The 57671-nt window shown below is 40.0% G+C and carries 41 protein-coding genes (1 of these 41 running past the window's edge); 10 read left to right on the forward strand and 31 right to left on the reverse strand.

Going from position 1 to position 57671, the window contains the following annotated elements:
- Window positions 1–123: 123 nt before the first annotated feature.
- The 5 genes from E7303_RS07960 to E7303_RS07980 form a co-directional block, all read right to left on the reverse strand.
- Window positions 124–1521, reverse strand: a complete 1398-nt coding sequence (locus E7303_RS07960; RefSeq protein WP_292144658.1) for an ATP-binding protein — start codon at window positions 1519–1521, stop codon at window positions 124–126.
- 305 nt (window positions 1522–1826) lie between these two features.
- Window positions 1827–3431: a right-handed parallel beta-helix repeat-containing protein gene (locus E7303_RS07965; RefSeq protein ID WP_292144659.1), complete on the reverse strand. Its 1605-nt coding sequence runs from the start codon at window positions 3429–3431 to the stop codon at window positions 1827–1829.
- Between the two features lie 160 nt (window positions 3432–3591).
- Entirely contained in the window at window positions 3592–4035 is a 444-nt protein-coding gene (locus E7303_RS07970) for an aconitase X swivel domain-containing protein (RefSeq protein WP_103868835.1), read from the reverse strand.
- 2 nt (window positions 4036–4037) lie between these two features.
- Window positions 4038–5318 (reverse strand): aconitase X, encoded by a 1281-nt coding sequence (locus E7303_RS07975; protein ID WP_330601645.1) that lies wholly within the window; start codon window positions 5316–5318, stop codon window positions 4038–4040.
- Window positions 5319–5379: 61 nt separating this feature from the next.
- On the reverse strand, window positions 5380–8487 hold the full coding sequence (locus E7303_RS07980) for a glycosyl hydrolase (RefSeq protein WP_292144660.1): 3108 nt from the start codon (window positions 8485–8487) through the stop codon (window positions 5380–5382).
- A 132-nt stretch (window positions 8488–8619) separates the two neighbouring features.
- Between E7303_RS07980 and E7303_RS07985 the strand changes: the two genes are divergently transcribed.
- A complete protein-coding gene (locus E7303_RS07985; RefSeq protein ID WP_292144662.1) occupies window positions 8620–9438 on the forward strand; it encodes an AraC family transcriptional regulator in 819 nt (272 codons plus the stop codon).
- Between the two features lie 8 nt (window positions 9439–9446).
- Here E7303_RS07985 and E7303_RS07990 read toward each other — a convergent pair whose 3' ends face one another.
- The 15 genes from E7303_RS07990 to E7303_RS08060 form a co-directional block, all read right to left on the reverse strand.
- The gene (locus tag E7303_RS07990; RefSeq protein ID WP_292144663.1) at window positions 9447–10073 is read right to left on the reverse strand and encodes a flavodoxin family protein; all 627 of its coding nucleotides are present in this window, start codon (window positions 10071–10073) and stop codon (window positions 9447–9449) included.
- Between the two features lie 30 nt (window positions 10074–10103).
- On the reverse strand, window positions 10104–10664 hold the full coding sequence (locus E7303_RS07995) for an NAD(P)H-dependent oxidoreductase (RefSeq protein ID WP_292144664.1): 561 nt from the start codon (window positions 10662–10664) through the stop codon (window positions 10104–10106).
- The gene (locus E7303_RS08000) at window positions 10664–11101 is read right to left on the reverse strand and encodes a DUF3021 family protein (RefSeq protein WP_292144665.1); all 438 of its coding nucleotides are present in this window, start codon (window positions 11099–11101) and stop codon (window positions 10664–10666) included. Before E7303_RS08000 ends, E7303_RS07995 begins: the two co-directional genes overlap by 1 nt.
- Window positions 11098–11532: a LytTR family DNA-binding domain-containing protein gene (locus E7303_RS08005; RefSeq protein WP_292144666.1), complete on the reverse strand. Its 435-nt coding sequence runs from the start codon at window positions 11530–11532 to the stop codon at window positions 11098–11100. Before E7303_RS08005 ends, E7303_RS08000 begins: the two co-directional genes overlap by 4 nt.
- Window positions 11533–11603: 71 nt before the next feature.
- Window positions 11604–12521, reverse strand: a complete 918-nt coding sequence (locus tag E7303_RS08010) for an ABC transporter permease (protein ID WP_292144667.1) — start codon at window positions 12519–12521, stop codon at window positions 11604–11606.
- Complete coding sequence (locus E7303_RS08015) at window positions 12514–13434, reverse strand: ABC transporter ATP-binding protein (protein ID WP_292144669.1); 921 nt, start codon at window positions 13432–13434, stop codon at window positions 12514–12516. Before E7303_RS08015 ends, E7303_RS08010 begins: the two co-directional genes overlap by 8 nt.
- Before the next feature lie 197 nt (window positions 13435–13631).
- Window positions 13632–14021, reverse strand: coding sequence for a DUF3795 domain-containing protein (locus E7303_RS08020; RefSeq protein ID WP_292144671.1), 390 nt, complete (start codon window positions 14019–14021; stop codon window positions 13632–13634).
- A gap of 549 nt (window positions 14022–14570) precedes the next feature.
- A complete protein-coding gene (locus E7303_RS08025) occupies window positions 14571–15767 on the reverse strand; it encodes an ATP-binding protein (protein WP_292139210.1) in 1197 nt (398 codons plus the stop codon).
- Window positions 15768–15901: 134 nt separating this feature from the next.
- The gene (locus E7303_RS08030; protein WP_292144673.1) at window positions 15902–16042 is read right to left on the reverse strand and encodes a hypothetical protein; all 141 of its coding nucleotides are present in this window, start codon (window positions 16040–16042) and stop codon (window positions 15902–15904) included.
- Between the two features lie 4 nt (window positions 16043–16046).
- On the reverse strand, window positions 16047–16559 hold the full coding sequence (locus E7303_RS08035) for a flavodoxin family protein (protein WP_292144674.1): 513 nt from the start codon (window positions 16557–16559) through the stop codon (window positions 16047–16049).
- Window positions 16560–16876: 317 nt separating this feature from the next.
- Window positions 16877–17233 (reverse strand): dihydropteridine reductase, encoded by a 357-nt coding sequence (locus tag E7303_RS08040; protein WP_292144675.1) that lies wholly within the window; start codon window positions 17231–17233, stop codon window positions 16877–16879.
- Window positions 17234–17269: 36 nt separating this feature from the next.
- Window positions 17270–18289: an NAD-dependent epimerase/dehydratase family protein gene (locus E7303_RS08045; protein ID WP_292144676.1), complete on the reverse strand. Its 1020-nt coding sequence runs from the start codon at window positions 18287–18289 to the stop codon at window positions 17270–17272.
- A 188-nt stretch (window positions 18290–18477) separates the two neighbouring features.
- Complete coding sequence (locus E7303_RS08050; protein ID WP_292144677.1) at window positions 18478–19056, reverse strand: TetR/AcrR family transcriptional regulator; 579 nt, start codon at window positions 19054–19056, stop codon at window positions 18478–18480.
- Between the two features lie 190 nt (window positions 19057–19246).
- The gene (locus tag E7303_RS08055) at window positions 19247–19990 is read right to left on the reverse strand and encodes a response regulator transcription factor (RefSeq protein ID WP_292144678.1); all 744 of its coding nucleotides are present in this window, start codon (window positions 19988–19990) and stop codon (window positions 19247–19249) included.
- A 31-nt stretch (window positions 19991–20021) separates the two neighbouring features.
- Entirely contained in the window at window positions 20022–21821 is a 1800-nt protein-coding gene (locus tag E7303_RS08060) for a sensor histidine kinase (protein ID WP_292144679.1), read from the reverse strand.
- Window positions 21822–21993: 172 nt separating this feature from the next.
- Between E7303_RS08060 and E7303_RS08065 the strand changes: the two genes are divergently transcribed.
- The 4 genes from E7303_RS08065 to yicI are packed head-to-tail and all read left to right on the forward strand — an operon-like array spanning window position 21994 to window position 27486.
- The gene (locus E7303_RS08065) at window positions 21994–22884 is read left to right on the forward strand and encodes a carbohydrate ABC transporter permease (RefSeq protein WP_292144680.1); all 891 of its coding nucleotides are present in this window, start codon (window positions 21994–21996) and stop codon (window positions 22882–22884) included.
- A complete protein-coding gene (locus E7303_RS08070) occupies window positions 22884–23723 on the forward strand; it encodes a carbohydrate ABC transporter permease (RefSeq protein WP_292144681.1) in 840 nt (279 codons plus the stop codon). Before E7303_RS08065 ends, E7303_RS08070 begins: the two co-directional genes overlap by 1 nt.
- A 38-nt stretch (window positions 23724–23761) precedes the next feature.
- Window positions 23762–25132, forward strand: a complete 1371-nt coding sequence (locus tag E7303_RS08075) for an ABC transporter substrate-binding protein (RefSeq protein WP_292144682.1) — start codon at window positions 23762–23764, stop codon at window positions 25130–25132.
- A gap of 17 nt (window positions 25133–25149) precedes the next feature.
- Window positions 25150–27486, forward strand: coding sequence for an alpha-xylosidase (gene yicI / locus E7303_RS08080; RefSeq protein ID WP_292144683.1), 2337 nt, complete (start codon window positions 25150–25152; stop codon window positions 27484–27486).
- A 20-nt stretch (window positions 27487–27506) separates the two neighbouring features.
- Here the strand turns inward: yicI and E7303_RS08085 are convergent, their stop codons facing one another.
- Together E7303_RS08085 and E7303_RS08090 are read right to left on the reverse strand one after the other, a co-directional pair.
- Window positions 27507–28196 carry a YczE/YyaS/YitT family protein gene (locus E7303_RS08085; RefSeq protein WP_292144684.1) on the reverse strand — a complete coding sequence of 230 codons (690 nt, stop codon included), beginning with the start codon at window positions 28194–28196 and terminating at the stop codon, window positions 27507–27509.
- A 78-nt stretch (window positions 28197–28274) separates the two neighbouring features.
- Window positions 28275–28835, reverse strand: coding sequence for an alpha/beta hydrolase (locus E7303_RS08090; RefSeq protein ID WP_292144686.1), 561 nt, complete (start codon window positions 28833–28835; stop codon window positions 28275–28277).
- Window positions 28836–29264: 429 nt separating this feature from the next.
- Between E7303_RS08090 and E7303_RS08095 the strand changes: the two genes are divergently transcribed.
- Window positions 29265–29441 carry a hypothetical protein gene (locus E7303_RS08095; protein WP_292144687.1) on the forward strand — a complete coding sequence of 59 codons (177 nt, stop codon included), beginning with the start codon at window positions 29265–29267 and terminating at the stop codon, window positions 29439–29441.
- Window positions 29442–29612: 171 nt separating this feature from the next.
- Here E7303_RS08095 and E7303_RS08100 read toward each other — a convergent pair whose 3' ends face one another.
- The 7 genes from E7303_RS08100 to E7303_RS08130 all read right to left on the reverse strand — a co-directional run bounded on the left by E7303_RS08100 (window position 29613) and on the right by E7303_RS08130 (window position 50238).
- On the reverse strand, window positions 29613–30752 hold the full coding sequence (locus E7303_RS08100; protein ID WP_292144688.1) for an aldo/keto reductase: 1140 nt from the start codon (window positions 30750–30752) through the stop codon (window positions 29613–29615).
- 14 nt (window positions 30753–30766) lie between these two features.
- Window positions 30767–42097, reverse strand: a complete 11331-nt coding sequence (locus tag E7303_RS08105) for a non-ribosomal peptide synthetase (RefSeq protein WP_292144690.1) — start codon at window positions 42095–42097, stop codon at window positions 30767–30769.
- Between the two features lie 22 nt (window positions 42098–42119).
- The gene (locus E7303_RS08110) at window positions 42120–43841 is read right to left on the reverse strand and encodes an MATE family efflux transporter (RefSeq protein WP_292144691.1); all 1722 of its coding nucleotides are present in this window, start codon (window positions 43839–43841) and stop codon (window positions 42120–42122) included.
- 20 nt (window positions 43842–43861) lie between these two features.
- Entirely contained in the window at window positions 43862–44767 is a 906-nt protein-coding gene (gene rocF, locus E7303_RS08115) for an arginase (protein WP_292144692.1), read from the reverse strand.
- Window positions 44768–45092: 325 nt separating this feature from the next.
- The gene (locus tag E7303_RS08120) at window positions 45093–46838 is read right to left on the reverse strand and encodes a methyl-accepting chemotaxis protein (RefSeq protein WP_292144693.1); all 1746 of its coding nucleotides are present in this window, start codon (window positions 46836–46838) and stop codon (window positions 45093–45095) included.
- Window positions 46839–46970: 132 nt separating this feature from the next.
- Complete coding sequence (locus tag E7303_RS08125) at window positions 46971–49877, reverse strand: ATP-binding response regulator (RefSeq protein WP_292144694.1); 2907 nt, start codon at window positions 49875–49877, stop codon at window positions 46971–46973.
- Between the two features lie 31 nt (window positions 49878–49908).
- The gene (locus tag E7303_RS08130) at window positions 49909–50238 is read right to left on the reverse strand and encodes an Hpt domain-containing protein (protein ID WP_074891351.1); all 330 of its coding nucleotides are present in this window, start codon (window positions 50236–50238) and stop codon (window positions 49909–49911) included.
- Window positions 50239–50401: 163 nt separating this feature from the next.
- Between E7303_RS08130 and E7303_RS08135 the strand changes: the two genes are divergently transcribed.
- The gene (locus tag E7303_RS08135; RefSeq protein WP_292144695.1) at window positions 50402–51715 is read left to right on the forward strand and encodes a GGDEF domain-containing response regulator; all 1314 of its coding nucleotides are present in this window, start codon (window positions 50402–50404) and stop codon (window positions 51713–51715) included.
- Window positions 51716–51727: 12 nt separating this feature from the next.
- On the opposite strand, the gene E7303_RS08140 is transcribed toward E7303_RS08135, so the two are convergent.
- Both E7303_RS08140 and E7303_RS08145 read right to left on the reverse strand, forming a co-directional pair.
- Window positions 51728–52099 carry a response regulator gene (locus E7303_RS08140; protein ID WP_292144696.1) on the reverse strand — a complete coding sequence of 124 codons (372 nt, stop codon included), beginning with the start codon at window positions 52097–52099 and terminating at the stop codon, window positions 51728–51730.
- A 92-nt stretch (window positions 52100–52191) separates the two neighbouring features.
- The gene (locus E7303_RS08145) at window positions 52192–53967 is read right to left on the reverse strand and encodes a sensor domain-containing phosphodiesterase (protein WP_292144697.1); all 1776 of its coding nucleotides are present in this window, start codon (window positions 53965–53967) and stop codon (window positions 52192–52194) included.
- A gap of 185 nt (window positions 53968–54152) precedes the next feature.
- On the opposite strand from E7303_RS08145, the gene E7303_RS08150 reads away from it, so the two are divergent.
- The 3 genes from E7303_RS08150 to E7303_RS08160 all read left to right on the forward strand — a co-directional run.
- Window positions 54153–54944: a serine aminopeptidase domain-containing protein gene (locus E7303_RS08150; protein WP_292144698.1), complete on the forward strand. Its 792-nt coding sequence runs from the start codon at window positions 54153–54155 to the stop codon at window positions 54942–54944.
- A gap of 70 nt (window positions 54945–55014) precedes the next feature.
- A complete protein-coding gene (locus E7303_RS08155) occupies window positions 55015–56997 on the forward strand; it encodes an alpha-glucosidase (RefSeq protein WP_292144699.1) in 1983 nt (660 codons plus the stop codon).
- A 20-nt stretch (window positions 56998–57017) separates the two neighbouring features.
- Window positions 57018–57671 carry the 5' end (the start) of an MFS transporter gene (locus E7303_RS08160; protein WP_292144701.1) on the forward strand. 849 nt of this gene lie beyond the right edge of the window, so only the first 654 of its 1503 coding nucleotides appear in the window; its start codon is at window positions 57018–57020; its stop codon lies off the right edge, out of view.

Here is a 57671-nt window from a genome sequence, read left to right on the forward strand (position 1 = left end):
TTGATTTCTGATTATTTATACGAGCGAAAAAAATTTGTGGCAAAAATTATCTGATTTTTTTCTCAAGAGCACCTTCACTTACAACCACCATAAAGGCTCTAGCATATATTGCCATTTTCGCATTTAGCTATACAAATCATCTAATGTTAACAATGACACCTTCTCAGCATCAGCATTCTCAGCAACCCACTGAGAAAAGCCTGACAAAGAAAAAAACATATACTGAACTTCCTCATATTTTCTGGCAATAAGACCTTTTCTGTTCATCAGGTCTTCATAGATAGGCTTATCTATCTGTTCGTTTTTGAACTTACACTCTCCAAGAATTGCCTTCTTTCCAATTTCATCAATTCCAACAACATCAATATCTGTTGGAATATGATCATGTCCCATCCCCCACCATTTTCCTACATTTGTAGTCATGCATTTCAGCTTTCCATCTAGTCCATGTGAAAGAACGTAATATCTACACATATCTTCAAAAATCTCACCCATGAAATCATGCAAATTGTTCTTTACGTACATATTATAGTAAACTTCTCCGCGGTTCATCTCGATGGCCGCACGCCCCTTTGGTATGAATTTATACCAAAAACGATACATTCCATCAGCGATTTCATAGTTAACCTTCTTTTTGTTCTTTTCATCTGTTATCGCGGAAACTTTTGCCAGAACTCCAACTGTAGTAAGATTCTTTATCGTATATGAAACTGCAGCGGTCGACTCATGTACTTTGTCAGCGATTTCATTTACTTTATTTGCTCCACCTGAGCACGCCTCAATCACTGTATTGTATGTGTTAACAGTTCTGAACTCTTGCATAAGCAAATTATATGGTTCTTCATAAAGGTAGCCGGATGGTTTAAAAAAATTATTTATTAAGTTATCATCTAACGAAATAGAATCATCAAAAAGTGTTAAGTATTTTGCAACTCCGCCAGTTACACCAAATACAACAGCTTTTTCCTCATTATTGTAGTTAGGCACAAATTTAGCAGAATCCAGGTAATCAAACGGTTTTAAAAAAATTTGATTATCACGTCTGCCAAACAGCGGACTCTTTTCACTCAAGATTTTTTTCTCCATAAAACTAATTGCGGAGCCACTAATAATAAGATATATATTTTTCTTACTAAGAATTGAATCAATCGCACCTTGAAATCTTGATAAAAAAGACTCGTCTACTTCGGCAATATATGGTATTTCATCCAAGGCGATTACTGTTTTTTCATCCTTACAACTATTACCTACAAACTTAAAGAAGCCTTCCAAATCTGAAAACTCTACACCTTCCATCTCTGGTACGATATCAGAAATGAATTGTGCACTCCACTTTTTAACATTATCTTCTAAGCTGGATTTTGCTGCTATATAATAGGACGCTCTCTTATCTTTAATAAATTCTGTAATAAGCGTAGATTTACCTATACGTCTGCGACCGTAAATAACAGTCATTTGGAAACCTGGCTGATTATATGTTTCCTCCAGTACACTCATTTCATGTTCTCTTCCTATAAACATACGTATTTCTCCTACTGATATTTCTCTTCACTAAAACTGTTTTTGTTAAAATATGTTTTATTAAAAATAATTTTAGCATAGCATCCTTAGATGTCAATGTAAAATTCTTGCAACGTCCACCGCTTTATTTCCTGTAATGAAACACTAAACCCGTCCCCTAGGACCTTAAAAAGCATAAAAAATCAGAGGGTATTTCACCTCTGATTTCAGGAAAATATTTAGTTTTAAATGTTAGGTGGGGATAGTGAACTCTTATCTAAATGACATTGCCCCGTCCCCTGGGACCATCATTTTGTAACTATCTCTCAGCCGAGGAGCGCAAGAAGGCGAAGGAATCCACAGTAGCCCTTGTTGTCAAGGAGCTTGTTGATGTCATAACCTGCAGGGATCACAACGCTGATCTTTTTGTTTCCGAGAGGGAAAAGAACTTCCATATCCACGTTACTTCTCTTGGCAAAAGTTTCAAGCATTGCTCTGTCAAAGCATGAGATCCTGTCGGTCTCCAGACGGAAGAGTCCGCCTGCCGGTGTAGCAGATAAGTTATTGATGACTGCATCCTTGTACTGTGCATCCGTCAGCTTAGCCATCTTAAGTGTTATTGCTCTTGCAGCCTCACGGCCTCCTGCTGCTACTGCTGTTGCTTCTCGACCTAATGTTGCTACTGCTGTAGCCTGACTTGTTGCCGGAAGAGCAATTGCGATAGCATCAGTCGGGATCTCAGCTGATGAGGATCCGGATAACTGGCTGCCACTTTCGCCTTCACTTGGAACTACTGTGATGGAATCATCTACTACAACTGTTACAGATCCGCCATTTGATGTGTTGCTTCCACCATTTTCATCATCAGGATTACTGCTTCCGCCACCCTGGATTGCTCTGGCGATAAGTCCGAGCTGTGCCAGTGTAAGGCTTGTAACTCCTGTAACAGAGCTGACTGTCAGGATATAACCATCACCACTCTGGTTTGGAGTAAGTACGTATGAACATGTTGCGGTCTGTTCATTAGAAACAGGGGTATCTGATATCCTGTTCTCTTCAGCAATAGAAATGTTTATTATACCGGATCCGATGGTATCTTCCAGATAATATTTACCGGTTGCGTTTCTGCTCACAAAATCACTGGCGTCATTATCTTGATATCTATCAAAGGTAACTGTGTTATTTCCCACATCCGTAATGGTAACTGACCAGTACTGCACTTCAGCAGGATTGCCGTTTTCCACTGTGGCATTGTCGTAATTGCCCTTAACAGTACCGTTATTATTTTTTACGATTCCAAAATTATTTGTTACGCTTCCGAAATTATTTGTCTCTACTATTCCAAAATTGTTACTTACTGTTCCATCATTGTCAGTAACTTTGCCCTTATTCGTTTTTACCTGACTTGTATTTCTTCCAACAACTCCGGTTCCTTCATTTAATGTCACTGTACCATCATTAAGAGTAACTGTCCCATTATTGGTGTCTATGTGTCCAGCGCTGTTTTCCTCTACGGTTCCATTATTGATAGTTACATGAGCACCAGTTTCATTTCTAGTAATATCACCATTATTTTCACTTACTGTTCCTCCATTTTGCTCAATAATTCCTTTATTGTCTATGACAATTCCGCCATCGACAGAATTATTCCTTATTTCTCCACCTTCATTGTTATTCGTAACAGTTCCTCTATTAATATCAATCTTGCCACCGGCATTGTTATTTGTAACCGTTCCCAAATTGTTCTCTATTGTTCCGTTATTATCAGTCAGAGTTTCACCTTCATAAACCGTATATATGCTAGATCCTGCCGGATTAGGATCATCATATGCCCTTACTGTTAACGGAGTTGCCATGATCATTGTTCCGGCCATCATCATTGCCGTGCTGACAGCTGCCAGCTTTTTAATTGTACCCTTTCTGTTCACCATTTTTCCCTCCATAAGATTACTAATACAATATGAAATATAGTTTCAATTTTCACAACAATTTTATCAATTATTAGTCAGTTTAAAAAGTATCTTTTGGTTACTTGTTGGCAATATTTATAAAAAGGGACACCTTTCTATCATAAAATCCTATCTTTAATTATCAGTCATCTACTTCAACAATGCCGCCATCCTTTACATTAACAGTCATGCCGGTCTTCACATATGATAGGAATTCTTCGCCAAGGCTATCGATGGTTGGCATTTTAGCCTCTGTCCAGATATCTGCCAAAAGAACTCCCGCAGCGCCAATAGAATCAATTGGGTTTGCAAAAAGCATGCAGGCGGGCTGCCTTCCGTAATCAGCAGCTGTAAATAAGATCATGCCACCAGTGGTTGAACCGATGGTCTGGGGAAGACAGAGTGCTACCCCCGCCATAGGTTTTTTGTATATGTCAGGATTGTTCTGATCTGAACAAGTTGCCTTTTTGTCTCCTGTAAGAAAACTTGTCTGATAACTTGCAAGTGTATTAAAACCGCCATGAGAAACAAGCGCTGTTGCACTGCATTGTCCCGGTATCACTACTCTACCCTTAAACTCTTTCATGATTACATCCTCCTCTTCCCAGTGATCATTTGTAAGATCTTTTTGTCTTCATAGAATCTGCATGAGGTGTAAGTCCTCAGTTTATTGGAATTGGTGATTATTGGAATAGAGTGAACAAGCGGATTATCACAATACATCAAAGGACAAATATAACTAAGTGTCAGATGGATTTCCTCTGCCATGCTCTCTTCTTTGCTTCCCCTGATTGCATCCAATACTCCGGGCGCAGCAGTAAGTACGGTGGGAATCATTGTAGTCTTTTTCCCACTTCCTTTTACTCCCTCATATATGTCGTGAATCCAGCCTTTAAGCTCAGATTTTGAAAGATGAGGACAGCCAATGAAACACATTTTAGGCTTAGCATCTTTGTTCTTCCAAATGATCGGATAACTATCTATTACTCTTTGGATTTCTGCATCGTCTATTACATAAGTCCTGGCATTATCTGCTATAAGACTCTCTCCCAGCTCAACGGCTTCAGGAGTAAGCTTGTCGATATGATAAAGACCTACTGCGCCATTAGACGCTGTAGCAGCCCCGAAGTTTTTCAAATAATCGCAAACGCTTGGAGTAAGTTCTTTTCCCAGAAAATCTGATAACCCGTAGACATATGGCACATCTTCCATGACTTTCATGCCTATGGCAGAACCCAGAACCTGCGCAGGCGGAAGCTTAGTTGTCTTAACTTCCACCTTCCAGGTGGCCTTTCTGCCTTCGTCTGTAAGAAGCCCAAACTTTGGAACACATCCAAGAATTGATCCAAAGAGCTCTATGATTCCGGAATTTCTGTTGCATCTTGCTCCCAAAACAGAATTGGCATATACAACTGCCGAGGACTCAGCCCAGCTAAGAATATCGCCTTTCTTTGGCCTGTTGCCCTGCTCATCAAAGTAGCAGGCACACGAAAAACTGTCCTTACTTTTAAGTCCAAGTTTAGACAGCTGCTTTTCATATCTCTTTTGCTCGGAATACATGAATTTATAAAATACAAGATCCTGGATAACATTCGATGGAACGTTCCTATCAAGAGGTCTTGGATCCATCGTGAATTGCTGCTTGGAAACAACCCCTGCATCAATAAGTTCATCCATTAATTTGTAGACAGGATTAATTACCTGAAGACCAAAACTAGTTACAAGATGCCCATATTTACCTGTAACTTCAACCATTTCTTCCGCCCCAAAGAGCTCTCCGTATCTTACCAGAGTCTCCATGATCTTGGCGTAAGTTTCCCCCTTTTTGCCGTCGTAGATTTCCTGTTGCTCGCTTGTAAGCCTCATCATACAATCCCCCACCATTCTAATTGCAAAAACAAAAAGCTTATATCGTTATTTAGTTCTGTATTTAGTTTACAGCATCAGGAACATTTTTAGCAATTATCTTGTTGGAATGTACGTCCCCAAGGACCATTACTGGCTCACTCATTATCCCCATTGAAATTACATTGTAGGTGCTTGTAAATGAGTCTCCACAACTTCTAAATGAATCCGGTCCAAGCCAGACCATATCATCGCCAATGAGATGAAGCTGTCCAAACCCATTATATCGATTTCCAAGAAGAACCAGTTTTACTCTGCAAGCCTCTTTGCCATGTAATGATGCATTTTGTGGAGCAAAAGCAACTATCTGGGCCTTTACTTTCGGGACACAAACTTTCACTGCTGCTCCCTCAAAATAAGGAATGTGAAGAATTCTTTCTTTTTTCTTCGAATCGTCAGATTGTTCTACAGCCGGAACATCGACGTAATATTCCATATTACCTGTATAAAATGGGAATCCCTGTCTGGTATAGTCTCCCCAAAAGAGTATTTCCGGTTTAGCCACAATTATTTTCTTATTTCCGCGAAGTTCTACGCCAAATTCTCCCAGTAAGTACATGCGTTCAAGATTTGCGTTTTCTCCAAAGCGCATTTGAATTTCAAGGATATTTTCACCTGCCCTAATCTCTGGCAGCGTAAAACACTTTATTGCTCTGTCAACATAGTATCCCGCATCCTCTTTGAGATTTATTTCCTTTCCATTTAAGAACACCTTACAGTATTTACTGTCCTCAAGTGCCAGTTTTGCTCCAATGCAATTGATACTGCTACATATCTTTGTACTTAAAGACAGAATATAGTCTCGGCTTGAAGGTTTGCGCGCGTATGGCTGGCATACATCTTCGTACCTTCCCGGCAAACCTGTTTTTTTCCTTAACAAATTATCAATTTGAAGAATCTCTTTTTCTTCATCACAAGTATCTACGATAACTTCTTGCGTCTCTATATTCTTTAATTTATACATAAACATATCTATAAGGTACACGTTAGGTTCAAGGTTTTTATATCCGGAAGGGCGGGAAATACGAACTCCTGAAGAAAGGCACTTTTTCATTGTTTCGGCGTTATTATCATCACATTCTTTTTTGCATAAATTCTTATCTTCAGAGATATCTTTTAACTCCAAAAGGCATGAATCCTGGTTATACATTTCAATAAAAACTTTGGTCCTGCCATCCCTAACAATGGCTTCAACTTTTTGTATATCTCCTGTAATGGCGTCATAACGGGTAACACTGTAATTTCCTTTGAATGTGAGCCATATTTTATCTGATTCGTTTATAGCTCGTCTCTCCCATATTCCATTGTCTCTGGCCTTCACACCAGCGAATGCTTGCGCCAAAAAGAATACGTTTTTATTACCAGTTTTTCTCATGTTAAAAAGATATTTTTCTGTTCTTCTGCCTTTATTATCAAATATGTCTACAGTTCTTAAATCATCTATTTTCTCAATGAGCTCATCTATTGAAACAACCGTTTGTGCTATGTCATTCAGATCGTCATTGGACTTTAGCACAATAAGTCTTCCCCCTGTCTTAGCAAAGTTTCTTAGAAGCTTTATTGTGCTCTTTCTTAGAGTCATATTCGATGGCACAATAATCGTGGAATACTCCATTTGTCCCATACTAAAAAGACCATTTCCTTTGTATTTGGCATCCTCATTAGCCAAAGCCTCAGAAATATAATCAAAGTCATAGCCCCCGGTAATAAGCCTTTCACAAAGTTCCTCAAATTCTCTTTCCATGGATTTCTGCTCTGAAAAATGAGTTTCAGAAGGCCCCAGTAATCTCCAAAAGCTCTCAATTGGGTGTATAACACCGATTTGAGTGACCGGTTTTCCCTTGGTCAACATATAGTTAATTCTGCCAAAGTAATCCTCAATATAAGAAAACTCTTTATACCATGGGGACTGCCAACCAATTGCCGCAGGATAATCTCTTTTTGCTTCTCCCTCCATAGTTGCCCAAGCCAGATGATGGACTCTTGTTGTTATACCTAGGGCAGCCTGCCAGTCTCCTGCCAGTTTGTAGCCCTTAAAATCAAAATTCCACTGTGTAACACCGTACTCCTCGCTAAGAGCACCTTCAAGTCCGTACTGATGAACAACGCTTGTTACCTGTTTGGCGGTAGTAAACTCCCTGATATCACAAAGGTTATCCATTCCCGGCAATCCAAATTCCTTATAATGTCGCATTGCTTCACCAACAGCATCCGCCTGAGCTTGTAAACTCTCCTCACCTAAAATATGCCCTGCATATGCTATATTATTCTCTCTGCACCATGATCCTATCTGCCTGTGGTAGGCTTCGTTGTATAGCTCTGTGCATGCTTCATATAAAAAGTATCTGATATCAGACCCTGATCCATCCCAAAATACATAAGGAAGTGATTCAAAAAAATTTAGTCCGGATATTTTTTCAAAACGATCAGGAAGGTTTTTAGTAAAAGGAATCCTTAAATCGCCTTTGTTATCAGAAAAATTCGGACGTATAAACCCGGCAATATTGGGCTCATCTGTAAAAATAGATGGGATTGTCTTTCCAAATTCTTCACCAACGGCCTGTTTATAACGCTTATAAGTAACCTGTAAAAAATATGAAATTGCCTCCGGATTCATTGTATCAACATAGGTTTGGTAATTGCGCCATGGAGATTCCTTCTCTACCACTTCAAACGCATACCAATTCTCATTGCCGTCAAGACCTGTTATTTTCCCTTTTTCTCTCTTCAGATTGTATGAATAAAGTATTCTTCCTTCTGTATTCTTATTTTGCGTGAGCACCAAAAATCGCTTTCGATAGTTCAGATTTTTAGTTACAATGCCTCCTCCAAATCCAGAGGCATACCTGTCTTCATCATACAAATAGCAAAGCATGCTATTTTGCTTGGCTTTTTCAACACAGTACTTGATCAGATCCATAAATTCATCTGATAAATACTCATTTTTCAATCCAACTCTGACGTGTACATGAAATCCGCCAAAACCCATTTCTTTAAAATATTGAATCTGCTCATCAATCATTTCTTTTGTAATAAGACCATTCCATGACCAAAAGGGTGCTCCCCGATAACATGGCTGTGGATTTATGAACTCGTCCCTAGCTATTTCTTCTCTGGAATTTGTATAAATCATAGTATCCTCCAAAAATTGATATTGTTACCTGCTTCTCTATAGAAGTATATTGATTTCTCTGATGTTTCTGCTAGCATAATAATTGATTGCAATTCGGCATATATTGATATCATAAATTTTGGAGTTAATTATATGAATGCATATTTTGAAACGCTGATAGACTCAGAAATCAGCTTTTTCTTTGATGGAATAGGAATATACTACTGCTTCGAAGGCAACGGCCTTTCTCTGGATGGAAAAAAAGAATGTACACTCCATACAAATCAATTTGTGCTAGCCTGTGGAAAAAGCAAGGTCACACTAAAAGCAGATAAGAAGTATCATGGACCGGCCAGATTACTCAGAGTTGATTTTTCAAAAGACGAGTTAGAAAAGTCTCTGTCTGTATTAGAAAACAGAGCTGATTTAAAAGATTTTTCACTTTTTTCTGCAATAAAAAACAATCACAGCTTTAAATATATTTTAAACGACGACAATGCACTAAATGTTTTTCACCTCATTTATCTGATAGCCCACGAATTCAACCACAACACTACAGGAAGCGATATAATTTGTTCTAACACAATTTCAAGTCTGGTTTTGATTACATCAAGACTCTACAGCTATAACAAAAATGAAAACATGAATATGGTAACACCTAAAGCTGATATTGACTATATTTTAAAATACATATATCAAAACATTGCGTCTGATTTGTCACTTAAAACCCTCGCAGAAATCTTGGGGTATTCAAGAGAACATCTCTGCCGCTATTTTAAAAAAGAAACTAATACTAATCTGTCAAAGTACATCGCTACTCAGCGAGTTAAACGGGCAATAAGCCGTATGGATACTGATGAATTCACCATCAGTGAAATCGCTGAATATGCAGGTTTTTCTTCAGTTTCAACTTTTGAACGCAATTTCAAGAAAATCACAGGAAAAAGCCCGTCAGAATATAAACGGAAATGAGCTACGTATCATTTCCCATCAGGAAAACTTGTGAATGCATCTCTTTCCACAGCCGGAAGGCCATATTTTTCTTTTGCATCGGAAAAAGCCTTTATCATGAAAGACATATTCCTTGCAAGATTTCTCATTGTCTGAAGTCCCTCAAGATCTTTTTTAACATCTTCGGCATCAAATCCATGCACCTGATTCCAGTATGTGCTTGAAGCCACCGGCATTCCGCTTATAGTAAAGTATTTGTTCAGGACATCAAAACTTGCAGTATTGCCGCCTCTTCTGCAGCTTACGACAGCCGCACCGACCTTCATCTGCTTGGAAAAAGAAGTACTGTAAAAAAGCCTGTCCATAAAAGAAAGGATTGTACCATTTGGGGAGCCATAGTATACAGGGCTTCCAACAACCAATCCATCTGCCTCTTCGAACTTCCCTGCAACTTCATTTACAAGATCATTAACAACACACTTTCCATTTTTCTCGCAATACCCGCAGGAAACGCAGCCTCTGATATCTTTATTGCCCACGTGGATGATCTCCGTCTCTATTCCTTCCTCATTAAATATTGAAATCATCTCATTAAGTGCAGTAGCTGTGCAGCCATTTGCCTTTGGACTGCCATTAAGTAAAAGAACTTTTGCCATGTTGAATACTCCTTCCTAAAAAAACGCAAGTTATAAATTATAAATACACCCGTTGACAATACTCTCAACATCTACGCCAACCACATCAAGTCCAATAGCCTGAATCTTTTCACAGTCCTGAATACCATAGAAGTTTTGGGCAAGCGTCTTGATGTATCCGTATCCAAACTCTTCCGGAACGAAGCAACCACCAGCTGTAGTAACATAATAAAGCTTATGGGCATTACAAAGAGATTTCGGATAGCCTTCATCTGTATATTCAAAGGTTATGCCTAAAACATTGATGTGCTCTACATACTGCTTAAGTGAAGCTGGGAATGATAAGTCATAGTACGGCGCTGCAATTACAATTGTATCCGCCTTTGCAAAGGTCTTTGCAAGGTTGAAATAAACATCTGAGAAGTCACCCCTTGCAATACAATCGTCTCTATATGCAAGAAATTTCTCATCTGTTTTAGGAAAAGAAATATTTTCAAGCTTTACTTCTAATATTTCTTCAGATGTTTTTTTACTAAGCTTTTCTATAAGCTTGTCAGCAATTCTTTTGGTTCTTGAATTCTTTTTTACACAAGCGTTAACTAATAAAATCATTATTCCTTATCCCTCACACTTTCAAGGGCATCTGAGATAAGCTTCTCATCATGCCTGAACATGATGCCAGTGCCTACCCATGATGCAGCATAGACAACCACGAAGATTACAGTTATCTGAACAAAGCCATTTTTAGTTTTGTACCAGTTACAAAGATGTCCGAATACAATAATTATAATATACATCAGAAAAAAATGCAGAAGCGTCACCAGGTTATGCATTAGTGCAGACAACTCTTTATCGTATTTATCATTATAAAGAAGCAACACTGTTACCAGACTGCATAAAAAGCTGGCAACAAGGATTGATCCCGGAGTATACCAGTCAAAAGACCACTCATTTTTCCTCATTACCAATAATCCGATAAGGCTGACAGCGCACAATACCAGGAAGCTGACCAGCATAGTTTGTTCCATTACTATCTTTAGCTTTTTCATAGTCCCAACCTCTTCTTCATCTCTTTTACATAGCTTCTGGTAATAAGAATAACCTCTCCATTCAAAAGAACTGCTCTCATCCTGGCATTGGTCTCCGCTTTTACACTTTTTATCTTTCTGATATTGCAAAGCATGGATTTAGAACACCTAAAGAACCTGAAATCCAAAGCATTTTCTACCTCGTAGAGACGGCTTCGCAGCTCAATGCAGTCATCCTTAGTATAGGCAAAGCACTTATCATCTACTGTTTCTATGTAATAGATCTTGGAAATCGGGCATGGAATGCTCTCGCCTTCCTTATAGCCCATAATGATCTGCTCCCCGTTTTCAAGCAGCCCAATTGCAGTGTCTATGGCAGTTGTGCGCCCATATGCATTTACAACTGCGTATTCACTTTCATCCTGTGAAATCTTATTAAACGTTACCTTCAAGGCTTTTCCTCTTTATTTTCTGTTATATATTCTTGAACATAAAGTCCAAGAATATATTAACCATGTTTCATTCAAGTGTTATACACTTTTGGATAGATGATCCTTGTAGCTGCAATAAATGCCACTGTAACTATTATTATATATATGCAGGTCTGATTCAATGACCAAGTTGAAGAACCAACCTGTGTGTTAAAAGAAAAATACTCTCTCATGCCATGTAAGAATGCGCCGCCGTCTACTCCGCCTATGCTCTCATCCATATGATTTAAAACTCCAGCGGTCAGGAAATTTCTGATAAGTACAGTGATTCCTGTGGCCGGGATGAGGTTACATACATTCTGTACTGTCTTGCTGAATTCAGATAACGGAAGGTACGCGCCAACTATAAAACCTGACACTGCAGAAATGATTCCCATAAATGCACTGCAGGTGCCCATTTTCTTAAAAAACATCATTATAAGAGTAAAGATTGCTGTAGATGAAAGAGTGCCCAAGAAAATCACTCCAACAAGACCTATAATATCTGAAATTTCAAAATACATGGTTCCGTTCAAAAGAAGCACTCCAATTCCGCAAAACAGAACCACTAAGGTCTGAAAAAAGGCTGAAACTACCGCTGCCAGGAAATATGAAAGGATGATCTCAGCTCTTTTTACAGGGGTTGATATCATATCAAAATACACTCTGTCTTCCCTGTCCCTGACTATGGTTTCAAGGGCATTGTAGGGAATGGTGATCAGTGCAGTGCTGATGATACCTGTAAGTAATATACCATTCACAAACTGATCCATGTCCTTTGCTAATATCAGCTTCTCAAGGCCCGTTGCAGCGTGCTCAAGCGATGACAAAAAGGTACTCTTTAAAAACAATAGATAAAGAATAAGAATAATAAGCGGTGTTAGCATTGAGAAAAAAATTGATCCCTTATTATTCATATATACCAGTATGTTTCTTTTTGTAAGACCTAAAAGACCTCTTATTTTAGCCATTGCACTCCACCATTTCCTTTCCTGTAAGTGTTAAAAAAACGTCGTCCATTGTTCCTTTGATCACTTCAAAATCCCTGATAAAATCTTTGTTTTTCCAGATAAATTCCATGATTCCTTCATCCATCAGAATATTGTAGTGATCAGCCTCGTAGCTAAAGCTTGGAGCACTGGAAGTTTCTATTATCTTTGTGTGTTCCTCGTTCTGTGCTGTATACCAGATAAGTTTTTTACCGGTATACCTGCTCTTTAATTCAGCAGGTGAGCCTTCGGCAATTATGTTTCCCTTGTCCATGATCACCACGTTGTCAGCTTCTGCGGTTTCTTCCATGTAATGCGTTGTCAGGAATATAGTCAGGTTCTCGTTTTTCCTTAAGTGATTGATATAGTCCCACACCATCCTGCGAGACATGGGATCAAGTCCCGTGGTGGGCTCATCCAGAAAAAGAATGTCCGGCTTGTGGATCAGAGCCCTTGCTATATCTATTCGCCTTCTCTGTCCGCCGGAAAGATTCTCGTAACGCTTATTCCAGATTTCTTCCAGATTAAATTCGTCCCAAAAGAGCGAAAGCCTCTCCATTATCTCTTTTTTTCCATACCCGTAATATGCGCCTCTTGTAAGGAGATTCTGCTTAACTGTCAGGTTCCCATCCAGTACTGAATTCTGAAAAACTATCCCAATAGACTTTCTGATGGCATCATCTTCTTTTCCAAGTTCATCCCCCATTAACCTGACCTGGCCTGAGGTCTTAGGAAGAATCGTGCTTAACATATTTATGGTTGTGGACTTGCCGGCTCCGTTTTCTCCAAGGAATGCAAAAAGAGAGCCCTGCTCAACTTCAAAAGAGATGTTGTTTACTGCTGTTGCATCGCCGTATTGTTTGAACAAATTACTAACTTCAATTGCTTTTTTCATATCTGACCTCTTTCTTGTTACCTGTTTTCCTGTATCTGAAACAGATATTAACTTATTTGAGGCAATAAAAAAGGAAAATGGCGGTGACTTGCATTTTTTGAGAGGTGAAATGCAAAATGGCATTTAGAAAAAAAGAAGCCGTGACTAATAAGCCACGGCCAAAGGATCAATTATTTATCTATCACAAACCGAGGTCTTCATACTAGATTCTGTTCTTTTTCAAAAAAGGCTCTCTTTAGCTGCATATATTCTTCATCAGTGCAGACCTTTTTGCACATAGGTTCAAAGGACTTTGTAACTTCAAAACATTCCTTCATATTGGCACAGGGATATTCGTAGCAATCTGCACAGGTTTTTATGCCTCTTTCTTCACAGCATTTTACTACATGATACCTGCACCAATTCTCAGGTTTGCATCCTGTGCATGATATCTCTTCATTAGTAACAACATGATCACGGTATCCTATCTTAAGCCATAACTCTGCTGTATGGTGAAGCTCTTCCTCTGTTTTTTCATAAGGATGCGCTATATATCTGGGACAGGATGCACAATCATTTCCGCACGCAGCTAGTACTTTTTCCATCATATTGTAATCTCCATCTGATTTCATGTTTTTTCAAGATGTTCATCAAGCTTAGGAATACTGTCTTCATGTAAGTAAGTGGTCTCTTGGGGACAGGGTTAGAGGTACATTTTTGTATATAACCTTCTTGTAGCTTTTGTTCTGCTACTATTCTATTTCTTGTAATATAGGCAGTGTATTTTAGATGTCCGGTTCTGCCTATATTATATTTTTCTTAAATAGAGGCAGTGCTTTTTAATGTCTGGTTCTGCCTATATTTTATTTTTCATAAATATAGGCATTGAATTTTAGCCATATCTTTCTGCCTCCCTAACGCTCTTTTACAATATAGGCAGAACAACTGCTGTAAAATTAACTGCCTCTATTCCCTATCCCTTTGATATAGGCAGAATACCACCCAATAAATCAACTGCCACCATTCGCAAATTCCTTGATATAGGCAGAATTTCGTTCATTCCATTTATGCATAATCCTGCTTTATCCTGAAATTTATATTACCGTATATCCTTCGGCAATCAGCAATTTGATTTATTTCGCAAATTTGAACTTTTATTATTTTTGCGAATCAGAAAGCCATCTGGCAATATCGATAATCCTTATTCCTTCATGCTGGCTTTCATCATGTTTTGTCCTGGCTATCAGCAACTTTGGATAAGCATCCTTAATCCCTAAAAGCGATGAAACTTCTCGCTTAAAAGTATCCTCTCTGGATATATCATCAGATACCTGAATGTAGACCTTTTCGCCTTCTTTGATTGCGACAAAATCCACTTCTTTTTCATATAACTTTCCCACGTATACTTCGTATCCGCGTCTGAGAAGTTCTATTGCAACAATGTTTTCGTAGAGATGCCCATAATCCGCATTTTTTGTTCCTAACTCAGAAAAGCGGAAAGCCAAATCGGACAGGTAGTACTTCTTATCTGATTCCAGATATCTTTTCCCCTTTATGTCATAACGCTGGATTGGATAAAAAAGGAATGACCGGCAGAAGTAATTTATATATGCGCCTACGGTCTTGTCATTAGTTTTATAGGTTCCAGAAGTTAGTTTGGATGCCACATTTCTTATCGAAGTCTGGTTACCAACGTTATCCATAAGATAGTTCCCAATCATTATCAAAAGATCTTCGTTTTCTATCTTGAATTTTCTAACGATATCCTTTGTAATAGTGGTCCTATAGATACCATTAACATATTGTCTGGCATCTTCCTCCGTTTTATAAAGATATGAACCAGCCATTCCACCTTTCTTTACATAAGAATCAAAGGCTTCATCTATATCATTTGATGGATAATACATAAGATATTCTTTAAATGAAAATGGATATAAGCTTATCTCATAAACTCTTCCACCAAACAACGTAGCCAAATCACTTGATAAAAGGAATGCATTTGACCCGGTAAGGTAAATATCATAGATTTCTTCTTCATAAATGCTATTGATCACGCGTTCAAAGCCTTCACACAGCTGTATTTCGTCAATAAAAAGATAATTTGATTTATCTTCAACATACTGTTGCTCTATGTAGTCATAAAGCTTGTCTGCATCCAACAGTTTCTCGAACTTCTTTAAGTTCAGCTTGATCCGAACGATATTAGCCTTATCATCAGCAGATATCAAATCTATGAAAGCATCCATCAATTTAGATTTACCGCTTCTTCTTACCCCGGTTATTACTTTTATGTCCGGAATATCCTTTACCGATAAAAGTTTATTTAGATAATAGTCTCTTTTTATAAGTTTCATCGTAATTTCACCGCCTTTATTTAATTGTATTTCATTTCGCAATTTTAATCAATTTTAAAATTTGCGAAACGAAAAAGCTTCCGAATCACAAACTATAAGTTTGAATTCGGAAGCTTCTATATTCAATAATATACTCACTCGTGACCTTCTTTTTCAATCTTGTCTAAGGTGTCTTCGGTCAGTTGCTCTGTTTCTCTGCCAGTATCCTTTTCCGTACAGGCTGAAACAATAAAAAGCATGACAAAAAGCAATAAACCCAGAAATACTCTTTTCATCCCATTACATCCTCTGTACCATCTCACTGATCTTTTCCATAACTCCCTTGTCATGATTCGTAAAAATCCCCATATCCTCAAGTCCAAGATATCCGAGGAAGTCTCCGTCATAAGAGAATTTGGCTCCGTCATACATATCGGGATCACCGGAGGTCAAAAACATGGCTACTTTCTTCAGCCTTCCCGGCGCCTTCGGATACAATAACGCATAGAAACGGTCGATCACGCACTTAAGCTGTCCTGATACATTGTGGTAATAGATCGGAGATGCAAGAACCAGCATATCCGCATCACGAAGCAGCACGTATATTTCTGACATATCATCCTTTTGTGAACATTCGCCGTCACCTTTACCATGACAATATTCGCAGGCGAGACAGCCGTGTATATTTTTCCTGCAAACATCCACGATATTCACGGTATGTCCTGCGAATTCAGCTTCGGTCTTGAAAGTCTTTATCATTCCTGCAGTGCTTCCGTTTGGTCTGGGAGACCCATTCAATACAAGTATATTCATAATATTCCCTGTCCTTCTTTAGTCATAATATAATGGCAGATACCCCGTATCCTCATTATATTTACTTTACGAATTCTTCGCTAATGAATAAAACGAATATCGTGATATTCCAAAACGGAATGTCATGCAGTAATGAACAGTTCATATGGATTTGTAATTAGTGCGTTGGGAGCTTGCTCGCATAAGCACTAAATTATAAATCCATATATTCACCACGCTCTTTTATATATTCCTCCGCTTCCAAATTCTCTGCTTATTGTTATTACCTTGTTCATACAGATGCCTCCTTCGACTTTGAGCCATCTACGCTGAGCTCTTTATGCTTCTCCTGTTATCTCTTTAGCAAGTTCCAAAATTTCAAAGGCATATTTTTCCTTGCCCTTTTTCAGAAGCTTCTTGTATAAAGGATAGTTAATGATGCAGATTGCAGCACCTACTATTCCAATAAGCACCCCAATAACCATGAAAATTTCTCCTGTTCCAAAGACGCTAAGTCCAAAGCACATCCCTGTTCCAAAGATCAAAGTCCCAATAATTCCAAGCGTCATGGCTGTTATAAATGCCGGAAGCTTTGCTCTTTCATCAAGCTTTTTTAGCTGCCTTACCTTATTTGTTTCTTTTGGCATGTAATCCTTTGCAACACTTTCTGCATAAACCTTATCTAAATCGTTCATCGTATTCTTCTCCTTCTTTTCTCTTGAATGTCCTTTTTATGCGATCTTTCCTGTTTCTTTGAGCCATCTGATCTCGTCACGTATGGTCTCTCTGTATGATCTTGTAGTATAACCAAGTTCCTTACTTGCTTTACTTGAATCAAATCGATTGTTTCTTGCAAGATTATAAACGGAGAAAGTTGTCATAAGCGGCTTTTCTCCTGTCTTTTTGGCTTTTTTCTCAAGTATCTTTGCAATGAAGTTTGCTGCTGATATAGGTAAAAAAAACTTCATCTGTTTACATCCGCTCTCCTCTGAAACAAGCTTTGTAAAATCCTTAAAGCTGACAGGCTCATTCCCAAGAATGTAGCACTCTCCGCTTTTTCCCTTATCCGCTGCTCCAATGAGTCCGTCAGCCAGATCTCTTACATCACACAGATTAAAGCTTCCGTCAATTCCGGCGGGCATCTCACCATTGATGATATCAACCAGAGTCTTTGTGGTCTCACCCATTGCAAAGTCCTCAGGTCCGAGGATTCCTGAAGGGTGAACCACACATGCATTAAGCCCTTCCTTTGCAGCCTTGAGCACCACATTTGTTGCCATAGCCTTTGACAATGAATAGCATCCTTTGATCCTCTCAGGATCAAGCGGGATCGAACCCTCACATTCTCTTATGCTTCCCTTCTCTTCCTCAGGTATTGCTCCTGTTGATGAGCAATAAACGAGCTTTGAAACATTGTGCTCTTTGCACATCTCTATGATATTTTCTGTCCCGCCGACATTTACGTCCATGACTTTCTGGCTGTAGTCGGGATTAACTGTTACGATGCTTGCTATGTGGAGCACGATCACCTCTGTATCTTCAGGCGTCTCAAAGAATCTCTCCAGGTCATCTTTATTACAAAGATCTCCGTATACGATTTCTACTTCTTCCGGAAGATATGCGGCTGACTTATCACCTTCAAGGACAAATGCCCTTACTTTTTCGTTTCTATCAACAAGCTTTCTGCAGACTGTGCTTCCAAGAAATCCTGCTGCTCCTGTTACCAGATATATCTTATTTGTTTGGCTCATTTATCTTTTCCTCTCTTATTTTCAATTTGTTTTCTTGCTCTCTGTTTTGAGCTTGAAGTCATTATAGAAAAATGAGCCTGCAAAAAGAACAACACTTTTTGCAAAATGTGTTGATTTAAGGAACACAGGTCCCGACACGTTTTGTAAAAAGTGTTGATTTGTAAGTCCGATATACTGTTTTTACTGCTCTATGGCTTGATGATACACTTCTGTATAACGCTTATGATCTCGTCTTTGGACTCGGCGCATCCCCCTCGTACCCACTCAGTGATAACTCCGATAATACCCTTAAGATAAAAGACCATTATAAGCGGCTGCTCATTTTCCGGAACTCCGAACCTTGTAAGTATGGGCCCAAATATGTTCTTAAACCATGTCTCATAGATTTTTTCGGCGCCCATCATCTCATTCTTTTCATACATCAGGTAAAAGAGTTTCCTGTTCTCTTCTACAAAATTCAGATATGGCATCAGATATCCCGGGGTAACAAGAAACAGTTTCTCATCGTCTTTATCATCTATATCAATGCTTTCAGCACCCTCGGCACCGAAACGGCCAAAGAAATCTTTATATACGGCTTCCACAGTTTCCTGCAGAAGATCATTTACATTATCATAGTGAAGATAGAATGTTGATCTGTTTACTCCTGCAGTCTCACATATTTCCTTAATGGTAATATACTCAAAGTCCTTACTATCAAGGAGTGTTATCAACGCATTATGCATCTTCTCTGCTGATTTAAAATATTTGCTCTCATTCTTATTCATATTTTTCTATAACAATCTCCACATCAGATGTCAAAAAAGCCTAATGTTTTTAGCATTGCAATTGCATTTTCGATATATTCATTATCGGTAATCAATGTACGTGCGCGTATTAATTCTACCATATTGCGTTAATTAGTTTATTAAAAATAAATTAAATAGCCATCGCTTGTGGTACCTGCAATAACTGATTTTACTTATTATGATGCGACCTCCACTCTTTCGGCGTCATTCCGGTATAGTTTCGAAATGCCTTGGAGAAATAGTTGGTATCACTATAGCCAACACGCTGAGCTACATCCTGAACCTTTAAATCAGATTTTGTCAAAAGTTCTTTTGCTCTTTCCATGCGAACCTCCTGCAAGTATTCATAGATATTAGCTCCGTAATGCAATTTGAAGAGTTTTGACAAATACTCTCCGGAAAAAAAATACTGCTCGGCAAAATCAGACAACCGAATTGCTTCACTATAGTGAGAGTCAATAAAATCTTTAATCTTCCCGATAACTTCTTCTGCTTTTTGGCTATCAGTGTAATTGTCTAAATCGCAGAAATTCTCCACAGGATGCAATTTTTTCACTGCATTCTCAATGGCTGCATTTAGCTCATCTTCTGCAACAGGTTTAAGAAGATAGTCAAAAGCTCCGTTTCTGACTGCACTTCTTGTATAACAGAAGTCGTCATAGCCACTGATCACGATAACAGCGCAGTTTTCTAAATCTTGTTGAGCCTTTTCCAAGAATTCCATCCCATTCATCACCGGCATCTGCATATCCAAAAAGATTATTTCAGGTTTAAGCTCTCTGAGCGCCTTAAGCCCGTCTCGCCCGTTCTCTGCATATTCAGGCTTCTCAAGATGGTACTTATCCCATCTTCCCAACTTGCTGATTGCTATTCTTACAGGCTGTTCATCATCAATGATAAGTGTTTTGTACATACCATTCTCCCCCATAGGGCGCAGCATTCACTCAGCTTGCCCTTGGAATCTGCAACTCCACAACGGTATAGCTCTTTTCCCCGGTCTTACTCACTATGTTAAGGTCGATCTGATCTCCATATAGGATCAGCAACCTGTTATACAAATTTCCAAGCCCTATGCCCTGATTGGCATCAACAAGGGTCTGAGTCTTGAAATTCTGACAGATTTCTTTGATCTTATCTTCTGCAATTCCCACGCCATCATCACTGACCTGGATATAAAGCTTTTCCGGAGACATACGGATAGTTAAAAGAATTCTGATTGAATTTCTGTCACCATCCATCCCATGCAAAATAGAATTTTCTATCAAAGGTTGAACCGATATTTTCGGAATCGGAATAGACAAAGCATCCGGCTCTATGATCCTTCTGACCTGCAGCCGCTCTCCCATACGACATTGCTGTAGCATGATGTAATTGTCAGCGTATTTTAATTCTTCAGACAGTGGCACAACATTATCAGCTTTGATAGAGTACCTGAGATTTGAGGCAATTCCCGTCAACATGGTATAAATGTTCTTCTGATCATTTATCAGGGCTTCCGTGCCAATAGCCTGTAGGGTGTTATATAAAAAATGCGGATTGATCTGTGCCTCAAGGGCCGCAAGTTTTGCCTTATTTTCGTTTAGCTCAGCCATATAATTCTTTTGAACCAGAGAGTTGATTCGTTCTGTCATCTCGTTAAAAGACCTGCTAAGTTCAGTACTTTCACGGCTTCTGCCAAGTTTTGTTGTCACAACCTGCCCATTTCCGAATTTCTTTTGATACTGTACCAGTAAAGTCAAAGGGGCAGATAAATAGCGTATCAGCATGTGCGCTGCCAATACTGCAAATGCAACAAATATGCCGCCAACCATAAGTGCAAATCTTCTGGTCTGATTTATCTGCGACAAAACATCTGAAAGAGGAACCAAAGTAGTCATATACAGATTCCCATCCGTGCTTGACGCCTTGGCAAGAAGATACTGTTCTTGCCCAAGTTTATGGTATATGGGTGCTGTTTTTGTCTCTTTTTCCAGAAAAAGAGACATGTTATCCGAACCTGATAATTTATGTAAAAGATCTGCTTCTTTTTCACCGGCAGTGGTATATAAAAGCTCTCCCTTGTTATTGTAAAAGCTGATAATCTCATGCTGTCCTGCGCTCTGAAAGGTAATATTGGGAATGCTGCTCTTATCAACTTCAAATTCAACAATTGCCACTGTGCTCTTGTCTTCAATCTTTATTATAGAGTGGGCAAAGCGAAGAACTCCGCTTTTATCTGCAGCCGGCAACAGGTCATAATTCTGCGGATTTTTGAGACATTGAACATAGCTGTCCATCTCCTGAATTTTATCCGCTTTTCTCACCATTACGATTCCTTTGCGGTTGTCACATCCTACATCAAGATTCTGATTGACCATATAAAGATGGTACGACAGGATATCACTTCTGGTATAAAGAGTAGAGCGAACGTTAGATCTGATATTCTCTATAGCAGCATCCTTTAGCCCTTCTTTAGTCAAAAGCATGGCATAAAAATCACTGCTATATACTGGCATTATGGCAAAAGCAGATAGGGAATCTACATAGCTTTCCATATTGGACATACGAAGATCAAGCAGTGAATGATTTACCTTGAGCTCCTCATCAATAATCCTGTTTTTTTCCCGATTGTAAATAAACCAGGAAAGCACTGCAGTAAAAAGAATCATGATCAATGCCAAAAAGAGCGTAAACTCCGCCCAAAGTGGCATTTGATTCATGCTTTTTCGTATGAAATTCTTGAGTTTTTCCCCAACTTTTCCCATAGGATAACTATACATCTTTCTTTAATTCATTTCTATTAGTGCATAGTTTTTTGTCTGTTTTTTACACTTTTTCTGACGGATTTTTCCATTTTTTGGAAATGGAATTCTTTCTATAATTCATATATAGATATTTTCATCAACCACATTTGGGGATCTTTTTTGGGGGTAATAAATGTATAAGTTAACAAGACGACAACGCAAGGAAACTGCTGAAAATGTTCTTTTTACGCTGCCTGCTCTGCTACTGGTCATGATCATGATGTATGTACCATTTATCATGAGTGGCTACTACTCTTTAACAGAGTGGAATGGTATTTCCAAAACGCCTGTATTCATAGGCCTTGCAAACTTTCGTAAGCTCTTTAGTAACAGTAGTATATTCGCTGGAACTATTCTTTTCACAATCAGATATACTCTATTATTCATGATTGGAAGCAACGTGATTGCTCTTCTTCTGGCTGTTGCTCTGACCAGAAAATTCTCCGGTGCCAACGTATTTCGTGGACTTTTCTTTATACCTTATATCATGAGCCTTACCATAGTAGGTTTCATATGGAAATTTATCTTTACCAAAGGATTTGAAAAGCTTTTTGGGATAACCGGCATGGGATTTTTGAATTATAGCTGGCTTGGCGATCCTCATCTTGCCTTTTATTCAATCGTTTTGGTAGGAGTCTGGCAGGCCTTAGGTTTTTACATTGTTCTGTACATAGCAGGTCTTCAGGCAATTCCAAAAGATGTGCTGGAAGCTGCAGTTGTAGATGGTGCAGGGCCTCTGCAGAAATTCTTCAGAGTAACTCTTCCATTACTTGGACCATCAATCACCACCTGTATTTTTATGAGTCTGACTAACGGACTAAAAGTCTTTGACATAATTCTTGCCCTTACTAAAGGCGGACCGGGAACAAGCACCTACAGTACTACCATGCAGATTTATCAGGAAGCATTTACCAACAACAATTATGGTCTTGGTTCAGCTGAAGCTATTCTTTATTTCATTTTTGTCCTGATCGCTACCCAGCTCGTGCTCCGCCTTATGAAAAAACTGGAGGTGAACCTATAATGAGCCTGAAAATAAAAAGAAGAATTGTCATGATCCTGATGCTGATTTTTCTTTCTCTTTTTACCATAATCTACATCTACCCTGTTTTTCTGATGTTTATGAACTCATTCAAGCCTTTTGGTGAAGTGGTATCTGATCCGATTGCATTACCAAAAAAGCCTACGATAGAAAACTTCGTATATGTTGCTGATAAGATTCATTATTTACAGCTTTTCCTTAACAACGTGCTTATCACAACAATAGGTATCTTGGGAATTGTGTTCTTTTCATCTCTTGCTGCATATATTTTGGATCGAAGGGAAAATAACTACACAAAACTGATCTACGGAATAATCATTACGCCTATGCTGATTCCTTTTCAGACTATCATGATAACTTTATTAAAAGCCATGAATATCATTCATCTTGATCAGAGTCGTGTAGGCCTCGGAATTCAGTATTGGGGTTTTGGAATCCCAATGGCCACATTTATATTTTTTAACTTTATGAAAACAATCCCAAAAGAAATTGATGAGAGCGCTGAAATAGACGGCGCATCAACCTGGAAAACATACTGCGCCATTATTTTCCCACTTATCAAACCTGTATGCTTTACCGTAATAGTGCTTGATGTGATGTGGATCTGGAATGACTTCCTGCTTCCGCTTCTCATGGTAAACAGCTCAACAAAGACCAAAACCCTGGTACTTGCAGCTTATACCTTCGTAGGACAGATGAATACCAAATGGCAGTACGCTATGGCCTCAATGACACTTACAGTCCTGCCATCGATTCTGATATTCATTCTACTCCAAAAGTATATTGTCGAAGGCGTAGTTGCAGGCGCAGTAAAGGGCTAAACAAATACAAAGTTTTTTATTCAAAAAGGAGGAAAAAAATGAAAAGAAAGTTTTTAGCTGCAGCACTGAGTTGTTTTATGGCCGCTACCATTCTGGCAGGATGCGGTTCCACAGGTACTACAAGTACAGAAAGTACTGAAAGTACTGAAACAACGGGCTCAAATGACACCGCAAAAGAAACTGTAAAAGAAACTGCTGAAACCACCGATGCATCCGCTGATACAGGCGAAATCTATATGTTCATCTCATCTCCTGAATATGCTGATGCCATCAACACGCTTATAGAAGAATACAAGACAGTAGCCCCTGGTGTAACAATCAATTACGAGACCACACAGAATGACTATCCAACCATGCTTAAGGCAAAGCTTAACTCTGGCGAAGTACCTGATATTTTTTCATCCACTTCAGGAAAAGAAATAGACACATACCTTGAGTATTCATATGATCTGAGCAGCGAGCCTATCATGACTACAATGGATCCTGCAGTAGCTTCTGCTATGTCTTCTACCGCAAATGGAGGAACTGGCTGCTATGGTTTCGCAATCAAGGGCAACTATTTCGGTATTGTATATAACAAGGAAATGTTCGAAACAGCAGGCATTGCTAAATTCCCAGAAACTTCTTCAGAACTGATCGATGCATGTAAAAAGCTGAGCGACGCAGGTATTAAGCCTTTTACAACAGGTTTCGCAGAGTGGTGGGTATTTAAGCACACCTACCAGAGCTTCGTCAACGCAGCTGCTGACGGTGCCGGAATTTCTACTGCTGATCTTGTCGCTAAATTTGAAAAGGGCGAAGCAAAGGTCGCTGACTATCCTGAGCTATATGACAACTATTTTGCATTTCTTGATCTGGCAAAAGAATATGGTGATGCAAAGCCTTTGGAAACAGACCTTTCAGCTGAAGAAGCTGCTTTTGCCAATGGAGAAGTTGCTATGATGCTTGGTCAGGGTGCCTGGGTTGAGGCTGACGTGCTCTCAATAAATCCTGACTTAAAGATTGGTTTTGCTGGTTATCCAACTACAGAAGATGCAGCTGAAACAAAGGTTATCTCCGGTTCTGATCAGGCACTTCACGTAAATAAAGATTCTGCAAACCTTCAGGCTACTCTGAATTTCGTAAACTGGTGGTATACCTCAGACTACGGTAAATCATGGTTCACAGATGTTGCAGGAGTAGTTCCTCCAATTGTTACCGATGCTCCTTCAAACTTTGAGATCATTAAACAGGGCGCAGCTCTTTCAGATGAAAAAGGAAGTGGAGCGCTTGCTATCTGCTACTCTACAGACAGCTGGCATCAGACTTGTGGTCAGATTCTTCAGTCCTACATTGCAGGAACGATTACAAAGGATGAGGCCTGCGCTCAGATTGAAGAACAATGGGCAGCTATAGACGGAGCGAAATAAAACACTAGGAGAACATCATGAAATTTACAGAGGGTTATTGGCTACGAAGTGAACGAGTAAAACCCAGTTATGCAACTCAGGCATTTGAGGTACAGGAAATACCGCATGGTATGCGCATTCTTGCGCCTGAACGCCCCATTTTATCAAGGGCTGATGCTTTGGACATAACGGTGTTACAGATTGACTTCGTATCCGCACGACACAATGATATTGCTGTAACGGTGACTCACTATAAGGCCTACGACGATCATGAACCACGTTTTAAGCTTGAACTGGATCCTGATCCTGTAGAACTTAAGATCACTGACGATGAAGCATTTATGTATGCCGGTGACATCACAGTACATGTAGATCGTAATAATTTCTCCTATACTTTCGAAGCTGGAGGACGTGTTCTGACGTCCTCCGGTTTCAGAAATACCGGCTATATGCGTTGGGATGCAAAGCCTACGACATACAAAGATGATGACAGATATTTTTGTCAGGAATACGACGCCTACATGCTGACAGAATTATCGTTAAAACCCGCAGAAACAGTATATGGTTTTGGAGAAAAATTCACTCCATTTGTCAAAAACGGTCAAACTGTTACTATTTGGAACGAAGATGGCGGTACTGCAAGTCAGGTAAGCTACAAAAGCATTCCATTTTATATTACCAATGAAAACTATGGTGTTTTTGTTGATCACACCGGTCCTGTGGAATTTGAGGTCGCAAGCGAAAAGATTGAATATGTCAGCTTCTCTGTTAAAGGCGAACAATTAAGATATCACCTGATCTATGGTGAGACTCCGGCTGACATACTTGAAGTCTATACCGGTCTTACCGGGCGCCCTGCTCTGCCTCCGGCATGGAGTTTTGGCCTATGGCTTTCTACAAGCTTTAAGCCAAAATACAACGAAGAGATAACCTCCAAGCTCATAGATGGTATGATAGAACGCGACCTTCCTTTTAGCGTATTTCATTTTGACTGCTATTGGCTCAAGGGTCTTAGATGGTGTGATTTTGTCTGGGATAAAGATGAATTCAGTGACGTTAAAGGGATGTTAAAGCGTTACCATGAAAAAGGTTTAAAGATATGCGCATGGATAAATCCATATGTAAGCCAGTATGGAGAAACGTTTGAAGAGCTCTGCGAAAAAGGATTTTTCCTCATGCGATCCGATGGAAAAGGTGTTAAACAAGTCGATAACTGGCAACCGGGTCTTGCTATAATGGATTTTACAAATCCCAATGCATGCAAGTGGTACGCAAACAAGGTCAAAGAATTGTTGCAGCTTGGAATAGATTGTATTAAGACTGATTTCGGTGAGCGCATTCCTATAGATGTGACCTATCACGATGGCAGTAACCCCAGAGATATGCACAATCTGTATCCTCTTTTATATCAGAAGACTGTATTTGAGGCCATGGAGGAAGTTAAGGGAAAAGGAAATGCTGTTCTCTTTGCAAGAAGTGCCACCACCGGCTGTCAGAAGTTCCCAATTCATTGGGGCGGTGATTGTTATGCCAACTATCCATCGATGGCAGAATCCCTGCGCGGCGGCTTATCCTTATCCTGTACAGGATTTGGCTTTTGGAGTCATGATATTTCCGGCTTTGAATCCACTGCTACGCCTGACCTTTACAAGCGCTGGGTTCAATTTGGTCTTCTTAGCACCCAAAGCCGTCTTCACGGCTCTGATACCTACAGGGTTCCCTGGATTTTTGACGAAGAAAGCGTAGATGTTGTCAGAAGTTTTACCAGACTAAAATGCACTCTGATGCCCTATCTATATCGCATGGCAGTTATTGCTCACGAAAAAGGAACTCCGGTGATGCGTCCAATGTTTTTCCAGTTTCCAGATGATCTGGGATGTAAAAATCTTGATCTTCAGTACATGCTGGGCGATTCACTTTTAGTGGCTCCTATTTTTAACTCAGAAGGGCGTGGAGAATTCTATTTGCCTGAAGGCAAATGGATGAATCTTTTAGATAATGAGATATTAGAAGGCGGCAGATTTTACAGTAAAAAATATGACTATCTGCATTTACCGCTATTTGTCAGAAATAATACTCTTTTACCTGTTGGAGCTTGTGAGTCATCTCCGGAATACGATTATTCCAAAGATCTTACCTTGCGCTATTACCTTCCACTTGATCAGCAAGAAGCAACGGCGATAATTTCTGATCTAACAGGTCAGACTGTTCTGACTGCCACAGCCATTAAGAAAAACAACACTGTCACAATCACTTTGAGCAATTATGACAGTCCGGTTTATCTTGATATTTTCCTGAATAAAGATAATGTTATTCATTGTGACTTAAACAGCCAGGAAACAATAATAAATATTCTGACTGGAGCTGATGTCTAAGTTGCAAAAGCATTGCTATTTCAGGCAGCCTTTTTATCAATAAACACCTTAACAGATTCAGTCAGATGCTGATGATGCACATTAGTCGCATCAAACTTCACAGACGTAAACGCGAGCTGCATGATTGGGCCGGTTGCAAAAGCGCATATGAGTGTGCCAATTCCGACTGGTCCTCCAAGCAGCCATCCAACAAACGTTGCCAGGCCCAGAAGTGCTATGCTTATCACACCGATAGGTGCTTTTTTAGCTCTTTTGGCAAGTGCAACGAGAAGTGTATCTCTTGGTCCACATCCAAGTGCAGCGCTCATATAAGTAAACTGTGTATATGCCATGATCACAAGACCTATGAGCATCACGGGAATGCCTGTAGTTAGCGAATCGCACTTAGGTATAACATTTATCCTGTTAAAAAAGTCTACTGATTTCCCAACGACAAAAGCATCAATAAACATAGCGATACCAATTGGCTCCTTGAGGGCAATATCTATGCCAAGGATTGCATAGGAAACAGCAACTGAAGCTGTACCATACAGAATTCCCAATGTCTTAGAAAGTCCCAGATTAAGGACATCCCAAGGGCCCGCTCCTATATTGGCCTGAATTGTCATATATACGCCAAATCCATTGATAAAAAGACTAACCGCAGCAAGAAACATATTAATGAGAATCTCTTTTGTCGTACGATTGTCCTGAAGATGACTTATTTTCATAATTCTTTAACTCCTGTGTTTGTCTCTAAATAGTTTTACTCCTTTTCCCCGCCACCGCTTCAAATATGATTTTTTGCTTTATAGCAATTTTTCTACTATTTTCATGACATTCCCTAGTTCATGAATATCACTGATTACTTCCCCGGTCTCTAAAGAATGATTCCCTTTTTCTACTATTACCAGTTCAAGTCCAAGCTCTTCACATCGTGCCTTGGCAATATCTGTTCTACACCAGGGATCCGCATTACCGTGGAACACTGTTCCGCTTTCAGCTCTCAAAAAATCAAATGTCTGAGGAACCGGAGTAAATACAAGCTGCGTAGCACAGATGTTATAAGTTTTATCATAATAAGCAGCAAGGGCAGTGCCTATACTCTTCCCTACAAAAAGAATCTTCTCACATTTATCAAATTCAACTTCACCAAGCTGCTCTTCTACCTGCTTTGCCGCAATTTCAAATGCTGCCTTCATTCCTTCTTTGTCATTAAGAATATCTTTTGACTTAACCGGCAGCTCATATGTAACATCAATCACGTCATAGCCTGCTGCCTTGGCCAGCTTCTTAGTGTAATACAAAAGAGGTTTATCTCCGTTATATCCCATACCAGGGAATATTACTACAAGTTTCTCACTACACATCTTCCAATCCTTCTAAAAATATGGCTCCCTTTCAAAGCATCCTAAATATGATTATACTTCACATTTGTTTCATAAATCATTAAGTTTGTTTTTAGGAAAAAATACTATCATGAACACATCAGGAAGAACAAAACACCTTCCTGCCCCCTCATAAGAACATAACTTTTTCATAACACATGGGCTGTGCCACATTGTTCACAGCCCTCCTCCCTAAGATCCAGCCACCAATTGGTGGCTTTTATTTATTTATTCCCGTCATAAATCTTTCCCGTTTATTTAACACACTTTTTAGAATATATAGTGTATAGTTTAATCATAGATACAAGATGTTGCGCTTTGATAGGTTATACAGGGAGGTGGCCTATGAACATCGATCTCATGACATAAAGAACAAACATGAACGCGGAAGCGGACACGGAGGATATGCCATTGCAGAAAGAAACCTTTAAACAATGCTATGGAAAGCCTGTTCCAAAGACCTATGACGCACTGTACATAAACGGCCATTACAAGGATCCAAGAGCAGTGAATGCAAGGATCAAGAGCATCATATCAGCTTCACTGGTAGTCGCTGCGGTAGCAGTGCCGGTGCTGCTTATACATTAAAAGAACTTTCCGGGAGACATTCCCGCCATTGTTTTCATTATAAAAGCTCCTTTTAAAGTATTTGTTGCATTTGATATGCATACATTACTTCAAAAGGAGCTCTCACTCAATATTTACGGTGTTAAGTTGCAATCAGAGATGTCTAAGTTACAAAAAACGTTATCTCTGTCACTACTCAATATGTTTTGCTATCATTTTTAGATTTTCAATGATAGTTATATGCTGAGGACAAACGCCCTCACACTGACCACAGGCTATGCAATCTGTTGCCTTTCCTCCTCCATTCTCTAAAAGTTGCGGATAGTCTTCATATTTCACTGACCATTCCTTTTCTTCAAGGTCATCAAAGGTGTTTTCGTTGTACATCTTGAAATATTTCGGAATTGAAATTTTCATAGGGCAACCCGAAGTGCAGTAGGAACAACCGGTACAGGGAATGGCAAGCTTACTTATTAGCTTTTCTCCGGCTTTTAAACACAACTTCTTTTCATCCTCTGAAAGAGCTTTAAAATTCTCCATGTAAGAGGTATTATCCTCCATCTGCGCTATACTGCTCATTCCGGAAAGGACAACCATTACATTGTCCAGACTTGCAACAAATCGTATAGCCCAGCTTGGAATTGACATCGCAGGATCTTTTTCCTTAAAGAGCATTTCTATATCCTGCGGTAGATTAGCAAGGGTCCCTCCCCTTACCGGTTCCATTACAGTTACAGGTTTTCCATGTTTCACAGCTACCTCATAACACGCCCGTGACTGAACCCACTCACTATTCCAATCCAGGTAATTGATCATCAACTGTACAAACTCCATCTCGGGATGTTTTGTCAGAATCTCATCTAATAGCTCAGGAGTATCATGAAAAGAGAATCCAGCATGCTTTACAAGTCCAGCCCTCTTTTTTTCAAGAAGCCAGTTAAAACAATCCAACTTTTCATATATTTCCAGTAGTTCTTCATCTATTCCATGGATAAGGTAATAGTCAAAAAAACTTGCTCCAGTCTTTCTGAGCTGCTCATTAAAAATCCTATTTCTGTCCTCTTTGGTCTTTATATACTCGCCATGTAATTTGGTGGCAAGGGTAAAGCTGTTCCTTGGATATCTATCCACTAAAGCAGCCTTTACCACATTTTCACTGTTAAAATCATGGTACATCCAGGCAGTGTCAAAATAGGTAAAGCCTCTTTCCAAAAACATATCCACCATTTTGCAAACCTGCTCTACATCCACAGATGCTTCATCTGAAGGATTCAGCAAAGGCATTCGCATTAGCCCAAATCCAAGCTTCTTCTTTGGCTTAAAATCCATCATTGATTTTTCTCCTTTCAGATATCAAAAAATCCTAGTGTTTTTAGCATTGCAATTGCATTTTCGATATATTCATTATCAGTGATATGCCAATGAAATCCCAGTCTGTAAAGTGCCTTCAACGTAAACTTATTATCTACGTCATTTTCGATAATATTCTCATCGTTATCAGTTTTATAATTTACAAGTGGAGAAACAAAACGGTTGATACGCTCATCCATAAGAGCTTTATGCAGCCTTTCATTAAACTCCTTTTCGTCTACAATATCTAATCTCATGCCATTATCATTAAGCGCCTGCACCAGATCTCCCATTTCTATAGTATGGGAGTTATAGGCATGAAAAACAGTAAACTCACGATTGGTTCCTGCCAGCAGTACCGTAGCCTTTGCCACTTCATCAATAGGAGAAAATTCATCCTCTTCATCCATATCCTGCACAGGGAAGCACCCAAGTACCACGTAGGCCTTTAATGTATTCATGAAATTGTTTGTTGTAAAGTTGATCTGGAACTCACCATCTTCATATCTACTCATGAGATTACCCATTCGGATTATCTTTGCATTAAGTCCCTTCTCCTCGATAGCATCAAGAATGAGCTTTTCAGCCAGATATTTCGAATATACGTAACCATTTGATTCTACCTGCTGTCCGATATCAAGGGCATCCTCTCTAAGCGTTGTCTCTCCGTTAGAACCGACATTCCTTTCGCCACATACTGAAACCGTAGATATATGCACCAGACGAATATCCTTTTTAAGGCACAAATCAACAAGGTTAGCTACTCCGTATACATTGACATTCTTAAGAAACTCCAGATCTGCAAAGTGTTTGACTGAAGCGGCACAGTTTATAAGTGTATTAATGTCGTATTCTTCAAGTTTCTGGATGCTCTGTGCATCCGTGATATCTCCTTCAATTGCAACTATCCTGTTTCCAAAGTAATCCTCGTCCAGGTTATCGAAGTAGTAGAAGAAACTTTCTCTAAGTCGTCTCATTGCTCCAATTTTACCACCACGAAGCAGACAGTAGACTTTCATGGTTCCGGAATCAATGAGCTGTCTAAGCACATGAATTCCCAAAAAGCCCGTAGCACCAGTCAAAAGAACTGTCCCAAGCCCCTCGGTTTTTATATTATCCAAATACTGCGGTATGTTGTGGGAAAGGGCTTTTGCATACTCATTCACTGTTACACTTTCCTCATTAGTCTGATCTGTTTGATTTTGAACAGTTTCTTCATTCCACTGATCCTTAATCTTTGAGAAAAGATGCTCAGAAAGCTGTCTTGGTGTTGGTTTATTAAATATATCCTGATAAACTACAGGATAATCTTTGACCATTATAGCCATCATTACCTTGGCCGCCAAAAGAGACGTTCCACCATATTCAAAGAAATTATCATCCAAATTGAAATCATCTTTTTTCAATGTCTTTCTGAATATCTCCAGAATCTGTTCTGTCAGCGCCTCCAGTTGCTTCGATCCTTCAAATGCTACTGCAGCTTCTTTTGGCCTCTGAGAATCTGTAACGGTATCCGGAATATCTTTTTTCTCAACTAATGCTTGTTCTGCCCGGAATTCTTTTACCTTGCTAAGAGAAAGCACATCTTCAACTGTTCTGCAGGTTAATAGTCCTTGGATTACCTCTTCCATCAGCTTATAAAAGCGCTCCATCGTGGTCTTGCCATACATCTCTGTATCATACTCAAATTCATAGACCACCTTATCATCCTTAAGATTTATATCAAGTCCAAATGGCGACTTTGCTTTGAAAGCTCCTAGTCCGAGTTCCTTCTCTTTGGCCTCTTTTCCTCCAATAAGGATAGCATCATCTGTCTGGTCTCCCTGATATGCGAAAAGCACATCAGAACTAAGTCCATAGGTGCTGCATACCTCAGCAAAACTGAATATATCGCAGGACATGGCATTTAACAACATCTTCTGGCATTCACCTACTGCATGAGATATATCCATCTGAGGTGAAGGACTTATTGATACCGGAATGGTCTTTACAAACATTCCGATACTACGGTTTAGCCTGCTGTCATTTCGGCCATTATAAATTGAGGCAAATACTGCATTCTCAGAACCAGTACATACTTTCAGCGAAAGTCCCATAGCCATGGTAAAGAACGCATTTAGACCCAAACGGTTCTTCTCACAGAACGCTCTAATATCATTTGCCGAAATCCTTCCTGTCAAAACGAAGTTTCCATCATCATCTGTTGCAGTTGCTTTTTCTGTTGGAGGAAGAGTAACTTTTTTGCAGTTTCCAAAAATTCTATCATGCCACTCTTTTGCTTTTTCAAATTTGTCAGAATTTCTTCTCTCCTTCTCAACAACAGCTGCCTCATATCCTGTATACTGCTCTGCTTCAACATTTTCGCCCAAATATGCCCTGTTGATGTCTTCCATAAAAATACTTAAAGATTCACCGTCACTTATAATGTGATGGGTATCAATGAAAAGGTATTTACCCTCATTGGAAGCAAACAACCCGATTCTGCAAAGAGGCTCTCCCAAAATCAGATCAAATGGTCTGACCAGTTCCTCATCAGAAGGCAAAACAGTTCCCTCAGAAATTTCCACCTTTATTTCATCACTTCTTACAGCAAATACTTCTCCTTCTTCATTCACCATAAGAGTCATAGACAGATATGGGTGAGCTTTCAATGTCTTTTCTATTGCCAGACGGAGCCTGTTCATATCTATTTCCGGAGAAAGCTCATAAAGGATCGGTATATTATAGATAGTAGAATCTTTGTAATGGATGCTCTCAACAAATATTCCCATCTGAGTCATAGAAAGAGGATATTCTTTTCTTAGTTCAAACTCTTCATCCTCTTCCTTAGTCTCCAGAAGCTTTTCTATGTCAATAACTGTTTTGGTTTCAAACAGTTCGGCGATGGTCACATTCTTGCCAAACTCCCCTGCCAGCATTGTGCATAGTCTTATACATCCAAGAGATGAAAGACCTGCAGCAAAAAGATCTGTAGTGATTCCAACAGGAACTTCACCTATTATCTTCTTTATAATCTCTAGAATAGCCTTCTGGCACTCAGTCTCAGGAAGCACAACCTTTTCCTCTTCCTTTCCAGGATCAGGCAGGGCTTTCTTATCAATCTTGCCATTTGCAGTAAGAGGCATCTCCTCCAGCTGTACAAAAGCCTGTGGAACCATATAAGCAGTAAGCTGAGATGAAAGATGTGCCTTGAGAGCATCAATGTCAATTTCATTGTCAGCAGTGAAATATGCAGCCAGATACTCAGTCTCTTTCTTTAAAACAATAACGATAGCAGATCTGATACCGGGATATGAACCTATTACGCTCTCTATCTCGCCAAGTTCAACTCTAAGCCCTCTTAGCTTGACCTGGTTGTCAATTCGTCCATGATACTCGATGTCACCATTTTCCTTGATTCGCACAAGATCGCCGCTTCGATATGCAGGCATATCAAATAACCTAATAAAACACTTTTGGGTAAGATCATCCCTTCCAATGTAGCCTCGTCCTACGCCGTCGCCGATTATCACCATTTCACCCAGAGCACCAAGTCCCTGAAGCCGGCCCTCCCTGTCGATGGTGGCAACGTGAACATTTACATTAGGTATTCCGATCGTAATGTTCTCTGTATCCTCAACAACCTGCATGGTGCAACTTATGGTTGCCTCAGTAGGCCCATATCCATTCATTATGCATATATCAGGATTTATATCTTTTAGCTTGCCAAAAAGAGCAGGCGGAAAGGCCTCAGCTCCCATATCCACACTCTTTAGACCTTTTACCGCATCTGTAAAGGCATCCGTAAACTCACCCATGTCCAGCATATTCATCAGATAGCTCGGTGTGCAGCTCATAACATCAACATGGTTATCACACATAAGCTTTCCAAGCAGAACAGGATTCATTATATCTTCATGAGTTGCAAGTACCACCGTCATGCCATTGGCAAGTGGAACAAACTCCTCCATTATAGAGAAGTCAAAAGTAAGTGCTGCTATTGCAAGGCTTACGTGTCCTCTCCTTGTATAGCCCAAAATCTCGTGGTTTTTCTCATTATCATCAACGAAATTCACGAGGTTTTTATTGGTGAGCATAACCCCTTTTGGTTTTCCTGTTGAACCGGAGGTATAAATGACATAGGCAAGCGCCTCATAAGGAACAGTTTCGTTAAGGTCTTCTTTTTCGCCCTCTTTTACTGCATCTTCAACGCAGATAAGTTCGACTCCGCTTTCAGCCAGGACATCAAACATCTCTTTGCGTTTTTCCAGGATTTCTCTCTTTGTCACTAAAAGTTTTGCCCCTGAATCTTCGAGAATAAAGCGTATTCTATCCTCAGGATACTCAGAATCTATCGGAAGAAATGCTCCGCCGCTTTTAAGTACGCCCTGCCTCATGACGTAGGCATAGCTGTCCCTGTCAGGCATTACAGCAACAATGCTCTCGGCTTTCGCGCCCTTGCTCCTTAATATAAATCCAAGAGCATTTGCTTCCTCATTTAGTTCTTTGTAGGAAAGCGTCCTGTCTTTGGCAACAAGAGCCTTCCTGTCAGGATTCTTATGTGCAGCATCCTGAAGAAGCCGATAAGCAGGTCTTTCCTTTACAGGAAAATCGCTATCATGAAGAATCTTTATCTTCTCTTCATCAGCCTTGGTGGTAAGGCATACATCGCCCAGACGTTCTTTATTCATGAACTCATGGGTGATATTATCCATCATGTGAACAAGGCCCTCTATTGTAAACTTAGAGAAAAGAGCCGGATCGTACTCAAGCTCATAAACAACCTTTGATCCATCAAGGCTTACATCTATGCCTATACCAGTCCTTGCCCTTGAAAGTCCCAGCATTTCTAGCTCGGCAAGTTCTCCGCCAATCATTGTTCCATGCTCGTACTCTCCCTGATAGGCAAACATGATGTCAGCCTTGATATCATAAGCATTCCTTATCTCAGCAAAGCTGTATATATCGTTAGCCATTGCAGACAGAAGATATTTCTGACATTCCTTTACGGCGTCAGAAATCTTTTTTTCCGGAGCGCATTCCAAATATACCGGCAAGGTCTTTACCAGCATGGATACACTATCTGAAAGTCTTCCATCACTTCGGCCGTTATAGATTGTAGTAAATATAGCATTTTCAGACGCTGTATAGGACTTAAGTGCAAGGCCAAAAGCGGTCGTAAAGAAAGCATTAAGGGTGCAGGAATTATCAAGACAGAACTGTCTTATCATAGCTCCATCCGTTTCTCCGATAACCTTCCCTTCACCTATATTTCCATCTTCTTTCTTTCCATCTTTTACCGGAATTGTCTCGCCGCCACAGTCTGCAAAGTAACTGTCGTACCAGGCCTTTGCCTTTTCAAATCGCCCGCTTTTCCTCGCGGCTTCTTCATCAAGAGCAAACTCATATCCTGTATATTTCTCTTTTTCTATTTCTTCACCTGAATAAGCTCTGTCGATATCATTTTTCAGAATATAAATGGATTCACCGTCACTTACGATGTGGTGGGTATCGAGGAAGAAATAGTTACCATTTTTTGTTTCATAAATCTCTGCACGGAAGAGGACTTCTCCCGTATCAAGGGAAAATGGTCTTACCAGCTCATCTTCGGTTGAAATGGTATCTTTCTTAAATACAGGAGTTTCAAATTTATAGTCATCCCTTCTTATTGCGTGTACAATTCCATCCTTGTCACTTACAGGTTCCATGAAAAGATATGGATGGGCTGCTACAGCTTTTTCAATGGCTCTGGCAAGTTTTTCGCAGTCCACACTGTCCCCTAGTTTATAAAGTTCTGGGATGTTATAGGTGGTAGAACCCGGATAGCGCATACATTCGATATATATGCCTGTCTGGGTCATTGACAGCGGATACTCTTTTCTGAGTTCGTACTCTTCCGTTTTATCTGTATTTTTCAGAATGCTGTCTATAGCTTTAATAGTACTGTTATCAAAAACATCCGATACTTTAAGAGTTCTTCCAAAGTGCTCTGACAAAAGGGCGCACAGCCTGATGCATCCTACGGATGACATACCGAATGCAAACAAGTCTGAATTTATACCGATAGAAACATCTCCAATTACTTCTTTAACGATCTCAAGGATCTTCTCCTGATTTTCATTCTCAGGCGGAACTATCTCATCTTCCATCATTACAGCCTGAGGCAGTGCCTTTTTGTCTATCTTGCCTGAAAGATTCATAGGCATCTCATCAAGCTGCATAAAAGCCTGTGGCACCATGTAGGAAGTAAGGTAAGATGAAAGATAGGATTTCAGGTCACTTATATCCACCTTTTCATCAGCCGTGAAATAGGCGGCAAGGTAGTCTGTTTCACCCTTTGCAACTATCACTATGCAGCTTCTTACGCCTGGATAGTTACCAAGAACACTCTCTATTTCACCAAGCTCAACACGAAGTCCTCTAAGCTTGACCTGATTATCTATCCTTCCGTGGAATTCAACATCGCCATCCTCTTTAATGCGCACAAGATCGCCACTTCTGTAGGCAGGAAGGCCTAAAAGTGTGATGAAATTCCTCTGATTTAGATCTTCTCTTCCTACGTAGCCTCTTCCTACTCCGTTTCCCATGATAACAAGCTCGCCAAGAGCTCCGGGAACCTGAAGGCGGCCATCTCTGTCAAAGGTTGCCAGCTTTACATTGGATAAAGGATATCCAATCGTTATGTCATCAGTGCTGTGAAGTTCTTTTAAAGTACAGGTTACGCTGCACTCTGTCGGACCATAGGTGTTATATATATAAAGGTCGGGATTTATTGCTGCCATCTTGGCATATAGAACCGGCGGAAAAGCTTCCGCACCAATATCTATGCTCTTAAGATTTTTAATGGCAGGAGCAAAAGACTCAATCTCTGTGAGGTTGAGCATATAGGTGGGAGTACATGTCATGGATTCGACGTTGTTATCAAGGATCAGAGCCTTCATCTGCTGCGCATCCATGATCTGATCCATGGTTGCAAGAACTACTGTCTGTCCGTGTCCAAGAGGAACGAACTCCTCCAGAACAGATACATCAAAAGTAAACGCCGCAATGGCTAGAGTAACCCTTCCAAACTTGGTGAATACTCTGGCCTCCTTGTTATGAATGTTATCATCAACAAAGTTGGCAAGATTTCTGTTCTCAATCATCACGCCCTTAGGCTTTCCTGTGGAGCCTGAGGTATAGATCACGTAGGCGAGGGCTTCTCCCGGGACATCGATATTAAGATTGTCCCTGCTTCCCTCTTTTACTGCCTTTGTGACATCTATTACTGTAATATCTGCCGCTTCCAGGCTACTCATGAGATCTTTTCGCCTGTCCATGATCTCACCTGTCGTCACAAGGATCCTGCAGCCGGAGTCTTCAAGGATATACATGATTCTTTCTTCCGGATACTCGGGATCTATAGGCATAAAGGCACCGCCGCTCTTTAAGGCACCCTCTCTCATTACATAGCCATAGCTGTTCCTGTCTGCAAGAACTGCTATCTTACTCTCTATATCAGCACCATTGGCTCTCAGTACATGCCCAAGAGCATTGGCTTCCTCATTAAGTTCTCTGTAGGAAAGCGTCCTGTCGATTGCGATAAGTGCCGTTCTGTCAGGGTATTTTTCAGCTGAGTCCTGAAGATGACGATATCCGGGCTTATCTTCAAAAGGACTTGAGGCATCATATATATTGAGTATCTTCTCTTCATCAGCTTTGGTGGTAAGGCATACGTCCGAAAGCTTTTCCTTGCGAAGAAACTCACCGGTAATGACATCCATCATACGGAATAATCCCTTTACCGTAAACTCAGAAAATAGAGTCGGATCGTACTCAAGCTCATAAACAACTTTTGAACCATCAAGGCTTACATCTATACCTATACTTGCTCTCGCTCTTGAGAGTCCCAGCATTTCAAGCTTGGCAAGTTCCCCGCCAATCATTGCTCCATGCTCGTACTCTCCTTGATAGGCAAACATGATGTCAGCTTTGATATCATAAGCATTCCTTATCTCAGCAAAGCTGTATATATCATTGGCCATTGCAGACAGAAGATATTTCTGACATTCCTTTACGGCATCAGAAATCTTTTTTTCCGGAGCGCATTCCAAATATACCGGCAGGGTCTTTACCAGCATGGATACACTATCTGAAAGCCTTCCATCACTTCGTCCGTTATAGATTGTAGTAAATATGGCATTTTCAGATGCTGTATAGGACTTAAGTGCAAGGCCAAAAGCAGTCGTAAAGAAAGCATTAAGGGTACAGGAATTATCAAGACAGAACTGTCTTATCAGCGCTCCATCAGTTTCTGCTATGAGCTTTGAAAAACCTATATGCCCATTTTCTTCTTTACCATCTTTTACCGGAAGTGTTTCTCCACCGCAGCCTGCAAAGTAACTGTCGTACCAGGCTTTTGCTTTTGTCAGTCGATCGCTTTCCCTTGCAGCTGCTTCATCCAGTGCAAACTCATATCCTGTATATTTCTCTTTTTCTATTTCCTCACCTGCATAAGCTCTATCAATGTCTCTTTTTAAAATATCAAGAGATCCGCCATCGCTTACGATGTGATGAGTATCCAGGAAGAAATAATTACCATTTTTAGTTTCATAAATCTCTGCGCGGAAAAGAACTTCTCCCGTATCAAGGAAAAATGGCCTTACCAGCTCATCTCCGGTTGGAATGGTATCTGTCTTAAATACAGGAGTTTCAAACTTATAGTCATCCCTTCTTTTCGCATGTACGATTCCATCCTTGTCACTTACAGGTTCCATGAAAAGATATGGATGGGCTGCTACAGCTTTTTCAATGGCTCTAGCCAGCTTCAGAGTATCAACTCCGTCTCCAAGTTTATGAAGCTCCGGGATATTGTAGGTAGTAGAACCCGGGTAGCGCATACATTCAATGTATATACCTGTCTGGGTCATTGAAAGTGGATACTCTTCTCTAAGTTCATACTCTTTCTCTTCATCCGCATTTCTCAGGATACTGTCTATAGCTTTGACAGTACTGTTCTCTAATACATCTGATACTTTAAGAGTTCTTCCGAAGTGCTCTGACAAAAGGGCACACAGCCTGATGCATCCTACAGATGACATACCAAAAGAAAAAAGATCAGACGTGATGCCCAGAGGCAGGTCACCAATTACTTCTTTAACGATCTCAAGGATTTTCTCCTGAGTCTCGTTCTCAGGCATGACTATCTCATCTTCTTCAATTACAGCCTGAGGCAGTGCCTTTTTGTCTATCTTGCCTGAAAGATTCATAGGCATCTCATCAAGCTGCATGAAAGCCTGGGGCACCATGTAGGAAGTAAGGTAAGATGAAAGATAGGATTTCAGGTCACTTATATCTACCTTTTTATCTGCTGTGAAATAGGCAGCAAGATAGTCTGTTTCTCCCTTTGCAACTATCACTATGCAGCTTCTTACGCCTGGATAGTTACCAAGAACGCTCTCTATCTCACCAAGCTCAACACGAAGTCCTCTGAGCTTGACCTGATTATCTATCCTTCCGTGGAACTCAACATCTCCATCCTCTTTAATGCGCACAAGATCGCCACTCCTGTAGGCAGGAAGGCCTAAAAGGGTGATGAAGTTTCTCTTGTTAAGGTCCTCTCTTCCAACATAGCCTCTTCCTACTCCGTTTCCCATGATAACAAGCTCGCCAAGAGCTCCGGGAACCTGAAGACGGCCATCTCTGTCAAAGGTTGCCAGCTTTACATTGGATAAAGGATATCCAATCGTTATGTCATCAGTGCTGTGAAGTTCTTTTAAAGTACAGGTTACGCTGCACTCTGTCGGACCATAGGTGTTATATATATAAAGGTCGGGATTTATTGCTGCCATCTTGGCATATAGAACCGGCGGAAAAGCTTCCGCACCAATATCTATGCTCTTAAGATTTTTAATGGCAGGAGCAAAAGACTCAATCTCTGTGAGGTTGAGCATATAGGTGGGAGTACATGTCATGGATTCGACGTTGTTATCAAGGATCAGAGCCTTCATCTGCTGCGCATCCATGATCTGATCCATGGTTGCAAGAACTACTGTCTGCCCGTGTCCAAGAGGAACGAACTCCTCCAGAACAGATACATCAAAAGTAAACGCCGCTATGGCAAGCGTAACTCTTCCAAACTTAGTGAAAACTCTGGCCTCCTTATTATGGATGTTATCATCAACAAAGTTGGCAAGATTTCTGTTCTCGATCATCACGCCCTTAGGCTTTCCTGTGGAGCCTGAGGTGTAGATCACGTAGGCGAGAGCTTTTCCCGGAACATCGATATTAAGATTGTCCCTGCTTCCCTCTTTTACTGCCTCTGTGACATCTATTACAGTAATATCTGCCGCTTCCAGACTACTCATGAGATCTTTTCGCCTGTCCATGATCTCACCGGTCGTCACAAGGATCCTGCATCCCGAATCTTCAAGGATATACATTATCCTTTCTTCGGGATACTCAGGATCTATAGGCATAAAGGCACCGCCGCTCTTTAAGGCACCCTCTCTCATTACGTAGCCATAGCTGTTCCTGTCTGCAAGGACTGCTATCTTACTCTCTATATCAGCACCATTGTCTCTCAGAACATGACCAAGAGCATTGGCCTCTTCATTAAGTTCCCTGTAGGAAAGGGTCCTGTCGATTGCGATAAGTGCCGTTCTGTCAGGGTATTTATCAGCTGAGTCCTGAAGATGACGATATCCGGGCTTATCCTCAAAAGGACTTGAAGCATCATATATATTAAGTATCTTCTCTTCATCAGCTTTGGTGGTAAGGCATACATCTCCAAGGTGTTCTTTTTTCATGAACTCATGGATGATATTGCCAAACATACGAAGCAAACCATCTATTGTATATTCTGAAAAAGCAGCCGAGTCATACTCACACTCCCAGGTAATACCTTTATCTTCAATTACAACTCTGAGCATAAGCTGTGTTCCCGATGTAAGCGCTGAATTGCCATCAAGATCAAGGCATATAGTGCCTTTCAGGTTGAACTTTGTGGCAATATTCTCATAGCTGTCTTCATCACTTTTAAAAAAATTCTCACAGTGTTTGATTTCAGAAAGAATGGATTTCTTAGCATCACATATAAGCCAGACTGCAACTTTTTTGCCATTACTTATGCATGTAAAAAAAGCTCCTTCCGATGCAGTATACGACTTTAAGGCCAACGCAAAAGCAGTAGTAAGAAAAGCCTGCATCTTAATATTTTTATCCTTGCAAAAACTTTTTACATTACAATCCTCTGCGAAATAGTGGCCATCATATTTTACAAAAGAAGATTCTACTGTATTGCTGTCTTTTACAGGTATTGTCTCTTCACTGCATCCTGTATATAATTCATCAATATTATATTCTTTCATGACTGCATCTACCCTCCATGCTTCAGGAATTATCTGTTTCTTCCTCCCCGCTAAGAATGATCATCAGTCTGCGTGCCCCAAGAAATTCTGATCTTATACAAATATTCGGTGCAAAATCGTCATCATCTTCATCTTGCTCCGGCATATCCGAATTTGTACCAATATAATCCTTTTTAGATTTATAGCGAAGGATTACCGCCTTTAATCCATCATCACGCTCCAAGATTGTAAAACTTGTCTGTAAAAAAAAACCGGCAGGAACAGACTTCATCAATGGTGTAAAGAGTTTATCTTCTACCATAGCGATCTCTTGTCCGGTTAGAATGCCTTCCGCAGCTTGCTTCCAGTCATCAGCATTGGTCTTATCAAACCTGCCTCCTGTCAAAAGAAGCAGATTCTTTTGATGAAATTTATATATTCCTTCGGTTAAATTGTTACAGAAAAAGCTTAAATAAATAAGGGCTGCAATACTGCCAATAACCGCAGCATACCAGGGTGCATCCATTCCAAAAAATGGATTTAAAAGTAAAATAAAGCCTATCGTTACGATTGACTGAATAATTAAGGCCAAAGTTGCCTTTCCTTCCTCCTCAATAGCTGAAAGATAATCAATTAAAAGCATGGTTATAAGTGTTATTAACGAACCTACACTGATAATGCGAATAGCAATAGGAAGGGACGCCAACATGACCGGATCATCTATGCCATAGGGAATGATCATAAGTTGTGGGAATAGGCACAAGATCGCAACTATCGGGAACAGCATAGCAAATCCGAACTTTGTCAGCATCCGCTTGACCATAAGCATTCCACTTTGATTCTGCTCTCCGTCATAAGCCGCTGCCATAGGATATATTGCATCAGTTGCACCGGCGATTACTATAGTGATCACAAGCTGAAGATTTTCTATTACAGCTGAGTTACTTATTCCTATTGTTCCGGCACTTTCACGCAGCGCAAAATTCTGAATTGCAAGCTGAATCGCGAACATAAGATACATTACTGCCTCGGCACATCCTGGCTTGATTATTTCAAGATCACTAGGATCCGTTTCAATTTTTTTAATTGGAACAAATCTGCACAGTCTGTCAGTTTTTCTGAAATGTAAAAGATAAACAAAAACGCAGCATACAGAACCAAATACAGTTCCAAATGCGACAATTTCTATTCCTCGGTGAAATACATATACGCCTACAAAATCAATTAGGATATTTACTACAGCACCTGTAATATCACCAGCCATAGCTAAATTCTGGTTATTGTCATTTGCAAGAATATAGTCTCCAGAAAAGTTCAAGACAAGAAATACCGCACCCACCAAAGTCACCATAATATAAGTTTTGGCGTATGGATAATTTTCAGGTGTAGCGCAAAGGAGCTTTAGCAGCGGATCTATAAATACAATCCCGGCAATGCTCAAAAGGAGAGAAGCAATTACAAGCATAAGTATCGTGCGTGTAAAAATCCGGGCAGCTTTAGCCTTTTCCCCGCTTCCTGAACATCTTGAAATCAAAACTCCGCATCCTATTCCTCCCAAAGCCGCAATAATATTGAAAACATAACCAATTGGGCCGGCTGTTCCGATAGCAGATAGAGCTTCCTCTCCCATTGAATTTGATACACATACTCCATCAACTAATGGTGCAATCTGCGCAAATATCATTCCGACCATAGGCGGAAAAATATAACGCGCAGCGCTATGTCTTATGAATTGATTTTCATACTTATATTGAATTGTACTCATGCCACATACCTGCCCTACGATCATATTCCAAACAGCTGATAGTCCGTCTTTCCAATACAGGTTAATATTAGTTCTGCTGCTAATATTCCTGTTGCATTTCTGCTATCAAGAAGAGGATTGGTTTCTACCATATCTATTGCCAGGAGCCTGTCAGTATCTGAAAGAATCTCGCAAATAGTAAATCCCTCTCTGTTAGAAAGACCATTCATTACAGGTGTCCCCACTCCGGGAGCATTCCCCGGGTCAAGTGCATCCATATCAAAACTCAAATGAATTCCCTTCGTGCCATCCGACGTGATCTCGATAGCTGTTTCAATAATCTTTCTAATGCCAAAATGATGAATATCACTTATAGAAAATACATTTACACCATTTTTCTTTAATTTTTTGACCTCCTCTGGATCTAAATCCCTTGCACCTACAATGGCAATCTTATGAGGATCAACTCTCGTTCCTGTAAAGCTGACTATTGAATCCGGTCCGCATCCGCACACTGCTGAAAGAGGCATACCATGTATATTTCCAGAGGGAGTTATTTTGTCATCATTAAAGTCACCATGAGCATCTACCCATATAACTCCGATATCACCATAATGCTGAGCAGTGGCCGAGACAGAGGCTGCAGCTATACTGTGATCCCCACCAAGAATAATGGGAAAGGCTCCACTCTCATGAATCTTAAAAACTTGCTCAAAAAGCCTGTGGTTAGCCTCATTTACCTCTTTTTCATACCGCATGTTACTATTGCCCTCATCCGTTGCTACCATGGGCAAAATATCGCCATAATCCTTAACCTCATATCCATTTTCACGTATTTTCTGGATCAGCCCTGAGTGCCGAATTGCAAGCGGCCCCATATCAACACCTTTTCTAACAGCTCCAAGATCCATCTGTGAACCAACGATTCCTATGCTGTTTTTTCTCATATATTTCCACCTCACAAGTATATATTCAATGTACGAACGCGTATTAATTTTACCATATTGCGTTAATTAGTTTATTAAGAATAAATTAAATAACCATCGCTTGTGGTGCCCACAGCAGCAGAGATGACAATTACTATGATGCGGTGCAGATTGTAAAAAAAGAGTTAGACTCAAAAAGAATCTAACTCATAATAAAAGTTCTGCTATTTACATGAATGAATTCCAACTATGAAGCAAGTGGTCTCTTGGGGACGGGGTTTGCGGTCCATTTTCGTATATACCATCCTTTGGAAAATGAACCATCAACCCCGTCCCCAATGGGCCATTATACCAGTTTTACCTGGAACTGTGACATAAGGTTATGCAGCTGGTTAGACTGATCAGAAAGTTCACTGGATACAGCACTTGATTCCTGGGCAGTTGCTGAATTATTTTGAATTACCTCAGAAATCTGCTCGATACCCTGATTAATTTCTCTCATATTGCTTGCCTGATGCTGAGCCATGTCTCCGGAGGTTCTCATCATTTCAGCCAGCTCATTTACGGAATCACCTATCTCATGCAATGTAATCTGTGTTTCTGCAACAATCTCATTACCGCTGTCAATTTCTGCAAGAGCGGAACTAACAAGTGCGTGGGTGCGCTGTACAGCGTCATTCGACTGCTGAGCCAGTTGTCCTATCTCCTGAGCAACAACTGCAAAGCCCTTACCTGTATCTCCGGCTCTGGCAGCTTCTATGGAAGCATTGAGAGCAAGAAGCTTGGTCTGGGATGAAATAGCTTCAATACTGTTTGCAACTTCCTGGATTTCCTTGGAAGCAGTCGTGATTCTCTGCATTGCTTCCGTAACCTGATCCATTTTATCAGCACCGTCTTTTGCTACCTTCTGGGCCGCAATTGACATCTGAACGCCCTTTGCACAATCCGCAGCCATTTTTTCTGTCTGTTCGGTTACTGTACTTACTGAAGCTGTAAGCTCCTCGACAGCTGCAGCCTGATCAGTAGCACCTTCAGCCAATTCATTGGCGCCTCTGGACATATTCTCGGCACCCTCTGAAACTCTTGCAGATGCAGCCTTAACATCATTCATGGTGTTAGAAAGCTTGTCTGTAATGGTATTCATGGACTCGCTGATTGGGCTGAAATTACCATGATAAAGATTCGGGGTAATTGTACCTATACTGAAATCGCCTTCAGAAATCTCATTAAGCGAATTTGAAATGTCATTTACGATATTCATGGATGCACGGGTTGAGTTTTCAAGATCTCTGGCCAGAATATCAAATTCATCATTGGCATGGTAATCAATAGCTACGTTAAGATCGCCTCTGGCCATTTGTTCTGCAGCCTTCGCAACCTCGTCAACAGGCATGACAACGCATTTTGTCAGCGTTTTTTGGGCATTTCTCATGAATATGATCAGCAGAATTACCATGATAATACTAATAACAACCATTATTGTCATTATAACAATTGTCAAATCATATGAGCTTGTTACCTCATTAGTTACATTGGAGGTCATCTGCCTTGTGTTTTCCACTGTTTGCAATACTTCAGGCCGAAGCTCATCTCTCATGACCGCGTATATTTCATCTCCATTACTAAGGCTTCCGTCCTCAAGTTCTTCAGCCTCGGCGTACATGGAGGCGAGTTTATTGGTTGTTGCTTCCATATTTTTTATATTTGCGTCGAGGGACTTAATGAGCTCTGTCTCGCCACGATATGATCTTAAATTAGTAAGATCTTCTTTCATGTTGTTAAGCATTGTTTCATGGAACTCTACTATTTGTTCCTGTCTTGTCTCAGATACACGAGTAGCAAGCGCCCACCAGGCAGATTTTCCGAGATTCTGGTTGTGAATACGAAGAAGTCCCTGATAAGTATTTTGATTGTAATAGTTGTTATAAAGTTTATGATATCCTAATATACCAACTGCGATTGAAATGATAAGCAGGCAGAGAGATAAGCCAAGATATATGTATATGCGTGTAAAAGTATGCGCAAATTTCTTACCTACATTCATCTCAAGCAACTTGTTATCATCCAAATTTACTAAATTCTTGATACTCATTCTGTACCTCCTATCATATATTTCCGGATAGCAATTTTTTATAGCTACAAAACTATTATAGATTAATTATTTCAATAACTAATGGATTTTCTGAAATGTTTATTCAAATTTAATCCTTTTATCTTATTTACCCTAAGACAAAATTTCTGATAACGTATCAAGGAGATTCTTTATATCAATAGGCTTTGCTATATGCCCTTTCATTCCGGCATCCAGAGCTCTTTTTTTATCTTCTGCAAAGGCATTGGCTGTCATAGCAATGATTGGCACAGAAGCTTTTTCCTTATCCTTCAGCTTTAATATGGCTGCACTTGCTTCATAGCCGTCCATCACCGGCATCTGAATATCCATGAGGATAACATCATAGTAACCGGCCTTGGCATCTTTTACCTTGTCAACTGCTTCCTGTCCATTCTCTGCTGTTTCCACGGCAAAACCGGATTTTTCAAGAAGCTTGGCAGAAATCATTCTGTTGACCTGAATATCGTCCACAAGAAGCACTCTTTTACCGGTAAAATCGACCTTGGCAAGATTTTTTTGCTTTTCGTCTTCGTAATTTTTCTTTATATCTTCTTCTGTCTGGATTAAAAATGACAGATTTACTACAAACTCTGTTCCTGAGCCTTTTTTGGTATTGACCTCTATAGTGCCTCCCATCAGATCAACAATGCCCTTTACTATGCTCATTCCAAGGCCTGTACCCTGAATTGTATCTACAGTGGAATCCTTTTCTCTTTCAAAAGCCTCAAATACCTTTTTGGCAAATTCATCTGACATTCCTATTCCACTGTCTTTAACTCTGATTTCATATGAGGCTTTTGCCGGCTCTGACGTATTTGTTTGAATTACCTTCACAGAAACTTCCCCGTTTGTCGGAGTAAACTTATATGCATTGCTCAGCAGATTAAGGAGCATTCTGTTTAGTCTGTTTTTGTCGCAATAAACGTATTCATTTCTGATTTGTGTAGTATCGACCGAATAATTAATTCCCTTTTCGGACATCTGGGTGGTAAAAAGATCTCTTATCTCATCAAAAAATGCCTTTAGATTCAGCGGTGTTTTTTCCAGTTCTATCTTTCCGCTCTCAATCCTGCTCATCTCCAGAACATCATTGATAAGTGCAAGCAGATGGTGGCTTGAAGCTTCAATTTTACCCAGATATTCTTTTAATTCCTCATAGGAAACATTGTCTTCCTTGGCAAGAATTATATACCCGATAATCGCATTCATCGGGGTTCTTATGTCATGGGACATATTTGAAAGAAATATTGTTTTGGCTTTGCTTCTTTCATGAGCCTTTATGGTCTCTTTTTGCGCCTGTCTTTCACGTTTATACATGATGCTGTATAGCTTTACCATTATGAGCAGGGAAAATAAGATCAGAGCCATTTGAATGATGATGTTTCTTGTAATAGCCAGGTCTGCTTTGATCATCATATTGCTTACGAAGCTGCTGGCTCTGTCAATGGCATCGGGGCTCATTTCCGCATCCTGCCTCTGGTAATAATCATTTATGCCGTTTACAACAGCCTTTGTGATATCATTGGTGGCATTCTTAACCCATATGAGAAGTGTAAAGAAAATCATGCACATAAATGTGATCCAGACAATCGGAGAATGCCCGAATCTTTTTTGGTTATCGTATTCAAATACAAAGCGGTAATACATAAATCCGATAACACTCCATATTACGAGGAGCAGATAGCTTTCTGTAGACATGGCGCCGGCAGAAAACAGCATAAAATACAAAAAGATTATGACTGAAATAATGAAGCCCAATATGCCTGTAAATATAACCTTTCCGTTGTTTTCATATTTGGCTTCGATAGCTGCTGCGGATGAAGTATAGGCATATGCTATGATGGCACCAAACGTAGTAACATCTACGATCCAACCGATGGCGGTTCTTCCAAGGAATGGAATAAGTACGGATATTCCGGTGAGAGCCAATAGTGCATTTTGCGGTACATGATTATCATTCAAACGACTAAACCACGATGGCATTATTCCGTCTTTGGCCATTATATATATAAGCCTGCTGGCAGCTATAAGGTTTCCTACGAGCCCGGTCATAACCCCTGCAAAAGCTGCGATTCCAAGAATAATAATGCCTGCATCGCCCATTGCATCATGCGCCAGATGGAACGTCGGAAGGCCAAGAATACCTTTGATATTTGGCAGATCGGCGATATAGTCGACCCATCCTGTATAATTGCCGTGTATACCGGAGGATGCGATCAGAGCAAGAGCAGCGTAGCAAAATACCGATGACAGCAAGGCTACACTCAAAATAGGAAAAGTTTTTTTGGGAGAGAAGCTAAATCCTGCAGCGGAATTTGAAATTGACTCAAAGCCTACATAAGCCCAAGGAGAAAGCATAACGATGCTTATTATTTGTTTTGCCGGGGAATTACCATTGGGGGCAAAATAGGGTCTTGTTATAATTTCTTTACTTTCGCCAAGGCTAAATACAGCTATGGCACAGATTGCCACGCCCAGAATAAGAGCCATGCACAAAAAAGTTTGCAGATTTACAGCCAGTTTTTTTTCCTTACTGCATATGCCGTAAGCTACAAGAACAGCTGTAATTGAAAGAACTATTTCTACTAAGGTAACATCATAATCAAGAATCCGGTAATGGAATCCGAGATTAAAGGCATCACCAATCAGATATTTGCTTATAAGGCCCAGAGCTGAGGCATTTGCCCACATTATTGCCATATAAACAAGAATCAGATACCATGCACTTATAAAGCCATGATCATATCCAAAGACCTTTATAGTGTAAGTTAAAGTTCCGCCGGCATCCGGATATCTGGTCATGAGGTAATGGTAGTTGATACCGATTACAAACATGAGAAGGGCACCGATAAATAACCCGAGTATTGTTCCCAGGGGACCGGCGATGGGTAAGAACGTGGTTCCCGGCATGACGAAGGCTCCCCAGCCCACAGCACACCCAAAGGACAACGCCCAAACATGTATAGGTGAGAGATATCGCTCTAATGCCTGATCATTTTTTGGGATATCACCATTCATAGTTTGTCTCCTTACCGGTATTGCGAAATATTTATTGCAAAAAGGCTTCTCTTTGTGAAAGAATTTTTTTATAAATTACTTCATAATCTGTCTGTACTTTTGTTCTGAGGTTTTCTGTTATCTCGCTCACTGTTTCGTACAAAGGAGTGAGAGCAAGATTTCCTACAACTCCCTTTAAAGCATGTGCATCTTCAAACGCACCATCAAGATTGCCCTCTTCCAAAGCCTTTCCCAAAGCCTCAAAACGGTCATCTGAAAGTCCAAGTTCTATCATTTCCAGATAAAAATCTTCCATGCCCATACATCTTTCCAGACCTTCATCAACATTTGCTCCCAATTCTCTTAATTTCTCAATATTCATATTCCTGCATCCTCGATAAAAAGAATATTTATTATTTGACAAATCAAGATAATTATACACAATTCAGACGACAAAATGCGTTATTTTAGTTAAATTATATACTTTTTATAGATTGTTTTTATTTTGTTCTGATAAAATTTTCATATGGAGGTCGAGGATATTTATGGCAAAACACAAAATTCTCATAGTCGATGATGAAAAGATATCTCTTCGCATGACACAGCATATTTTGTCCAGTGAATATGACACAGTCTGTGCTTCAAATGGAAGGGATGCGATTGAAATATATAAAACAGAAAGGCCGAATTTGGTTCTTTCTGATCTTAGAATGCCTGAAATTGACGGATTTGAGCTTCAGAAAAAACTTCAGGATATATATGGAAAACAAATCCCGTTTATGTTTATGACAGCTGATAAGGACGATGAGGCTGAAAGCAAAGGATTTGCCATCGGTGCGCTTGACTTTATCAGAAAGCCCTTCAGAGCTGATGTTTTGCTAAAGCGTGTATTTAATATTCTTCAAAATGTTGAGCAGATACAGGGACTTCAGAAGGCTGCCACCACAGACGCAATGACCGGCCTTCTCAATAAGGCATCATCTCAGGAAGAAATAGACATCTTGGTCAAAACTACTCCCGGAGCTTTGATGATGATTGATCTTGACAGCTTTAAACCTGTCAACGATATATATGGCCATGCTATGGGAGATAAAGTACTTATCCGATTTGCGGAAATAATCCGCTCATCCATAAGAGCAACGGATATTGCGGGAAGAATTGGCGGGGATGAATTTGTGGTTTTTTGTAAATCAGTCCTTGATGAGGACGTTATAGCCGATAAGGCTGCATACATAAATGAACAGGTTCTTCTTTCCGCAAAAGAACTGATGGGACAAAGCATGAATATTCCTCTTGGGGCGTCAATCGGCTGTGCATTTGCGCCTGATGAAGGAGCTGATTTTGTAACTCTTTATAAAAAAGCAGATAAAGCATTATATTCTGTTAAGCAAAACGGTAAACATGGCTATAAGGTCTACAGGGAGGAAAAAGCGTCATCAGGCGATGAGGCAGATGAGGCGACTGCGCTTAAATATGCAATGACTCTTATGGCTGAAAGATCCCCGGGAAAAGGAGCATTTAATCTTCCTACATCGGATTTTAAAAAGATATATCATTTTCTGTCGAGAGTAGTGGGCAACTATCACAATACCATTCATGTAATACTCTACTCTGTTATTCCGACAAAAAAGGATGTGGATCAGGAGGAAGCAGCAAATGCTTTCGTTGAAGTTGTTCAGATGTCGTTAAGACAAAGTGATGTTATAACAAGATATGGAAGCAATCAGGTGATGATCCTTCTATTAAAAGCAGTTTCATCTGATTTGGAAATTGTCACGGAGAGGATTGCCATGAACTGGGAATCCAAAGACATCAGTGCTCTTTGCAAGATCACATATGAAACGAGTGAGTTAAAATAAAGTGCCAATTCATCACGAATTGGCACTGTCTACACATCTTTTTATGGCTTCAAGAACGGCAGTCTTGGTATAGGGTTTAGTAACATATTCATCAGCTCCGTGCTGGGCTGCTTCCCTGACTTTTTCGCTCTCGGAATTTGCGGAGAGCATTATAACTTTTGCCAAAGGGTCCCGGCCTTTGATAAGCCTTAGCAAATCTATGCCGTTAAGCTGAGGCATGGAAATGTCCAAAATGGTTATTGATGGTGATAAATCAAGGAATTTGTCATACCCTTCTTTGCCGTTTTCTGCTTCACCGACAACTTCGTAGCCTTCTATTTCGAGCATGTTTCTCAATAAATTCCGGTTAACAGGCGAGTCATCCACAATAAGTATTCCTGCCATTTGATTCCTCCAGCCGCTAAGGCCTCAACAGAATTAGAATTCTCCATTTATTATACCATATTGCGTTTATCATTTTATTAAAAATAAATTAACTACCAATTATTATCTTGCGCCTGTCTCTCTTTTTCTGATTCCCACTTTGGAATAGGAATATCTTTATGAAGCCTCTCTAAAATGGTATCAAGGCTCTCCGGCCTATGATAAAAGAAGCCTTGTCCCAGCTCGCATCCTGCGTTTAACAGGAAATTCTTTTGCTCCTCTGTTTCCATTCCTTCACAAAGCGTATGGATTCCCAGCTTATGTGCAATATCTATCATTCCCTTTAAAATGACTCTGTTAACACCATTATGCGCATCAAGATTTATCAGAAGACTCATATCAAATTTGATAAGATCAATATCAAAACAACTGAATACATTAAGGGATGAATAGCCGCTTCCAAAGTCGTCTACCCACAATTTATAGCCATTTTCACGGATCTTTTTAAGCTGTTCGTGGAATTTATCTGTTGCTTTAGAAAGCCCCTGCTCTGTTATCTCGATGATAAAATAACTCTTATCTATGCCGTACTGACTAATATCGTACTTATCATAGATCTTGTTGATCTCTTCAATAACATCAATATAATCAAAATCCTGTCTGGAGAAATTGATGGAGACCGGTAAAAGAGGAAGTCCCTCATCGTAACGGATCTTGATCTCTTTACACACTGCTTCAAACATATAAAGGTCCATCTCGTGCATAAGATGATACTTTTCAAGAGCAGATATGAAATCATCAGGATTTATCATCCCTATCTCAGGATCAATCCAGCGAGCAAGCGCCTCAAATCCCATTCCTTTGCCGGTTTCTATGCGCATGAAACACTGGTAAAAGACCTTTATCCAGTTGTTGTCCATCGCTGTATAAAAGTTTTCGATTATATATCTCTGATGATTGTATAAAGAATCGTCTTCTTCGGTGTAGAATCTATAGTACTTATTTAAATCCTCGCCAACGAGTTTGTTGGCTCTTACACTGTGGTCAATGCATTCTTTTAGTGAATCGTTCTTGTTGCCTACATATATTCCTACGTTTAATCCCGTTGTTATTCCAAAGGCTCTTGATTTGACCTCTGAATTGACACTTTCAATCTTTTTAACTATTTCTTCATCGCTCAAATATTCATCAATAACGGTAAAATGGTCTGAGAAAATACGTGCAACTATTCCATGCGGAAACTCTGCTGTAAGGATGTTAGCAACAAGGACCAACAGATCATCGCCTCTTTTTAATTCATATCTCCTGTTGTAGGATTGCATGGAGTCTATATCCAGGTAAATAACAACCGGATTTTTGCCCCTGGCAACGATTTCCCGTATTTTATTGTCACCATTTTTATTGACATAATTTATATTTGGAAGATTAGTTAAGGCATCGACGTAAAATTCATCGCTTTGAAACAGCTTATACTTATTTGCTATTTCCACAAACATATCCTTATGTTTTTGAACATCATGGTAAACCAAAAATGCAAGATCTGTCCCATCTTCCATGGTTTGCCAATAGCCGATTGAATGCATGAGATGATAGCCATCATCCATTCTGATCCTAAAGGTAATGTCATAGTCTGTTTTCTTTTCAAGAAAATCCATACTTATAGCGCGAAGTTTATCCTTCTCTTCAGGATGAATCCTCTCAAAAAAGATCTCATTATCCCATTTATTATGAAAACGTTTCAAATAATCTCTTGATAAACTATGAAAATCAAGAAAACCATCAGAAATAGCAAGCAGCTCATAATCGCCACTTGCTAAAGGTTCAATAATGATCATCGGGACTTTAAGACTCTCATATGATTTTTTTATATCTTCAGGGAATATATACAAAAGAATTTCTCCTTTGTCCCATTTTTTTCTATAAATAAATCATATAAAAGAAAAGTATTTTATTGATAATAAATGTCTAAAATAAAGATAAATTTTGAGTTAATTTTTTGGCTGTTCTATAATCATTAGCTCACTATGAAATGATATCTACACATGCTAAAATTAATTTCGGGGAGATTATCAGTATGAGAAAAGGTATTCTGAAAAATCTATACATTTCGCTTTTAATATCACTGCTACTGGGAGGGTGCGCGCAAAGTGCAGCTGCTTCTAAAGAAGATGCTGCCTGTTCCGGCTTTGAGACAAAAAAAGCTGAAGGAGATATTTCTTTTGACTATCACCTCTTCACCCCGGAAGATGGCACAGATAAGCCTCTTGTCATCGTTTTTCATGGATATGGAGAAAATGAGATTGCCCAAAACACAAAGATCGTAACTACGATAACAAGTGAGGAAAGCCAGGCACTGAGGCCATGTTATCTGATTGCGCCCGCTATTGAAGACAATATATTCCTTGCCAAGTCAAACAGGGATAGTATGTATTCTAAGTTAAAAGAAATCTCGGATAAACTCATATCTGACGGAAAAGTCGATCCTGACAGAATCTATGTTTTAGGCAATTCCTTTGGAGGGCTTGCAACAATTGAGTTTCTGGAAGCTTACCCTGAAGATATCGCCGGCGCCATATGTATGTGCCCTGCTCTGACCTACTCAAAAGATTCAACATCGGATCTTTCTAAGATAAAAGATATTCCTCTGTGGTTTGCCCATGCTGAAAATGACAATGTAATTCCCGTGACTGTCAGCAAATCTGCTTACTCTACCCTAAAAGCAATGGGCTCAGAAAATGTATATCTCACAACTTTTTCCAATGAAGAAATGCTTAAGTGTGGTGCTCTTACCGGGTATCACCAGTCTGATCTTGCCGTGATGGCAGATGATTCCTTTCTAGAATGGCTGTTTGAAAACAAAAATTGATGCGACCTCTTGATATCACAGTAGGCAGCTTGTATAATTTATAATTAATTAAAGCGTTTAATTAATTGACATGAAGGGAGTGATATCCATTAATCAAAAAAGTTTTGAACAGCTTGAGCTGCAGGTGGGGAGCGGCACAAATGATTTCAAAATGAGTCGCGGCAGCTTTAAATACAGGCAGCATATCGATCAGAAGATTAAGTTAGACCATGTTTCATCAGATACCTCTGAGAATTTGACTACCATTAAATTCCAAGCGGCTCATTCAGACATTACTGTTAAAGCTCAGATCACCACTTTGGATAACGGCATCACAAAGCTTTCTTTCCATGGTGACACAGGGAAATTCAACAGGTACTGGATCACGCTTAAAAGTAATGAAGGCGAGCACATTTATGGTTGCGGGGAGACGTATTCCAAATTCGACCTTAAAGGGGAAAAGGTCCGAATCTTTGTGGCAGAGCATCAAAATGCAAATCGCATCGGTAAAAAGATCATCAAAGAAAAACTCTTCGGAAAACATCCGGAAAAGACCTTGTCTTTTAACAAATATGAATCCTACTATGCACAGCCAACCTTTGTATCAAGTGACAAGTACTTCTTACATGTTGACGTAAGCGCATATTCGGAATTCGACTTCAGAAAAAAAGATCATATAACGCTATACACGCAGGAAGCTCCTGTTATCTACTACTACAAGGCTCAAAGCTTTGAGGAGCTATCAGGTAAGCTGTCAGAGCTTTTAGGCCACCAGCGCACTCTCCCATCCTGGGTCTACAAGGGAGCAATCCTGGCAATACAGGAAGGCACTGAGAAAATCGATGAAAAGATAAAAAAAGTCGAAGAAAAAGGCGGAAAGATCTGCGGCATCTGGTCCCAGGACTGGTGTGGCTGCAGGCGGACAGGCTTTGGTTATCAGGTAATGTGGAACTGGCAGTGGGATAAAGACCTCTACCACAACCTTGATATCAAGATAAAAGAATGGAAACAAAGGGGAATTCGCTTTCTTGGCTACATAAATCCTTTTATAGCACTGGAGGGTGAGCTTTACAAAACTGCTTCAAAGGAAGGCTTTTGCGTCAAAGCAAAAGATGGCAGTGACTACCTCGTTACTATCACAACCTTCCCCGCAGCTATGGTGGACTTCACTAATCCCAAGGCCTATGACTGGTACAAATCCCTGATAAAGGAAAACATGATCGGTCTTGGCATGGGCGGTTGGATGGCTGATTTTGGGGAATATCTGCCACTTGACTGCGTGCTTTATAGTGGCGAAGACCCGCAAATACTCCACAACAGATGGCCTGCTATCTGGGCTCAGATGAATAAAGAAGCCATTGAAGAATGTGGCGTATCAGATGACGTGTTCTTTTTTACCAGGGCAGGACACACAGGAACCATCAGCTCTTCGGCCATGATGTGGACCGGAGATCAGCATGTGGACTGGTCTGTAGACGATGGAATAGCATCTGTTATTCCTGCAACGCTGTCTCTTGCTATGAGCGGCTATGGTCTTACTCATTCAGATGTTGGCGGTTACACAACAATAATGCATATGACCAGGTCAAAAGAACTGCTTCTTCGTTGGGAAGAAATGAATGTATTTTCACCTCTTTTTAGAAGCCATGAGGGAAATCAGCCTTCAAGAAATGTTCAGTTTGATGGGGATGACGAGCTTTTAGAGCAGCTTTCACGTTCATCACGGCTTCATGAGAGATTAGTTTTTTACATCAAAGAGTGCGTGAAAGAAAATGCAACCAGGTCACTCCCTGTAATGCGGCCTCTCTTTTACCACTATGATGAAAAAGATGCCTACACAGAGAAAACAGAATACCTGTTGGGGCGGGATATTCTAGTTGCTCCTGTGCTCAAAGAAAAGGCGGTATCAAGGGAAGTTTATTTACCGGATGATACCTGGATCCATCTATTTACAAAAAAAGAATACAAAGGCGGAAATTATGAAATCGAAGGGAAGGTCGGGATGCCGCCTGTATTTGTGAGAAAAAATGCAGAACTATTTGAGAAGCTTATTGAAGTAACTGACAACTTGTAATTACACAAACGGGGGTAAATATGGGAAAAGATAAAAGCGAAAAACTACTTTCAAGAATCTGCTACGGTTTTGCTGATATTTATGGCGGCGGTGCTTTTGTTGTTATCAGCACCTTTTTCACAGTATTTCTTACTAAGGCCCTGGGAATGCCGCCGGCGCTGGTTGGCACTATCCCTCTGATAGGCAAGATCTGGGATGCTGTCACTGATCCTATGATGGGCAATATTGCCGACAGAACTCAGTCCAAATTTGGAGCAAAGAGATTCTGGATCCTTGTAGGAAGTATTATTTCTGCCATCACTTTCATAGTGATGTGGGTTCCTTTTTTAGCTGGCGGAAGCATTGCAGGCCAGTATATTTTCTATGTACTTATGTACATGCTGTTCTCTACCGGATTTACGATCGTTATGGTTCCTTATAATGGTCTTTTACCGGATATGATCTCGGATTACACACTAAGATCCAAGTATTCCGGAACAAGAATGATATTCTCTTCTCTCGGTGCTATTATCGCAGGACTTGTACCAACTCTTATGATAAAAGACAATACTGATGCTTCTGAGTACCTCACAGTTGCACTGATATTTGCTGTGATCTTCCTTGTTGCCATTCTGATAACCTTTGCAGGCACATGGGAGAGGCAAAAGAAAATCCGAAAAGTCAGCTTTGCTGCC

Source organism: Butyrivibrio sp. (assembly GCF_015056685.1).
Lineage (GTDB): Bacteria > Bacillota > Clostridia > Lachnospirales > Lachnospiraceae > Butyrivibrio.

Bases quoted from the DNA above. Each gene is read 5' to 3' on its own strand.
- E7303_RS07960 (WP_292144658.1), bottom strand. From the start codon at position 1,521: ATGTTTATAGGAAGAGAACATGAAATGAGTGTACTGGAGGAAACATAT.
- E7303_RS07965 (WP_292144659.1), bottom strand. From the start codon at position 3,431: ATGGTGAACAGAAAGGGTACAATTAAAAAGCTGGCAGCTGTCAGCACG.
- E7303_RS07970 (WP_103868835.1), bottom strand. From the start codon at position 4,035: ATGAAAGAGTTTAAGGGTAGAGTAGTGATACCGGGACAATGCAGTGCA.
- E7303_RS07975 (WP_330601645.1), bottom strand. From the start codon at position 5,318: ATGATGAGGCTTACAAGCGAGCAACAGGAAATCTACGACGGCAAAAAG.
- E7303_RS07980 (WP_292144660.1), bottom strand. From the start codon at position 8,487: ATGATTTATACAAATTCCAGAGAAGAAATAGCTAGGGACGAGTTCATA.
- E7303_RS07985 (WP_292144662.1), top strand. From the start codon at position 8,620: ATGAATGCATATTTTGAAACGCTGATAGACTCAGAAATCAGCTTTTTC.
- E7303_RS07990 (WP_292144663.1), bottom strand. From the start codon at position 10,073: ATGGCAAAAGTTCTTTTACTTAATGGCAGTCCAAAGGCAAATGGCTGC.
- E7303_RS07995 (WP_292144664.1), bottom strand. From the start codon at position 10,664: ATGATTTTATTAGTTAACGCTTGTGTAAAAAAGAATTCAAGAACCAAA.
- E7303_RS08000 (WP_292144665.1), bottom strand. From the start codon at position 11,101: ATGAAAAAGCTAAAGATAGTAATGGAACAAACTATGCTGGTCAGCTTC.
- E7303_RS08010 (WP_292144667.1), bottom strand. From the start codon at position 12,521: ATGGCTAAAATAAGAGGTCTTTTAGGTCTTACAAAAAGAAACATACTG.
- E7303_RS08015 (WP_292144669.1), bottom strand. From the start codon at position 13,434: ATGAAAAAAGCAATTGAAGTTAGTAATTTGTTCAAACAATACGGCGAT.
- E7303_RS08020 (WP_292144671.1), bottom strand. From the start codon at position 14,021: ATGATGGAAAAAGTACTAGCTGCGTGCGGAAATGATTGTGCATCCTGT.
- E7303_RS08025 (WP_292139210.1), bottom strand. From the start codon at position 15,767: ATGAAACTTATAAAAAGAGACTATTATCTAAATAAACTTTTATCGGTA.
- E7303_RS08030 (WP_292144673.1), bottom strand. From the start codon at position 16,042: ATGAAAAGAGTATTTCTGGGTTTATTGCTTTTTGTCATGCTTTTTATT.
- E7303_RS08035 (WP_292144674.1), bottom strand. From the start codon at position 16,559: ATGAATATACTTGTATTGAATGGGTCTCCCAGACCAAACGGAAGCACT.
- E7303_RS08040 (WP_292144675.1), bottom strand. From the start codon at position 17,233: ATGAACGATTTAGATAAGGTTTATGCAGAAAGTGTTGCAAAGGATTAC.
- E7303_RS08045 (WP_292144676.1), bottom strand. From the start codon at position 18,289: ATGAGCCAAACAAATAAGATATATCTGGTAACAGGAGCAGCAGGATTT.
- E7303_RS08050 (WP_292144677.1), bottom strand. From the start codon at position 19,056: ATGAATAAGAATGAGAGCAAATATTTTAAATCAGCAGAGAAGATGCAT.
- E7303_RS08055 (WP_292144678.1), bottom strand. From the start codon at position 19,990: ATGTACAAAACACTTATCATTGATGATGAACAGCCTGTAAGAATAGCA.
- E7303_RS08060 (WP_292144679.1), bottom strand. From the start codon at position 21,821: ATGGGAAAAGTTGGGGAAAAACTCAAGAATTTCATACGAAAAAGCATG.
- E7303_RS08065 (WP_292144680.1), top strand. From the start codon at position 21,994: ATGTATAAGTTAACAAGACGACAACGCAAGGAAACTGCTGAAAATGTT.
- E7303_RS08070 (WP_292144681.1), top strand. From the start codon at position 22,884: ATGAGCCTGAAAATAAAAAGAAGAATTGTCATGATCCTGATGCTGATT.
- E7303_RS08075 (WP_292144682.1), top strand. From the start codon at position 23,762: ATGAAAAGAAAGTTTTTAGCTGCAGCACTGAGTTGTTTTATGGCCGCT.
- yicI (WP_292144683.1), top strand. From the start codon at position 25,150: ATGAAATTTACAGAGGGTTATTGGCTACGAAGTGAACGAGTAAAACCC.
- E7303_RS08085 (WP_292144684.1), bottom strand. From the start codon at position 28,196: ATGAAAATAAGTCATCTTCAGGACAATCGTACGACAAAAGAGATTCTC.
- E7303_RS08090 (WP_292144686.1), bottom strand. From the start codon at position 28,835: ATGTGTAGTGAGAAACTTGTAGTAATATTCCCTGGTATGGGATATAAC.
- E7303_RS08100 (WP_292144688.1), bottom strand. From the start codon at position 30,752: ATGATGGATTTTAAGCCAAAGAAGAAGCTTGGATTTGGGCTAATGCGA.
- E7303_RS08105 (WP_292144690.1), bottom strand. From the start codon at position 42,097: ATGAAAGAATATAATATTGATGAATTATATACAGGATGCAGTGAAGAG.
- E7303_RS08110 (WP_292144691.1), bottom strand. From the start codon at position 43,841: ATGAGTACAATTCAATATAAGTATGAAAATCAATTCATAAGACATAGC.
- rocF (WP_292144692.1), bottom strand. From the start codon at position 44,767: ATGAGAAAAAACAGCATAGGAATCGTTGGTTCACAGATGGATCTTGGA.
- E7303_RS08120 (WP_292144693.1), bottom strand. From the start codon at position 46,838: ATGAGTATCAAGAATTTAGTAAATTTGGATGATAACAAGTTGCTTGAG.
- E7303_RS08125 (WP_292144694.1), bottom strand. From the start codon at position 49,877: ATGAATGGTGATATCCCAAAAAATGATCAGGCATTAGAGCGATATCTC.
- E7303_RS08130 (WP_074891351.1), bottom strand. From the start codon at position 50,238: ATGAATATTGAGAAATTAAGAGAATTGGGAGCAAATGTTGATGAAGGT.
- E7303_RS08135 (WP_292144695.1), top strand. From the start codon at position 50,402: ATGGCAAAACACAAAATTCTCATAGTCGATGATGAAAAGATATCTCTT.
- E7303_RS08140 (WP_292144696.1), bottom strand. From the start codon at position 52,099: ATGGCAGGAATACTTATTGTGGATGACTCGCCTGTTAACCGGAATTTA.
- E7303_RS08150 (WP_292144698.1), top strand. From the start codon at position 54,153: ATGAGAAAAGGTATTCTGAAAAATCTATACATTTCGCTTTTAATATCA.
- E7303_RS08155 (WP_292144699.1), top strand. From the start codon at position 55,015: ATGAAGGGAGTGATATCCATTAATCAAAAAAGTTTTGAACAGCTTGAG.